The 57,671-nt window shown below is 37.6% G+C and carries 52 protein-coding genes (2 of these 52 cut by a window edge); 16 read left to right on the top strand and 36 right to left on the bottom strand.

Going from position 1 to position 57,671, the window contains the following annotated elements; genetic code table 11:
* On the top strand, positions 1 to 252 hold the end of the coding sequence (gene tmk / locus CH364_RS05155) for a dTMP kinase (RefSeq protein WP_100742495.1). It extends 354 nt beyond the left edge of the window; the window shows 252 of its 606 coding nt (coding positions 355-606); the start codon falls outside the window, past its left edge; it ends in the stop codon at positions 250 to 252.
* Here tmk and CH364_RS05150 read toward each other — a convergent pair.
* The 9 genes from CH364_RS05150 to CH364_RS05110 form a co-directional block, all read right to left on the bottom strand.
* Positions 249 to 1,136: a class I SAM-dependent methyltransferase gene (locus tag CH364_RS05150; protein WP_100742494.1), complete on the bottom strand. Its 888-nt coding sequence runs from the start codon at positions 1,134 to 1,136 to the stop codon at positions 249 to 251. The genes tmk and CH364_RS05150 overlap by 4 nt on opposite strands.
* Positions 1,137 to 1,143: 7 nt before the next feature.
* A complete protein-coding gene (locus CH364_RS05145; RefSeq protein ID WP_100742493.1) occupies positions 1,144 to 1,998 on the bottom strand; it encodes a metal ABC transporter permease in 855 nt (284 codons plus the stop codon).
* Positions 1,991 to 2,704, bottom strand: a complete 714-nt coding sequence (locus tag CH364_RS05140) for a metal ABC transporter ATP-binding protein (RefSeq protein ID WP_100742492.1) — start codon at positions 2,702 to 2,704, stop codon at positions 1,991 to 1,993. The genes CH364_RS05145 and CH364_RS05140 overlap by 8 nt, the downstream gene beginning before the upstream one ends.
* Entirely contained in the window at positions 2,682 to 3,635 is a 954-nt protein-coding gene (locus tag CH364_RS05135; protein WP_100742491.1) for a metal ABC transporter substrate-binding protein, read from the bottom strand. Before CH364_RS05135 ends, CH364_RS05140 begins: the two co-directional genes overlap by 23 nt.
* Positions 3,636 to 3,647: 12 nt before the next feature.
* The gene (locus CH364_RS05130) at positions 3,648 to 4,955 is read right to left on the bottom strand and encodes a TonB-dependent receptor (RefSeq protein WP_423790170.1); all 1,308 of its coding nucleotides are present in this window, start codon (positions 4,953 to 4,955) and stop codon (positions 3,648 to 3,650) included.
* A gap of 69 nt (positions 4,956 to 5,024) precedes the next feature.
* A complete protein-coding gene (locus CH364_RS05125; RefSeq protein ID WP_100787860.1) occupies positions 5,025 to 5,768 on the bottom strand; it encodes a hypothetical protein in 744 nt (247 codons plus the stop codon).
* Positions 5,769 to 5,821: 53 nt separating this feature from the next.
* Positions 5,822 to 6,778, bottom strand: a complete 957-nt coding sequence (locus CH364_RS05120; protein WP_100743424.1) for an amidohydrolase family protein — start codon at positions 6,776 to 6,778, stop codon at positions 5,822 to 5,824.
* Between the two features lie 43 nt (positions 6,779 to 6,821).
* Positions 6,822 to 8,579, bottom strand: coding sequence for an acyl-CoA dehydrogenase family protein (locus tag CH364_RS05115; protein WP_100742489.1), 1,758 nt, complete (start codon positions 8,577 to 8,579; stop codon positions 6,822 to 6,824).
* A 125-nt stretch (positions 8,580 to 8,704) separates the two neighbouring features.
* The gene (locus tag CH364_RS05110) at positions 8,705 to 10,243 is read right to left on the bottom strand and encodes a methyl-accepting chemotaxis protein (RefSeq protein WP_100742488.1); all 1,539 of its coding nucleotides are present in this window, start codon (positions 10,241 to 10,243) and stop codon (positions 8,705 to 8,707) included.
* A 167-nt stretch (positions 10,244 to 10,410) separates the two neighbouring features.
* Here CH364_RS05110 and zigA point away from each other — a divergent pair, with 167 nt between their 5' ends.
* On the top strand, positions 10,411 to 11,619 hold the full coding sequence (zigA, locus tag CH364_RS05105; protein WP_100742487.1) for a zinc metallochaperone GTPase ZigA: 1,209 nt from the start codon (positions 10,411 to 10,413) through the stop codon (positions 11,617 to 11,619).
* Here zigA and CH364_RS05100 read toward each other — a convergent pair.
* From CH364_RS05100 to CH364_RS05075, 6 genes are all read right to left on the bottom strand, one after another.
* The gene (locus CH364_RS05100; protein ID WP_100743423.1) at positions 11,616 to 12,431 is read right to left on the bottom strand and encodes a type II CAAX endopeptidase family protein; all 816 of its coding nucleotides are present in this window, start codon (positions 12,429 to 12,431) and stop codon (positions 11,616 to 11,618) included. The two genes, zigA and CH364_RS05100, sit on opposite strands and share 4 nt — an antisense overlap.
* 41 nt (positions 12,432 to 12,472) lie before the next feature.
* The gene (locus tag CH364_RS05095) at positions 12,473 to 14,035 is read right to left on the bottom strand and encodes a HEAT repeat domain-containing protein (RefSeq protein WP_100742486.1); all 1,563 of its coding nucleotides are present in this window, start codon (positions 14,033 to 14,035) and stop codon (positions 12,473 to 12,475) included.
* Positions 14,036 to 14,146: 111 nt separating this feature from the next.
* Positions 14,147 to 15,661 (bottom strand): di-heme oxidoreductase family protein, encoded by a 1,515-nt coding sequence (locus CH364_RS05090; protein ID WP_100742485.1) that lies wholly within the window; start codon positions 15,659 to 15,661, stop codon positions 14,147 to 14,149.
* Between the two features lie 26 nt (positions 15,662 to 15,687).
* The gene (locus CH364_RS05085) at positions 15,688 to 17,517 is read right to left on the bottom strand and encodes an RCC1 domain-containing protein (RefSeq protein WP_243401258.1); all 1,830 of its coding nucleotides are present in this window, start codon (positions 17,515 to 17,517) and stop codon (positions 15,688 to 15,690) included.
* Positions 17,518 to 17,701: 184 nt separating this feature from the next.
* Complete coding sequence (locus CH364_RS05080; protein ID WP_100742484.1) at positions 17,702 to 18,379, bottom strand: hypothetical protein; 678 nt, start codon at positions 18,377 to 18,379, stop codon at positions 17,702 to 17,704.
* 11 nt (positions 18,380 to 18,390) lie between these two features.
* Entirely contained in the window at positions 18,391 to 19,686 is a 1,296-nt protein-coding gene (locus tag CH364_RS05075; protein WP_100742483.1) for a hypothetical protein, read from the bottom strand.
* 227 nt (positions 19,687 to 19,913) lie between these two features.
* Here CH364_RS05075 and CH364_RS05070 point away from each other — a divergent pair, with 227 nt between their 5' ends.
* From CH364_RS05070 to CH364_RS05050, 5 genes are read left to right on the top strand one after another with little or no spacing between them, the layout of a single operon-like run.
* A complete protein-coding gene (locus CH364_RS05070; RefSeq protein WP_100742482.1) occupies positions 19,914 to 21,206 on the top strand; it encodes an imelysin family protein in 1,293 nt (430 codons plus the stop codon).
* A gap of 16 nt (positions 21,207 to 21,222) precedes the next feature.
* The gene (locus CH364_RS05065) at positions 21,223 to 22,749 is read left to right on the top strand and encodes a di-heme oxidoreductase family protein (RefSeq protein WP_100742481.1); all 1,527 of its coding nucleotides are present in this window, start codon (positions 21,223 to 21,225) and stop codon (positions 22,747 to 22,749) included.
* Entirely contained in the window at positions 22,746 to 23,882 is a 1,137-nt protein-coding gene (locus CH364_RS05060; RefSeq protein ID WP_100742480.1) for an imelysin family protein, read from the top strand. Before CH364_RS05065 ends, CH364_RS05060 begins: the two co-directional genes overlap by 4 nt.
* Positions 23,869 to 25,194, top strand: a complete 1,326-nt coding sequence (locus CH364_RS05055) for an HTTM domain-containing protein (RefSeq protein ID WP_243401257.1) — start codon at positions 23,869 to 23,871, stop codon at positions 25,192 to 25,194. Before CH364_RS05060 ends, CH364_RS05055 begins: the two co-directional genes overlap by 14 nt.
* On the top strand, positions 25,191 to 27,572 hold the full coding sequence (locus CH364_RS05050) for a TonB-dependent receptor family protein (protein ID WP_100742479.1): 2,382 nt from the start codon (positions 25,191 to 25,193) through the stop codon (positions 27,570 to 27,572). Before CH364_RS05055 ends, CH364_RS05050 begins: the two co-directional genes overlap by 4 nt.
* On the opposite strand, the gene CH364_RS05045 is transcribed toward CH364_RS05050, so the two are convergent.
* The 3 genes from CH364_RS05045 to CH364_RS05035 all read right to left on the bottom strand — a co-directional run bounded on the left by CH364_RS05045 (position 27,539) and on the right by CH364_RS05035 (position 30,889).
* Positions 27,539 to 28,522, bottom strand: a complete 984-nt coding sequence (locus CH364_RS05045) for an LBF_1199 family protein (RefSeq protein ID WP_100742478.1) — start codon at positions 28,520 to 28,522, stop codon at positions 27,539 to 27,541. The two genes, CH364_RS05050 and CH364_RS05045, sit on opposite strands and share 34 nt — an antisense overlap.
* A 154-nt stretch (positions 28,523 to 28,676) precedes the next feature.
* A complete protein-coding gene (locus tag CH364_RS05040; RefSeq protein ID WP_100742477.1) occupies positions 28,677 to 29,567 on the bottom strand; it encodes an LBF_1199 family protein in 891 nt (296 codons plus the stop codon).
* A 65-nt stretch (positions 29,568 to 29,632) separates the two neighbouring features.
* On the bottom strand, positions 29,633 to 30,889 hold the full coding sequence (locus CH364_RS05035) for an NHL repeat-containing protein (protein ID WP_100743421.1): 1,257 nt from the start codon (positions 30,887 to 30,889) through the stop codon (positions 29,633 to 29,635).
* A gap of 223 nt (positions 30,890 to 31,112) precedes the next feature.
* Here CH364_RS05035 and CH364_RS05030 point away from each other — a divergent pair, with 223 nt between their 5' ends.
* Together CH364_RS05030 and CH364_RS05025 are read left to right on the top strand one after the other, a co-directional pair.
* Positions 31,113 to 31,886 (top strand): helix-turn-helix domain-containing protein, encoded by a 774-nt coding sequence (locus tag CH364_RS05030; protein ID WP_100742476.1) that lies wholly within the window; start codon positions 31,113 to 31,115, stop codon positions 31,884 to 31,886.
* 88 nt (positions 31,887 to 31,974) lie between these two features.
* On the top strand, positions 31,975 to 32,283 hold the full coding sequence (locus CH364_RS05025; protein WP_100743420.1) for an antibiotic biosynthesis monooxygenase family protein: 309 nt from the start codon (positions 31,975 to 31,977) through the stop codon (positions 32,281 to 32,283).
* Positions 32,284 to 32,309: 26 nt separating this feature from the next.
* Here CH364_RS05025 and CH364_RS05020 read toward each other — a convergent pair whose 3' ends face one another.
* The 11 genes from CH364_RS05020 to CH364_RS04970 all read right to left on the bottom strand — a co-directional run bounded on the left by CH364_RS05020 (position 32,310) and on the right by CH364_RS04970 (position 42,015).
* A complete protein-coding gene (locus tag CH364_RS05020; RefSeq protein ID WP_100742475.1) occupies positions 32,310 to 33,110 on the bottom strand; it encodes a GNAT family N-acetyltransferase in 801 nt (266 codons plus the stop codon).
* A 61-nt stretch (positions 33,111 to 33,171) separates the two neighbouring features.
* Positions 33,172 to 33,813 (bottom strand): NrsF family protein, encoded by a 642-nt coding sequence (locus tag CH364_RS05015; RefSeq protein ID WP_100742474.1) that lies wholly within the window; start codon positions 33,811 to 33,813, stop codon positions 33,172 to 33,174.
* Positions 33,803 to 34,348 (bottom strand): sigma-70 family RNA polymerase sigma factor, encoded by a 546-nt coding sequence (locus CH364_RS05010; RefSeq protein ID WP_165779480.1) that lies wholly within the window; start codon positions 34,346 to 34,348, stop codon positions 33,803 to 33,805. The genes CH364_RS05015 and CH364_RS05010 overlap by 11 nt, the downstream gene beginning before the upstream one ends.
* A 123-nt stretch (positions 34,349 to 34,471) precedes the next feature.
* Entirely contained in the window at positions 34,472 to 34,876 is a 405-nt protein-coding gene (locus tag CH364_RS05005; protein WP_100743419.1) for a DoxX family protein, read from the bottom strand.
* Positions 34,866 to 35,249 carry a YHS domain-containing (seleno)protein gene (locus tag CH364_RS05000; RefSeq protein WP_243401256.1) on the bottom strand — a complete coding sequence of 128 codons (384 nt, stop codon included), beginning with the start codon at positions 35,247 to 35,249 and terminating at the stop codon, positions 34,866 to 34,868. The genes CH364_RS05005 and CH364_RS05000 overlap by 11 nt, the downstream gene beginning before the upstream one ends.
* A gap of 72 nt (positions 35,250 to 35,321) precedes the next feature.
* Positions 35,322 to 36,740 carry a pyridoxal phosphate-dependent decarboxylase family protein gene (locus CH364_RS04995; RefSeq protein WP_165779479.1) on the bottom strand — a complete coding sequence of 473 codons (1,419 nt, stop codon included), beginning with the start codon at positions 36,738 to 36,740 and terminating at the stop codon, positions 35,322 to 35,324.
* Positions 36,737 to 37,192, bottom strand: coding sequence for a cysteine dioxygenase (locus CH364_RS04990; protein ID WP_100742470.1), 456 nt, complete (start codon positions 37,190 to 37,192; stop codon positions 36,737 to 36,739). Before CH364_RS04990 ends, CH364_RS04995 begins: the two co-directional genes overlap by 4 nt.
* Before the next feature lie 222 nt (positions 37,193 to 37,414).
* Positions 37,415 to 38,137 carry a LytR/AlgR family response regulator transcription factor gene (locus CH364_RS04985; protein WP_100742469.1) on the bottom strand — a complete coding sequence of 241 codons (723 nt, stop codon included), beginning with the start codon at positions 38,135 to 38,137 and terminating at the stop codon, positions 37,415 to 37,417.
* A gap of 15 nt (positions 38,138 to 38,152) precedes the next feature.
* Positions 38,153 to 39,052: a hypothetical protein gene (locus CH364_RS04980; RefSeq protein WP_100742468.1), complete on the bottom strand. Its 900-nt coding sequence runs from the start codon at positions 39,050 to 39,052 to the stop codon at positions 38,153 to 38,155.
* A 90-nt stretch (positions 39,053 to 39,142) separates the two neighbouring features.
* Positions 39,143 to 40,825, bottom strand: a complete 1,683-nt coding sequence (locus CH364_RS04975) for a 7TM diverse intracellular signaling domain-containing protein (RefSeq protein WP_244280397.1) — start codon at positions 40,823 to 40,825, stop codon at positions 39,143 to 39,145.
* A gap of 254 nt (positions 40,826 to 41,079) precedes the next feature.
* Positions 41,080 to 42,015, bottom strand: a complete 936-nt coding sequence (locus CH364_RS04970; RefSeq protein ID WP_100742466.1) for an MBL fold metallo-hydrolase — start codon at positions 42,013 to 42,015, stop codon at positions 41,080 to 41,082.
* A gap of 153 nt (positions 42,016 to 42,168) precedes the next feature.
* On the opposite strand from CH364_RS04970, the gene CH364_RS04965 reads away from it, so the two are divergent.
* Positions 42,169 to 44,649, top strand: a complete 2,481-nt coding sequence (locus CH364_RS04965; RefSeq protein WP_100742465.1) for a SpoIIE family protein phosphatase — start codon at positions 42,169 to 42,171, stop codon at positions 44,647 to 44,649.
* A 48-nt stretch (positions 44,650 to 44,697) separates the two neighbouring features.
* Here the strand turns inward: CH364_RS04965 and CH364_RS04960 are convergent, their stop codons facing one another.
* Genes CH364_RS04960 through CH364_RS04950 form a run of 3 tightly spaced genes read right to left on the bottom strand, consistent with a single transcriptional unit; the run spans position 44,698 to position 47,320 of the window.
* Complete coding sequence (locus CH364_RS04960) at positions 44,698 to 45,927, bottom strand: RNA polymerase sigma factor (protein ID WP_100742464.1); 1,230 nt, start codon at positions 45,925 to 45,927, stop codon at positions 44,698 to 44,700.
* A 28-nt stretch (positions 45,928 to 45,955) separates the two neighbouring features.
* The gene (locus CH364_RS04955) at positions 45,956 to 46,312 is read right to left on the bottom strand and encodes a YciI family protein (RefSeq protein ID WP_100742463.1); all 357 of its coding nucleotides are present in this window, start codon (positions 46,310 to 46,312) and stop codon (positions 45,956 to 45,958) included.
* Between the two features lie 3 nt (positions 46,313 to 46,315).
* Complete coding sequence (locus CH364_RS04950) at positions 46,316 to 47,320, bottom strand: alpha/beta hydrolase (RefSeq protein WP_100742462.1); 1,005 nt, start codon at positions 47,318 to 47,320, stop codon at positions 46,316 to 46,318.
* Between the two features lie 276 nt (positions 47,321 to 47,596).
* On the opposite strand from CH364_RS04950, the gene CH364_RS18920 reads away from it, so the two are divergent.
* A complete protein-coding gene (locus CH364_RS18920; protein ID WP_100742461.1) occupies positions 47,597 to 47,815 on the top strand; it encodes a DUF7661 family protein in 219 nt (72 codons plus the stop codon).
* A gap of 99 nt (positions 47,816 to 47,914) precedes the next feature.
* Positions 47,915 to 48,328, top strand: a complete 414-nt coding sequence (locus CH364_RS04940) for an ester cyclase (RefSeq protein WP_100742460.1) — start codon at positions 47,915 to 47,917, stop codon at positions 48,326 to 48,328.
* Positions 48,329 to 48,808: 480 nt separating this feature from the next.
* Here the strand turns inward: CH364_RS04940 and leuD are convergent, their stop codons facing one another.
* Positions 48,809 to 49,435, bottom strand: coding sequence for a 3-isopropylmalate dehydratase small subunit (leuD, locus tag CH364_RS04935; protein WP_100742459.1), 627 nt, complete (start codon positions 49,433 to 49,435; stop codon positions 48,809 to 48,811).
* On the bottom strand, positions 49,432 to 50,835 hold the full coding sequence (gene leuC / locus CH364_RS04930; protein ID WP_100742458.1) for a 3-isopropylmalate dehydratase large subunit: 1,404 nt from the start codon (positions 50,833 to 50,835) through the stop codon (positions 49,432 to 49,434). The genes leuD and leuC overlap by 4 nt, the downstream gene beginning before the upstream one ends.
* A 92-nt stretch (positions 50,836 to 50,927) precedes the next feature.
* On the opposite strand from leuC, the gene CH364_RS04925 reads away from it, so the two are divergent.
* On the top strand, positions 50,928 to 51,827 hold the full coding sequence (locus CH364_RS04925; RefSeq protein ID WP_100742457.1) for a LysR family transcriptional regulator: 900 nt from the start codon (positions 50,928 to 50,930) through the stop codon (positions 51,825 to 51,827).
* A gap of 67 nt (positions 51,828 to 51,894) precedes the next feature.
* Here CH364_RS04925 and CH364_RS04920 read toward each other — a convergent pair whose 3' ends face one another.
* Positions 51,895 to 53,217, bottom strand: coding sequence for an LA_0442/LA_0875 N-terminal domain-containing protein (locus CH364_RS04920; RefSeq protein WP_100743418.1), 1,323 nt, complete (start codon positions 53,215 to 53,217; stop codon positions 51,895 to 51,897).
* A 142-nt stretch (positions 53,218 to 53,359) separates the two neighbouring features.
* Here CH364_RS04920 and CH364_RS04915 point away from each other — a divergent pair, with 142 nt between their 5' ends.
* The 3 genes from CH364_RS04915 (at position 53,360) to CH364_RS04905 (ending at position 56,654) form a co-directional block, all read left to right on the top strand.
* Positions 53,360 to 53,917, top strand: coding sequence for a hypothetical protein (locus CH364_RS04915; protein ID WP_100742456.1), 558 nt, complete (start codon positions 53,360 to 53,362; stop codon positions 53,915 to 53,917).
* Between the two features lie 626 nt (positions 53,918 to 54,543).
* Positions 54,544 to 55,746, top strand: coding sequence for an OmpA family protein (locus CH364_RS04910; RefSeq protein ID WP_100742455.1), 1,203 nt, complete (start codon positions 54,544 to 54,546; stop codon positions 55,744 to 55,746).
* 143 nt (positions 55,747 to 55,889) lie between these two features.
* Positions 55,890 to 56,654 (top strand): Lp29 family lipoprotein, encoded by a 765-nt coding sequence (locus CH364_RS04905; protein ID WP_100742454.1) that lies wholly within the window; start codon positions 55,890 to 55,892, stop codon positions 56,652 to 56,654.
* A gap of 676 nt (positions 56,655 to 57,330) precedes the next feature.
* Here CH364_RS04905 and CH364_RS04900 read toward each other — a convergent pair.
* Positions 57,331 to 57,671, bottom strand: the 3' portion of a protein-coding gene (locus CH364_RS04900; protein WP_243401254.1) for a TetR/AcrR family transcriptional regulator. The gene runs 190 nt beyond the window's last position; only the last 341 of its 531 coding nucleotides appear in the window; the start codon falls outside the window, past its right edge; the stop codon is at positions 57,331 to 57,333.

Here is a 57,671-nt window from a genome sequence, read left to right as displayed (position 1 = left end):
AATGAAGATAGAGGATTTCCGGAACCCAACAGAGTTTATTTTTTAGATTTATCTCCAGAAGAGGCATTAGAAAGAAGAACAAGCCGTGGCGGTAAGGAAGAAGTTTTTGATGATGATGCAGAACAAACCCGCATCTACCAAAACTATTTGGCGATTTTACCTGAGTCTACGATCTTTGTGGATGCCACCGCAGAATTGGATGAAGTGGTAGCCTTCTGCGTAGAGGATATACTAAAATCGCTAGAAGGTTAGTTCGCCTTCCTCACCATATAAACCATCATATCACCTAACTGAAACCACTTTACAAGTTGGTCCATCACACGTTTCCGGAGTTTGAAAGATAAACTTGCTCCGGCACGTGAGGTCATTCCGCTTCCATAGGTAAAGGAAACTGGATTTCGATAACCCAAACTCAATAGTAAATTCTTTAATCCCTGATACGAGTAATAATAAAGATGTTCAGGGACATTGAGATACCGCCAATTTTTCCCACCCAGTTTTGCCAGTAACCCATAACGACAGGTGGATAAAATCAGCACCCCGCCCGGTTTTAAATGTTTTTGAATTTTTTCTAAGGTTTCCTTTGGATTGTGAAGGTGTTCGATGGTTGCCCAAAGTGTAATAACATCGAATTGTTTTTGGAACTGATTGTCCCAATCCAAAAAGTTTTCTTGGAAAATATTTAGTTTTAAGGTTTCTCTCGCAAACCGAACGGGACCATCAGCAATCTCAATTCCAAAGGCATCGTAACCACGTTCTTTTTGGTATGTCACAAAATAACCGGCAGCACATCCAATGTCCAAAGAAGAAAGTTTTTCTCCTGGTGGCAATTGCGAGATACGAACTTTTTCCCAAGAAAAAAAATCCAAATCCTTTAGGTTGAGTTGGAAAACCCGAGATATTTCAGTCCGAAGTTTGTCTGAGTAATAATTGTCATACCCTCTCTCAGTCCTTTGGGTAAAATATGAATCATCATAATACTTTTTCACTGCTAAAAAATCAGGTTGGGGATTCACTTGGACAAGCCCACAACGAACACAGGAAACAATGGAAAAGGTTTCGCCCAGAGGGCTTTCTTTTGTAAAAATAGGACGGAAGCGATTTTCACCGCAGGTATTACAAGGGATTAGTTCCACATAGTATCTATCGGACAGATTTGGAAAAAACGGAAGTGGTAAGAAACCGAATCAGGTGGAGAAAAAATGCAAGTCCGCAAAGAACTAAGATGATACTGGAAGAAGTCGGAAAATAAATCAATTCTCCGTTTTTTTCAATTCCAATCAGAGAAATTAAGAAACCAGATATAGTGGCAAATACTGAAAACAAAACACAAACAACTGTTAAAAGTTTTAATGACCGAATGAGTGGTAATAAGGCAAAAACCGGTAAAATTAAATGGGCGATGCTATAGAAGGTTCCGAGTAGATTGACAGCCACAGTGAGAGAGGCAGCAAGAATGATATAAAACAAAAGATCAAAGGGAAGAGGATTTCCTACCTGTATTTTATATTCGTCCCGATCAAAACTGATAAAAAGAAACCTTCTAAAAAAACTGAGATATAGGATAAAAAAGAAAACTGCGATATAAATTCCAAAGGAATCTGCCCTTACTTGTGAAGTCAAAATATCACCAAAAAAAGCAGCCATCAAATGGTTTTGTACATTTCCACCAAGAGCCAACATAACTTGCGAAGCCGCAGAAAAGAATACAAATAGGATTCCAAGAATTACCTCTTCTTTCATTCCTCTTAGTTTTCTGACATACAAAAGAGGGAAAACAAGTACACAGGAAAAAAGAATAGGGAAAATTTCTCCAGGCCACTCCATAAACAAGGATAAGGCGACAGAAAAAGTAACTGCTTGGGATAATGTGACTCCAAAAAAAGTCATACCTCTGAGTACAATCAAAATTCCAAGAACAGAAAGAAGTGCCCCAACAAGGCTACCCACTAATATTTGTGGTAAAAATAAAGTCCAACTAGAAAGTATATTAGTCATGATGATGGCAGTTAGGTGGGCGTTCTCCACTAGTGATATTGTAGAGTTTTCCTTCGTCTATTTCAAAAATTTCATCAAACCCAAATCCCCAATCATGTTCTAAACTATGGGTGATAAAAAATAGGGACCGGTTTCCTTCCTTTAGATATTCAGATAAAACTGTTTGAAACAACTCTCTGGCATTATGATCCAAAGAATCCATGGGTTCATCTAAAAAAATCAAATTGGCTTTTGTTAATAGAGAACGTAGGATCAGGACCTTTTGTAACTGACCCCCACTACATAAAGAAATTTGTTTTTTTAAGTAAGAACTAACGCCCGTTCTCTCGATAAGCGCCATATCCTCATCGGAAAATTTCTTTTTTGGTAAAAAGCTGAGCCCAATGTTTTTGGGCATTAACAAAACGTCTTCCACTCGCAAAGGGAATTCCAATGACATACGTTTTGCTTGGGGAACATAAGAAGTGGTAAATGTTTTTGAAAAGGAAATCTCCCCCGAAAGTGGAGGCAAAAGGTCTGTCAATGTACGAAAGAGTGTGGTTTTTCCAGCCCCATTCCCACCGACTAGGGCATAGGTTTTGCCGGTATGGATTTGCAAATAGATGTCGGATACCACAGGAAACTCCTTCCTGTAACCCACACTAAGTGCATTTGTTTGAATCAATAAAACAGGAGTGTCTGGATTATTTAGTTTTGTCGCTTGCATCTCGTATTTTTTGTAACATCAATCTGAGTGTGTCTTCGTAAGTCAGAGATTCTGGACTTCCTCCGACAGAAACTGGCAAGGTGACAACGACACTCCCAGGAACCTTTGAAGATACATACTCAGCATACTTTGGATTATGATAAGGACCAATCAAGATAATTTTTATCTTTTCTGCTGTCATATAACTAATGACTTGGTCCATATAACGAACAGAAGGTGGAACTCCGGGTCGTTCTTCTATGGTTAAGTTGGCATTAAATTTAAACCTGGAAGCCAAATAAACAAACTGGTCATGAAAAACTGCTACCTTCAGTCCAAAATAAGGTTCCATTTTTTTCATTTCTTCTTTTGTAAGTTGGATGAGACGTTTTTTAAACGAATTAAAATTTCCTTCATAGTATTCGCCATTCAAAGGGTCCACACGAGTGAGGGCATTTTTTATATTTTGTGCCATTTGGATCGCATTGATAGGATCATTCCAATAATGTGGATTTCCATAAATATGCATATCACCCATTGATCTGTCCATCATTACGGTCGGCTCTCCAAGGATTTTAACTCCAAAAGAAGTATCACAATAACCAGGTTGGCCTTTTTGAATTTTCATGTTTCTCGATTGTTGTTGGAGATAAGGAATCCAGCCTACCTCTAAATCAAGACCGACCACACAAATTACATCTGCTTCACTGAGTTTAACAAGAAAATCAGGTCTAGTCATAACAAAATGCGGGTCATCCGTCCCTCTTATCATTCCATAAACATCTGCTCTATCGCCAGCAATCTGTTCGGCGATGTATTTGATATCGGAGATACTTGCAACGAGCGATACTTTTGCGGCCAATGGAGAAACAAATAGAAATACGAAAAAAACAAAAAAGGAAAAAAGTGTATTTTTATAATAATAGTATGTTTTGAATTTTAAATTTAACATTAAATTTTCCTCTTAATAACTATGTGCAGGGTGCGAACCTAAAATGGCAACTGCTTGCACATAAAATCTCCATTCCCGTTGTTCCTGGAATTCTGTTTTGGAAAAATCTTGGATGTAACGTCTTTCCACCGAACCGCGAATTCTTCCAAATTCAGAACTATGGAAGGTAATTTGTGTAGAATGGCCTTCGATTGCATTGTCTGCTTGTTTCCCATTTTTGTCGACCAGGGATTTATCGGTAAAATAATCATAGCGGTAACCCAATGACCAAAGTTGGTGAAACTTATAATCCACAAAAAAGTAATACCCCCACTGATCTCTCGAAGGTGCTTTTGATTTTTGGTAAGTATTGGGATCCATTTGTTCAGGGAATATCTCCTGTTGGTACCAACCTTCTGACATAATCATTAGTTCTCTTAAATTGGATCGGTTCCAACGTAAAACAGCATCCATTCCATATAAATGCCTTTGGTTTCTTCGATCGGTTGTCGGCTCAAATCTTACACCAGAAAATCCGAATTGAGTACCCCAGTTATTTCCAAAATAATAAAAATGTTTGAGATGTGCATATCCCATAGGATTATTTTTTTGTAATCCCTCAGAATGCGAATGACCCCATTTTTTACCATTCGTCGCACCTAACACGAGCTCCTGTGTGATCCATTTCCATGGGAGCAAAACACTAAACTCTGCTCCTGTGTCCATTACAGATTCAAAACCAATAAATTTCTCATGGACAATTGGATTCATGGTAAAAGGTCGATCGTGTAAATGAATACGGTTCAATCTTCCAATATCAACAAACATCTGCCCCACTTTCAAAGAGGTATTAAAAGGTAAAAAAGGAAAAAGTACATTGGCTTCATGGACTTCATAATAATACTTGCCATCCTCACCATGAGCTGCACCTAAAAAATTAGCTCTCATCCATTGATCAACAGCAGCAGTAAATCCAAATTCGGCAGTCCTTACGTCCAACTTGTTGTCAATTCTTTCACCAGTACCTCGTGGTTTGTTACGGTCCCATGCCCCAACAAGATCAATTGTGGCAGAAACATCCATCATCAAATTTTGCGCTGACCTGTTGATTTGGTTTGGTTGTTGAACGTTCGAAGTAACACCACGACTCCCTTCTGTAGATTTACTTCTTATTTCTTGGTCTTTTACATCTTTTTCTAATTCTGCTTCCCAGCTATCAGGTTCAGATTGATTCGATTTTTCCGGGGACGATCCGGTTTGTTTGGAACTGGTACGATCTTCTAATTCAGTTTCCCACTTTGATGTTTGCGACCATGTGGATGCAGATAAAACTATTATCACAAATAGTGATAATAGTTTTAGTCGAGTGAGTTGATTGATATTAAGTTGTTTCAATCAAAATCCTTTTCTTTAAAGAAATGAACCAGCAGTTCCAATGGACTGGTTATAAATTGTCAAAGTTTTGACAGTAGCTCCATTGATCCGTAAGGCAACTCTATCACCGGAAATAATTACGACGACATTTTCTTCTTCAAACTGGTAGGCACTACGGTCTACGGTAGCGCAAGTTCCTTGCCAACCGAAAATATGAGCACCCGAACCTTCTTCGTGAATTTCCAAACAAAGAGTTTTCTCTTGGCCAACGGAAGAAGCCCAAGGTGTCCCGGCTGTTCCAAAAGCAGAAGATGATCCATTTACAATTTTATCAGCTTTTGTATCCCTGATGAAAAACCCTGGCCCACCAAACGCAGTTGTGGAAGGCAGAATTGCAGAGATGGTAGACAAAGCAGAGTTTAATTGGTAAACAATTTCGATAGAGGCTTTTTTATTACCACCAGAATTAGAAAGACTAGAAGCATTCGTTATGATTGTAGAGTTGTTACTTGTTCCCACAAGTCCACCGCTAAGAGTTACATTGTTTGCTTGGAAACCTGAACCAGCGAGGGCAAGGTTTGCATCCCCTGAACAATTGGTAAAATCGAATTTGGTTCCAAAAGTAGGAGTGGAAACATTTGTTTTTGGACAATTGGCTCCTACCAGCAGCGCTAGGATGAGTTGATCATCATTTTTATCTTCTTTGGAAGAAAAGAGTTCTGCACAATTGAAAACAGAGAGAGTGAACACTGAAAATAGAAAAATTTTGGCGAATTTCATAAATACCTCTGTGGGCCTATCATTTGCAACGCTGTTGCAAATGCAACCACGTTTCATTTAAAAAATAAGTTTTCTGCGTTCTGATAGAGAATTTTTTGTTTGGCTGTGTTGCTGATAGGTAGGTCCAAAAACCGACGAATGGGGTGGTTTAGGTTATAAGGAATATTTGGAAAATCGGATCCAAAGTAAATTTGGTTTTGGTATTTCTCCAAATACGGAATCGCAGAATCCACATCTAGAGTTTTGCCCGTGGCAAGGAAATCTACAAATACCATCGTCGTATCAAGTCCCAGGTTAGGATATCCTTCCAGTAACGAAGCATAGGCGGAGATTTCATGAGCTCCCATATGGGCGACTATCACACGTAACTTCGGATAGGTTTCAAGAAATGGTTTAAAAAATTGGATGCCTGTAAACTCACCAGGAAGTGGTGCTGTCCCAGTATGAATGAGAATCGGAATTTGTTTCTTTTGTAAATAGTGAAAGGTATCTGCCAGTTCCGGGCGGTTTAAATTGAGTTTGGAGACTTCACAGTGAAGTTTGAACCCGCGAAACCCGTATTCTTCCACAGCCTTTTTTACGTAAGCGATGACTCCCTCTTCTGGATAAAAAGTTCCAAAGGGAACAGCTCCCTTCCAATTCCTGTAATTGGCATAAGTCCAATCATTTAAGGAAGAAGCCATATTTGCTTTATGAGCATAGTTTAATGTAGTAAAACGTTTGATCCCATTGTGATGGAGTCGTTCTACTCGTTCCGCTTCAGGTAACCTGTATCCAATGGCCCAGTTCACATTGTCAAACCAACGCCAAATGAGTTTCATAACCGTCTCTGGGAAAAAATGGGTATGGATATCGAAAATATAAGGAATTCCTAAATCACGAATGTTACTTAAATGATCTGGCATTTCTGAATCTAAAATGGGAGGGAAAGTATCTCCCCTCCAAGAAAATGGAGAAGAGAGGCGAATGTCAGGTTTGTTAGATGAGATTACACCCTCCCCTTCTTCCATAAAACAAGCGTAACAAGGAAGAAGAGGATTGGAATCAGCTTTATTAAGCAGTGACTGGTGTTTTTTTCTTTCCACGAATCTTTGTTAGGTTCGATGCAAGGATTGCCGAACTATCAAGGATGTAAGCATCCGTAATCGATTTACGATAGGACCTTCTTTCTACCTTAGAACGACCAATACTTCTCTCGAGTAACAAACTATTGTGGAAACGGGCTGCTGATTCTACGACTTCAAATGCCAACTCTTCACGAAGTGGAGTGGATTCGATTTCAGCAAATTCAGCTACAACTGTTTCAAATTGTTTGAATAAATCGTTTAGGCCATTACTTGCGGCAAACGTAGCCATTTCCGATTTCAAGTATTCACGGTAAATTCCTGTCTCCGTCATACCAGAAACAATCCCACCAATACAAGCCACTGTTTGGAGTTGTGTGGTTCCTTCGTAGATATTCGTAATTCTTACATCACGATAAAGTCGAGCTACATCATAATCTTCAGTATAACCAGACCCACCATGGATTTGCATCGCATCATAAGCCACAAGGTTTGCCATTTCAGTGATGTAGTATTTAGAAAGCGGAGTAAATAATGAGGCAAGTTTTTCCCACTTCTTGAAAGTTTCATCTTTTTTGATGTCTTTCTCTGAAAGACCTTTCATCTTTCCTCGTTCTTCTTTCCAACGATATTGGTCTACAGCGTAACTTGCTTCATAGAGGATACAACGCATCGCAGCTACTTCTCGCTCCATTCGTTCCAACATTTTTTTCACAGCGGTGATGTTGTTGATAGTTTTTCCAAACTGGACTCTTTCTTCTGCATATTTTTTTCCTTCGAAATATGCAGCAGTGGCAATTCCCATCGCTTGGGCCGCAATGTTGAGACGAGCTTGGTTCATCATGGCCATGGAATATTTCACAAGGCCTTTTCCTTCTTCCCCAATGAGAATTCCTGGAGAGTTTTCAAAAACCACTTCGCAAGTAGGAGAACAATGAAGTCCCATTTTCTTTTCGATGGAGGCAACAAATACATCTTTAGAGTGAACTAAAAAGAATGAAAGTCCTCGTGCCCCACTTGTTGTGGTTCCTGTTCTTGCGAGTGTGAGGATGATGGAAGGTGCAGATCCAAAACCACAAGCATGAGTGATAAAACGTTTGGTTCCTGTGATTTTCCAAGATCCATCTTCGCCTTTGACTGCTTTTGTCTGTAAGTTAGGAAGGTCCGATCCGTAGTTTGGTTCCGTAAGGGCCATAGCCCCACAAAGTTCACCCGCTGCCATTTTCGGAACAAAATCATGAATCATTTCTTCTGTTCCAAATCGTTCTACAGTTTCTGCCAAGTTCATACAACCAAGAGTGATCGCCAGTGACCCGTCTCCGCGAGAAACACATTCAGATAACATCGATTGTACGACAGAAGGCAAACCCAATCCACCATAATGTCTGTGGATTCCGTATGGAAGTAGTCCAGCAGATTTAATTTTTTCCACTACGTCTAACATAGGTTTTGGGAAACTAACTTGGCCGTCTTTGTATTTGAGGCCTTCTTCATCCATTTGTTTAGAAACTTGGGAAATATCGTTTCCAGCAATGTCTCCACCAGCTTCTAAGGTAGAACGGTAAAACTCGATGGCATCTTCATAGTTTCCAGGAGCGAATGCCAGTTCTTCCTTTCCGGATTTTTGGTATTCTGCAAAATCTTCAAAACCTTGTTCGTATTGGTCGACTACCTCGTTCCAAGGTGTCAGGGAATCAAAATGATCAATTAGGTCATCGTTATCATTAAAATAGTTATTCGAAATCATACAGTCGGCTCCTAAATAGGACTTTCACTCAAAGATCCAAGTGGTGAGAAGAATTACAAATAGTTTTCCCATCTCTCACCCTGAACGAAACCGACAGACGTTAAGTTAATGGTGTTAGACAAGGATCACTTGATGCGATTGGCCAAATCCTGGATGTCCTCAATATGTTCGGCGAGGACTCTTGTGTTTTCAGCCACAACCTGGACATCACTTTCTATACTTTGAGCTGCTCGCATCACTTCCTTGTTGCCGAAGGTTTGGTCTTTGGCTATGGATTCCAATTGTGAGGATAATTCTTTTAGCTCTTTTTGAGACTCCAAAACACGAGTATTTAACTTTTGTAAGTCGATAAACTTTTCATTAAAACTAATCACTTTATTTTGGATTTTATTCATTTCATTTTTTTGGTTCAAAGCCAATCCACTTGCCTCTTTCGCTGACAAATTCCCTTTGAGTAAATCAGATTTAGATTTGAGAATGGTTTTGGAAATGACACTTGCGTTTAACGCTGAGTTTTCTGCAAGTTTTGCAACTTCTTGTGCGACAACTGCAAACCCCCTACCATGTTCCCCAGCTCTTGCTGCCTCAATCGAAGCATTGAGAGCAAGTAAATTGGTTTGGTCAGCAATTTCTTTCATGATTTGATTGACATCTTCCACTTTTTGAAAACTGGAACTCACTTCGTTTAAAACTGAATTTAAGTTTTCCATAGAGTTCGTTACCAAATTACTAAACTGTGATGATTCATTAATATGACCTGAAATTGTATCGATTTCAACTCGCACTGTCTTTACAATTCCTTCTAAGGTATGGCTTTCTTCGTTTAATGTTTCAATTCGTTTGTATTGGTCTTTGACAAAAGAAAAAGAATTTTCTGTGGATTGTGAAATTTTTGTTAGCGATGCTGAAATTTCCTCAATGGAAGCAGCTTGGTTTTGCACGAGACTACTCAAATCATCAGCAAACACTTTCAAGGCGGCAACGGATTGATTTAAATTTTCACCAGTCTCTACCAATGCCTCCTTTTGTCTTTCCATTACTTTTGAATGTTCTTCTGAAGTTTTTTTACCATTGACAGCTTCATCTCGAATCGAAGTAAGAAGCCCCACCATTTTCGCAATTGTAACTGTAGCCATTCCTAAAAAGAAAACTTTTACAATTTCTACAGGTAACGAAATGGAATATGCAAGTTTATGTGTATCATTTCGATCTACAAATTCCATTCCAGAAATGCCTGCAAAAACCAAGGAGCCTATCTGAACAACTGTTAACATCACTCCAATGATATATGTTTGTTTGGAAGAAAACAGAAAACCTGAATACAATAAGATAAAAAAAGAAATGATATAATTCACTCCGTCCTTTAGGGCAGACGAGGCAATGTCCAAGTCCATAATACTCTGGCCTAAAGTATTTGAACCAATCAGAATGATATCAATGACAACAAACCAAAATGCATGAGGGTCTTTCCCTCTCTTTAAGATTATGAACTGTGTCAATGCGACCATACCATAAAAGAAAGTGGTAAGAAGCATCATGATGAGTTGGTCTCTGTGGAGAGAACCAAGACTCCCGAGGATTCCTAAAATAAAAATAACAAGTAGAGTCGAGCGAATGGAATTAATGGTTTTTGTAGCTTTTAAGTAATATGGATCCAACTGCATTTCTAAAGAATTTGAACTTCATTCATAAAATGCAAGGATTTCCCTAGAATGCGTAGAAATACTCGGGCTCAAACAAACCATGATTTAAATGCAACGAAATTGCATTACTAATTGACAGAATTTCCCATGGAAAACAAATGCAACTATATTGCATTAAGGAAGGCCATATGAAACCAAAAATTCCTGTCACCGTTCTCTCTGGATTTTTAGGAGCAGGCAAAACCACACTGCTCAATCACATTCTTGCCAACCGGGAAGGACTCCGTGTGGCAGTCATCGTCAACGATATGAGCGAAGTGAATATTGATGCGAGACTTGTGGCGTCCGGAGGGAGTCTCAGTCGCACCAATGAAAAGTTAGTGGAGATGTCGAATGGTTGTATTTGTTGCACCCTCAGAGAAGATTTACTTCTTGAGATCACTAAACTTGCCAAAGATGGAAAATTTGATTCCATCCTAATTGAATCCACTGGAATTTCAGAACCCCTTCCTATTGCAGAAACCTTTACCTTTGAAGATGAAACAGGAGTTAGTTTGTCCGATATCGTTTCCTTGGATTCAATGATTACAGTCGTCGATGCGGTAAATTTTTTAAAAGACTTCCAAAGTTTAGATTCCTTAAGAGAACGAGAAATAGGTGCTGGTGAGGAAGATGACCGGGACATTGTCGATTTGCTAGTAGACCAAGTGGAGTTTAGCGACACCATCATTGTCAATAAAATCAGTCTTTTATCGGATGAAAAAAAGAATAGATTACTCACCATCTTACGTTCGCTAAATGCAGATGCCGAAATCATACCCACGGATTACAGTAAAGTCCCCCTATCTAAAGTTTTAAATACGGGTCGATTTGATTTTGATAAGGCCAGTCAGTCCCCCTTATGGCTCAAAGAACTCCGAGGGGACCATGTTCCCGAAACCGAAGAATATGGAATCAAAAGTTTTGTGTACGTGCACAGACGTCCCTTCCATCCAGAACGATTTTACAAATGGTTGCATTCCGAAAAACCGGGAGTGGTTCGTGCCAAAGGATTCGTATGGCTAGCGAGTCAAATGGATTGGGTGGTTTTGTATTCCCAAGCCGGGAACCTATCATCTTACAAACCTGAAGGGTATTGGTGGGCCAGTATCCCTGACGAAGAGATTCCGGATGATCCAGAAGTCTTCAAAAATCTACAAACACATTGGTTAGAGCCTTGGGGAGACAGGCGCCAAGAGATTGTTCTCATTGGTCGGGATATGGATGAAAAGAAACTACGTGCCTCTCTCGACAAATGCCTGCTAAGTGACAAAGAATACAAAGAAGGACCGGAACTTTGGGCAAAGTTTGAAGATCCTTTTCCCGATTGGGATGCAATGATCGAAGAGTCGGATTAACTGATCTGCCGATTCACCTTGGATAGATGTTTCCATCCCGTCAATCCAAGGACGATTACGGCAAATACAACGAGTAAAAACCCGGTGATGTTCATTATATTTGTATCGATGGAGTCTGAGGTAAATACGATGTCGATGGTTCCATGAAAGAGAGCCACCATAAGGATACTTCCTCTTGAGGAATTATAGAGCCAGGTCAAAAGGATGGCACCAGTAAACAAAGACATAAACCATCCGAAGATTCCGAACAGGTCCATTGCCATAAAGCTAGGTCGATACAAAAAAAGCGGAGCATGCCATAGTGCCCATAAAATGGTTAGAACCAAGGTAGATTGTAAGGCATTCCATTTTTTTTGTAACTTTGGTAAGGCATACCCTCTCCATCCTGTTTCTTCCCCAAATCCGTAAACTATGACATTGTACAAGAAGAAAGTTACAATTCCAAACTGGGGAAACTCAAGGCTTCTACCCAATCCATCAAAACTAAATTTCGAATTGATAAAATAATTCATACTAGTTGCGAATCCAAGAAGCACAAAGGGACTAAAAACTGCTATGAAATACCAGAACCAATGGACCTTCCATTGGAACATTCTTGAAAGTAAACTTTTGACACCGCTGTTGCCATATTCTATTTTGTTTAAAATAAACGCAGCAGACAAAGGCCCAAGTGCTCCCCAAGCATGATGGTAAGGTAGAACTGGTAAAAAATGAATTCCAAACTTAGGCAAATACAAAGGAAGCCAAATGATCCAAGAAATTAAATACGCAGAAAAAAAATATAACACTAACGGTTTAAAATTTTCTTTCATAAAATCTGAATCACTAATCCCAAAACCATTTTTAAAGATGATCAATTCCTTTTTGCCCACTCATTCCATTCTTTAGCAGTTCGAAATTTTTCTCCAGTCACAGCAGTGAGGGCATAATAACTGAGTTTTCGTTTTTCCGAATTATCACCATTTACATAGGTTAATAAAAGTGGAACGGATTTTTTATCTTTCCGTTTGGCGATCTCTTCCATTGCCGGCCTGTATACTTCTGCATCTTTGGATTTTGTTGCCTCTTCAATCACAATCCGAGCTTCTTCTGTTGGGATGAGAGCCACTGTAGAAAGTATTTGTGGAGCCATTTTGGGTCTATCCGCTAACAGGCTTTTGAGTTTGGGTAAACTTGTTGGGTCAGCAATGGAACCAAGTGCCTCCAATGCATAAACCATTAGTTTCGCATCTCCTAAATCAAGTGCTTTGATGAGATCAGGAACTGCTTCCCTAGCACCAAGAATTCCGAGAGCCCAAGCCGATCCATAAGGTCCTTCTGGTTCTCCCGATAATAAAACTTTTCTAAGAACAGGAATCGAAGCCTTGTCGCCAATCCAACCGAGTGCTTCGGCAAAACTATCACGTTCGGGAGTGGATTTTTTTTCCAATAACTCTTCGATACGTGCCCTTCCCTCTTTATACCTTTGTCTACCGACAATTTTTGCAGCACTTCCCCAGTTTTTAGAATCTTTTCCATTTAACAGATCATAGGCTAACTTTGCAGCTTCCTTGGATGGTATGGAACAAAGTACATCTGTAGCATAAAGTTTAGTTTCCGTATCTTCGGAACTTAAGGATTGGAAAACTTTGGAAACAACAGATGGGTTTCCAATTTCAATGAGAGCCAAGGACGCATTTTCTTTTCCTTTGCTATAAGGAAGGTTCAATGCTTTCACAAGTACATCATTTGCATTTTTAGCTTTGATTCTTCCTAAAGCAAGATAGGCCGCAGCAAGTGTGGGAGATTCATCTTGAGTTTTGGTTAACCCAAGCAAATAAGACTCGGAAGCATTTATCTTTAATTTTCCTAATGCCATCGCATAGGTTTTGTCTTTTTCCCTATCTTTGTTTTTTAAAGCCATACTTAAAATCTGAGGGCCTATTGCTTTGGCTCCAATCTGCACAAGTGCATCCACTACCTGCAAACGAAGTGTTGCATTAGTGTCATCTAATAAAGGATACATTCGATTCCCCACAGAAGGGTCTTTCATACGAGTGAGCGCATCCAAATAAACATCTTTCGGATTTTCAGAATCAGACCACATCAAATTGGCAATGGTGGTTGAAGAAGATTTGTCTTTTAAGTCTCCCAGAGCTATGGACGCCCCAGCGCGAACACCTGGTTCTTTATCTGATAAAAGTTTTTTTAACTTTGGGATGGCCGAACGTACATCCCGACTCCCCAATTGGATTGTTGCTTGGGACCTTGTAAAAGGATCAGTAGAATCGAGAGCGGCCAGAAGAGATTCTGTAGGTTGTTCTTCTGCCACAGTTTCCATAACAGGATTTGTATCTTCTTTGGTGGGAACGGGATCACAATTCAAAAAGAAGGTAACGGTAAAAAAAAGAGAAAGAAAAATCCAAATCTTTTGCATGCCAGACAAATTTAGAATTTTAAAACCCTGCCTTCAAGTTTTAAATCAAAAGAAATGTGTGAATTTTTAAGGTTCACACTTATCTTTTTCTCATTTGAACTCGAGTTCGTTTTATAATGATAACAAAAAACGAATGAGGTTTGCTCTGTCTGATACATTTAGAGCTAAAAAATATTTTTTACTTTTTTCTGCTTCCCCACCATGCCATAGGATAGCCTCATCCAACGTTTTTGCTCTCCCATCATGCAAATAACGAGCTTTCCCATTTACAGTTCCAAAAAGGCCGATCCCCCAAAGTGGTGCAGTTCTCCATTCGTTTTCTGTTGCTTCACCGTCCGCTTTTCCATCACTCAAACCCTCTCCCATATCATGTAACAGGAGATCGGTATAAGGACGAATGGTTTGGTTTGCAAGTTGTGCAAAGGGAGTTTGATTTGTTGTCACCAACTTCTCCGTATGACATTTGTTACAACCAGCAAAGAAAAAATGTTTTTTTCCATTCAAAATTGCTGGTAAATTTGGATTCCGGCGAACTGGTACTGCAACTAGTTGCATATACTTTGTAATTGCGGTGATTTTATCTTCTGATATTTCTGGGTTACCGCCACCTGTAGCATTGGAACATGAAGTTTGTGTGGAAGAACAATTTTCGGATGATAACATGGGACTTGTGATTCCAATATCACCCGAAAAAGCGGCAGAGTTTTGACGTTTGAGACTAGGAGCATTCGCTTTCCAACCAAAACGCCCGAGCGATTTTCCACTTCCAGAGAGATCCCAAATCCAATTAGGTCTTCCTGAAATTCCATCCCCATCTAAATCGAGCGGATCTGACCGGCTCAAAATGTTTTCTTCAGAAACCGATTCCAAAAGCCCAAGTCCTATGACCTGCTGTGTCAACCGAACGGAAGTTTTGTGGCCTTGTTTAAATGGACCGTAACCAAGTCCGCTAAAGACTAAATTTGGTTTTCGTAAAGTATAAGTTGTGCCATCTGAATAAGTTCCGTCAATGAAATCGTATTCAAAATGGACGGTTCCTTCTGGTGAGACACCGGCAACAGCATTTGGTTGGAACTGGGTTCCATATATTGGTTCGGGTTCATTTCCTTTCGCACCAACACCTAACCTTACCAAGGTGAAAACTAATGGATCACCATCATCTTCCACTGCCCTACCATTTCCAACATGGCATCCAAGACAAGAGTTGGTATGAAAAAAAGGACCAAGTCCATCCCGGTCAGGAAGGCTCGCTGAAAAACCTGCCGTCCACGGTACTTCAAAAACAGATTGGCCGACAGTAAAATCCGAAATCGTTTGCAAAGGTGAGTTTTTTCCAAACTGAAGGAAAGCACGAGCATCCGTAACAAAACTTGTCATTGCCTTACCACCGGAAAGTTCCTCACCCTCTTCATATTCCCAAGGGTTTGGACCTGACTGATTCAATCCGAGTAAAGCCAAACAGGACCCATCTTCGCAAAGTTTTTTCTCTTTTTTGCATCCCATTACAGATGTAGAATTGACTATTTCGGATAACCCTATGTCCGTAGAACAAACATTTGATTCTACAAACGCACATCCAAAATAGAAAGAGTTTGATAAAAAGATTAAAATTATAAATTTTCCCATTTGCACCAATGAAAATAAAACTTAAATTAGTCGGGAATGGTAAGAAAGATCGGAGTTGTTGCCGCCCAAGTTTCTTGGAGATCCGCACGTCCAATTGACCCTTTAAAGTTCCATCCCCAACCATACAAAGATCCAGACTTTAAGATCGCAAAATTATGAAGTGCTCCACATCCAAAGTACTGGATGTCCTTCACACCAACGACAATGTCTCCGGGAGTATATAATTTTGCAGGAGTGGTAAGACCTGTTCCTAAATTTCCGCTAGAATTGGCTCCCCAACCTTTTACCGTCCCATCACTGAGGATCGCAAAACTTTGGGTTCCATTGGCCCAAACAGAAACCACATTGTAGAGTCCTGACACAAGTGTCGGCGTGGGAACAGGAGTGGGAGAACCACTCCCACCTATCCCGAGTTGACCGCTCGCTGCAAGTCCCCAAGCATAAACAGTCCCATCATTTTTGAGTGCAAGGATATGATCTCGACCATTGGCTATATGAACAATTCCAGATAAAGAAGAAACTTTTTTAGGAGTAAAATTGACTTCGGTTGCCGTTCCGAGCACTCCATCTCCCAAATTCCCATATTGGTCTCTTCCCCAAACATATACATCACCTGACTTTGTTAAGGCTGCAGAATGTTCAGCTCCCGCTATGACTTGGATTATATCATTGGGAAGCCCTGTTACTGTGACTGGATTTGCGGAATAAGTTCCTGTTCCTCCAGTTCCATTCCCAAGTTGGCCAACAGAATTTAATCCAAAACTAACAACAGTTCCATCAGACTTTAAAATCACAGCATGATCAAATCCATAAACACCCATTACTGCGTTTGTGATACCTGGAACTTTTCGAGGTGGATTTCTTGGTCCAACATCTGTCGCTGAAGTTTGTAAGTCTCCAGTATTTCCCATACCCAATTGGCCACTGCTATTGGCTCCCCAAGTCCAAACAGATCCGTCATCCGTGATAGCAAGAGAGTTGTTTTGGTTGAATCCAATGGAGGCGACATTTGTTATTGTTGAAAGTTTAGTGATGGTTGGATTGGTAAGGTCACCCGTTGAAGTTCCTGTTCCCAATTGTCCAAAATTATTTCTTCCCCAGGTATAAAGACTACCATTCACCACATAACCAGAGTGAGATCCACCAGCAGAGATTCGATTTCCAAAATAAGTAAGAATGGTTTTTTTAGCTGTGATTCCCAATTCATTTGTACATTGAATTTGAACCTTATTTACACCTAACGTTGGCTTGACTGATAGAGTAGAAATAATTTCACCCTTTGTGGCTTTGAAATTATTTTTTTCTAATCTATTTTGAAATACAGAACAAGTTAAAGAATCAGAGGTTTTTATATTTAGAGTTAGATCATAGGTTTTGATGATACTGCCATCCTTTGGAAAAAGGATCTCAAATTTAGATCCAACCTCCCTCTCGTTTGCCAAACTCACTAAAAAAATTCGATCCGAGGTATGAGTGACATCTTCAATGGACGGTTCCAAATTTTCACCAGAAGATATTTTAAAAGTTCCAAGGGATTTCCCAGTGGAATCTTTCACAAGAATTTCAAAGGTTCCCGTCCCCAAAGAAAGTTGCCAAGCCCCCGTTTCCGATGTACTGGCTAGTGAGCGAGAGGAAGATGAGCGAAGGTTTGCGGAAGTAGCTATCTCCAAACTCGCATTGGTGATAGGGTTTTGGGCTCCGTCAGTAATCGTTCCTGAAATCGTGGAAAGGTTTAGGCTAAAACCAAGTAAGGCAAGGGCACTGGGATCAGTCTCTTTGGATTTACACTGAGTTACCAAACTAAAGAGGATTATGGAAAGGAAGATTGTTCCGAGGAAATTTCTGTTTTTGTTCATAGAATTGGTTCTCCAAAGAGAGAAAAAGGTACTGATACCGAGTCTCAAATTCATCTATTTCTTGAACGACGTTCCTGTCAAGCACTGAGTGAAAATTTAGTTCAGAATGTGGAAATAGAGAAGGGCAAAAAAAAAGAGGACGATCGTCCTCTTTTTCAAGTTTAATTTAAGTTAGGAGAGACTTTTATGAGTTTGGAACTTGGCTTCTCACTTCTTTTAAACTAGTGAGTTCTTTTTTCCAAAGACTAAGGTCTTTTTCGGCAGATTGTTTTACTTCCCCGGAAGGATGTTTGTTTTCGATCCAATACTCAACCATTTGGATTCTGGATTCCAATTCATTGATTTTAAAATCGAAATAGGCTTTCTGCGTTTTTGGAGACGGTCTTTCTGTAGCCCCCGGCTCTTCTGCGGACGGTTTGTCCGACCATTTTTCTTTGGAAATGGAAGCAGAGATACTCGCATCCATTGCAGTAAAAGAATCCAACATCTCCAGATGTTCCTTTTCTTCCGACTCTGTCATTCGTGATTTGATCTCACGAGGAATGTAGAAATTTTTTGGATACTTTGCAGCAAAATCTCTCCATTCTTCTTTGATCTCTTCTTTACGATTTGGTTTTTTCTCCAAAGCAAACGGCCAAAGTACCTCAGCCTGTGCCAATTCCAATTCTTCTGGATTGGGAGCGTCGGCAAACTCTGGATCGTCAAACAACGATTTTGCGTGACTTTCTGAATTTCCGAAATCGGAATCGGTGACGTCTGTTTGTTTGTTTGTTTTGTGTGACGAAAATTTCCATACTACAAAAGAAAACAAAACCAAAAGAAATCCACAAACCGAAATGATACCTATAAACCGCTTACTCATCGTTTAACCTCTTATGTAAAGATTGAAATGACCCAAGAAATTGCCTGACCAAAGATATTTTCTGTTAGGAATTTTTTTAAGTCTACTGGGTTTCTATTGAGTGAGTCATAATACCAAGCAGTGTATTCACTTACTTGTGGGATTGAGTATCCATAACGAGTGTTAATCGCTTTGATCAATTCATTTGCAAATAAAGAATGTCCATACATATTCGGGTGAACACCATCTAAGCCAAATACTCCTGGTTGGTTAGGAAGTGGCCAATTTGCTCTGGCATTTCCAGGAGACCATCCTGATTCACTTCGAATTGGTCTTCCATTCTCTTTTAAATCATCAAAAATCACACGCAAATCAGCAACCGCAAATCGCATTGTCGCAGCTTGTGCTTTGATCTCGTTATTTAACATATTCAAAAAAGTAGAAATTGTTGAGATTTCATTTGCATCAAGGACTTGGTTTGGATCAGATACAGAATTTCTGAAGAATGCTTTGAGTCCTGTATAATTTGCACGTCCATTTGGATCTTTGTAGTTTTCCAAAAATGCAATAGCAGTTACGTTTGGAACAGTGAAAAGAACTCCACCTTGTAAACTTCCCATAACAGACATTCTGCGGAAAAATTCACGAATATCTCTTTTGAATCTAGCTTCATCCAAACAGTCTGTGGATGTATGAAGTGCTGTACAGAGAACATGATTAGCACCAGCAGATCCAAATAAGAAAGTAGGTTTTACTTTTTCCATTACTTGGGTTTGTGTTCCTGCATCACGAAGACCAAACCTGTGAAACTTGTCTGGTTCTTGGCAGTCTGCTACGGTCACCCAACGATATGTATACCAATACCACTTCGCCCAGTACCATTCTTTTTCTTGTTTGGTGGCATTGATGTCTTCGCATTTGCCAGAAGTTTTTAAAAGACTAGTGTATTCAGCTCCAGTGATCCCTGCGTGTGTCGGAAGAGAAACAGTAGAACCATTCCCCCCGATGATGCTTTCCGCAATACAGAAAATACCACAGTCCCATTTCAGTACATCTTCTAAATTTACGAATGGCCCTTTCAAAACATTGTAAGAAACGGAAGCTCCGGCTTGTTTGCTTACAAGGACGGGATATGCCCAATCTTGTGTTTTTTTCTCTACGGTGACCCCGAAGAAACCTTGGCTCAGGGAATCCCCTACGACTCCCACACGTTGGAACATTTGGCTTTGCGTCTGCGCAGAAAGAGATCCTACGAAAACTAAGGACAGTGCCAATCCTAGAATTCTATTTGTGTTCATAATTCCTCCCAATCGGAACATTTTTAACATATTTTAAACAATTGCCACATAATTAAGACTTTTTGAACAAGTGTCAAATAATTTATTTCCGAACCACTGAGATTTTTTGAACAAAGTTCATCAACTGATCAAAACTTCTAATTCTGATAAATATCAATCGGAGACCCAATAAAACCATTTGCTCTCAGAACTGGCTTCGCGAACGTTGTTTAATTGACAATGAGAACTAATCTCATTCGCAAGGAGAGACACCCACAATGACGTCGATGCGAAATCTAACCTTCGTACTATCACTTGGCCTTGTGCTAAATTATTGTACTCCCGAATCTGGAAATTCGGAAACGGGCCTATTGGCAGCACTAGCTCTTGCTGGTAATACGCCAAACCAGTCGGCCTTTCTAGAAACCTATTCCCAAATTGCCTTCCAAAACTATAGCGATGCTTATACAGATGTGGTAACACTCAGACAAAAAGTTAGCACTTTTACTGCGAAAGCCTCCCCTTCCGTTACAGAACTCAATGAACTAAAAACACTTTGGAGAAAGGCGAGACGGAGTTACTTACAAACAGAGATTTTCCGTTTTAGTCAAGGTCCAATCGACAACCCAGTGCTGACTGGAGGCGTAGAACTAGAGCCACTCATGAATGCTTGGCCTTTGGATGAAGGTTATATTGATACTGTTGTTTTAGCAGGTACGGTCACTAAACAAGGATTAATCGATGCCAATGAAGGCGATTGTTCAGGTGGAACATGTCCAGATGGAGATACTGCAAAAAACATTTCTGTCGGTTGGCACGCCATTGAATACTTGTTATGGGGTGCGGATGCAGCTGGTAACTTTACACCAGGAACTTCTATCACTCAATCTAATTTCACTACAGCAAACGGCGCAGGATCTGCAGCAGCAAAACGTTCTGCTTATCTTTTGTTTGCAACAGAAATTCTAGAAGCGCACCTTCTTCAGTTAAAAAATGCCTGGGACCCTGGAATTTCCAATTCCTTTGTTTCCAAATTCAAATCAAGTTCCACTTCCTTTGAAAATATCTTACGTGGAATTGCAAAATTCGCCGGTGGAGAATGGGGTGGAGAAAGGATGACTGGAGTTTTTGGTGGAGAACAAGAAGAAGAACATTCCTGTTTCTCAGACAATACGAAAGCTGACTTTTATTATGATGCAAAGGGACTCGATAATCTTTTTAACGGTTCCTATACTGGATCTAAGACCATTACTGGGTATGGTCTAAAAAATCTACTTGGTAGAGAAACAAGTTACATTAACGAACGGATTGGTACAGCCGAACTATTTTGTTTGAATGAATTCACCGAAGATGTTTCATTAAATCAAGCCTGCAATAGTTCGATTGTTTCCAGTCGTTTCGATCGGATGATTGCTACAGTCAATGTTTCTGGCTCTGCTACGGAGAATGCTGATTACCAACTTTTCCGATACCAAATCCAACCAGCAGTGCAAGAGATAGCAAAGGCGATGCAAAGATCCGCTGCAAGTTACGGAGTCTCCATCGGTGATGATGGATTAGTTCTCGAATAAAAAAATATATATAAAAATGAATTCAAAACACCTTATCCTACTGACATGTATCATCCTGATTTTTTCTTGTAAAAAGAAACCAAACGATAATGAAACCAATGCTCTAATTCTTGCTGCACTTATATCCTCTCCGCAATGTTCTGCTGGAGATTTTTTAAATGATCCTTGTGAACAATTCAGTGGTGGTGATACTACTACTTTTGATTCTACTGAATCGGCCTTTGACTTAGAAGCAGCAAACGTAGTGGATTCTTATAGATCCATCGACTTCCAAGATGGGAACGCCAACTTCAATCGCACCTGGCTTCCTTCCGGAAACTCTTCTGTCGCCGGACTTGGCCCTGTCTTCAACAACCGGTCTTGCCAAGGTTGTCACGTAAAGGATGGTCGAGGTAGACCACCAGCTGACGGAACCAGTTTATCTTCTATGCTCATTCGATTGAGTGTCTCGGGAACCAATGCAACTACAGGTGGCCCAGTCGCTATGGCCAATTTTGGTACCCAATTGAATACAGAAGGGATATTAGAATTTGGAACTGGGACACAAATACCAAAAGAAGGAACTGTTACCATTACTTATACAGAAGAACCAGGAAATTTTCCAGATGGCGAAACATACTCGTTACGTAAGCCAAGTTATGCGATCACCTGGAATGTGGGAGGTGGTGCAACACAAATCAATGTGGCAAATCCAGGCCAACCTTATCATCCAACAAATAACCCATCTGGGACTTATTTCATTTCTCCAAGAACAGCTCCTATGGTACCAGGCCTCGGACTTTTGGAAGCCATTCCTGAAGCCACCATACGTTCGTTTGCTGACGTATCTGATTCGAATGGAGATGGAATCTCCGGAAAACCAAATCTTGTCTGGGATACAACACAAGCGAAATCATTTTTAGGACGATTTGGATGGAAAGCCAACCAACCCAATTTAACCCACCAAAATGCCAGTGCTTTTCTGGGAGATATTGGTCTCACCACTCCGGTTTTTCCATCCGAAAATTGTGCCACAGGACAAACCCTCTGTTCTGCAAGTCCGACAGGAAATGGATCCAATCCTGAAATTTCAAGTGATCGTCTATCGCGAGTTACATTTTACACAAGCCTAGTAAGTGTTCCAGGACGTAGAGGTTGGAAATCGGAAGATAACAAAAAAGGTAAGGAATTGTTCATTCAAATTGGATGTTCCTCTTGCCATATCCCAAGAATCAAAACAGGAGACCATTCCATTAGGGAAATTGCAAACCAAGAAATTAGACCGTATACTGATTTACTTCTACATGACATGGGAGATGGACTCAGTGATTCTAGGTCCGACTTTTTAGCAACTGGAAATGAATGGAGGACCACTCCACTTTGGGGACTTGGTCTTATCGAAAGAGTCAATGGCCACGAACTTCTATTACACGATGGAAGAGCGAGAGGAATACAGGAAGCAATCCTTTGGCACGGCGGCGAAGCAGAACAAAGTAAAAATAATTACAAAGTTTTACCTAAAGAATCTAGAACCAAAATCATTAGTTTTCTTAAATCATTATGAAGCGAATTAGAATTATATCGAAATTTTTTATATATGGATTTTACATTTTTTTATTCAATTGCGGAATCCAGTCAGATAGTGCATCAGAAAAAGCACAAATATTAGGTTTAGTAGATAGTTATTTAAAAACCTATACAACATCCAGTTTACTTTTGGATATTTCTAATAATTTAATTATTCCGAAATATACAAATTTAGACAACAAAGTAACTGCCTTACAAACAGCCGCTACCAATTACGTAACCACAACCGACGCGACCAACTTAAATCTTGTAAAAAATGCATGGATCGAAGCAGATTTAGCGTATCGACAAATTGAATGGGCTTACTTCGGTCCGGCTTACATTCCCAATAATGTATATTTGTATTTGGACAGTTTTTCGAAATCCTTCCCGATTGATCCTACTGCAATCGAATCAAAAATCACATCCAACTTAGCACCAAATGGCCTTCGAGTGGATGGATTAGACACAGTGGAATATCTGCTTTTTAAAGATAATGCCACGACAACGAACGCTGCATTTGCAGATACCAATCGAAAAACGTATTTAACTAAACTAATCCAAGATATCAAAACACAAACGGGTTTACTCATTTTCCATTGGGATAAATCCAGAAGTACTTCTTTTTACAACTCATTTACAACTGCAGGAAAAGGAAGTCGGGAATATCCTAACACAAAAGATGGATTGACAGAACTCACAAACCAAATGGTATTTTTTTGTAATACGATAGTAGATATCAAAATAGCGGAACCATCTGGGTTAAGAGCAACTAATTTAGGTGTGAAAGACATTACAAAAGTAGAAACACCTTATGCAAACTTGTCTTTAGATTCTTTATTATACAATCTACAAGGTTTTTCAGACATAGGAGATGCAGGTTTATATAAATTTTTAGCATTACGAAGTGAAACGGTGGTTCCAAGGTTGCAAGGACAAATCAGAACTACAACTGCTTCCGTTAACTCTGTTAAAACAAAATATGGAACCTTCCAAAATGCGATTACAACAGGGAATCAAGATGTTGAATTGATGCTTGGTGAATTCAAAAAACTTAGAATTATCATTAGTACGGAACTTATTAGTGCACTTGGCGGAACCATTGGAGCTAGTTCAAATGATGGAGACTAAGAATTTATCTAATCCAGTTTCTTCCTTATCACTGCATTTTTTTCGTATTGGATATGGATTTGCAACAAGCATTCTAATCATTCGGTATTTCTATTTCGGATGGATCCATTCGTATTTTATTAAACCAACATTTTTCTTTAAACATTTTGGTTGGGAATGGATTCACCCTCTTCCTCCTATATTCACCTACCTTTTATTTATTATCTTATTAGTTTCTGCTTTAGGAATTTTTTTTGGATATTTATTAAGAGTTAATTTATTTGTGTTTACGATTGGATTTACTTGGTTTCATTTTTCAGATGCTACCATCTATCTAAATCATTATTATCTAATATCCTTACTAGGATTTTTATTATGGTTATCACCTGTTTCCAAATCTAATTTGCCTACGCTCCAATGGAAACAATGGATTCAAAATACGGATCCCATTCCCAAGTTTTGGTTATATGCTTTCCGTATTCAAATGGGACTTGTTTATTTTTTTGGAGGGGTTGCAAAACTCCAACCAGATTGGCTGTTTGAAGCGCTCCCTTTGAAATTATGGTTGTACCAATCCGAAGGGAAATTGCCTTTTCTTGATCCCATCCTTGGATTACCAATCACTGCCTTTGCTTTTTCTTGGATTGGTGTACTATTTGATTTATCGATACCCTTTCTATTATGCACAAAACGATTTCGATTTTATGCATGGGTTGTTGTTTTATTTTTCCATTCCTTCACATCCTTTTTGTTTCCCATTGGAATCTTCCCCATTGTGATGAGTCTTTCTTCATTGGTATTTTTTGAACCAAATTGGCCGAGAACAATCCTAAAAAAAATTTTCAAAATCAATATGGGAAATGAACTATCAAAAGAAACTACCGAACCAAAGGAAAACAAGCTTCAGTTTGGTTTGAAAGAATATTTGTTAGTCGCATATATTATGTTACAAATCACGATTCCGTTTCGGCATGTTTTCTATCCTGGCCAAGTGATTTGGACTGAGGAATCAATTAAATATTCATGGCAAGTAATGGTAGCCGACAAAGTAGGAAGAGCCATCTTTTTTGTTCAAAATAAACAGGTAAATCCGAAAGAAGAACTTACTGATTACCAATACCGAATGATGACGATCCAACCCGAACATATCTTACAATATGCCAAACATTTACAAACCAAAGAGTTTGAACGGTCGGGTATTAAGGACGTTCCTGTTTATGTTCAATCGGACGTATCAATCAACGGAAAACCGTCACGACCACTTTTCCCGCCTAACATAGATCTAACAAAGATCCAAATCAACTTTTTCCCTTTAAAAGGACTCATTCGATGAATTTAAATAACTTATACTCTATCTTTTTTTTCCTTCTAATTCCGATCGGAAGTATCTCAATTTATGCCCAGACCAATACTGATGAACAAGAAACAAAAACTCAAAAAAATGAAGGGATTCATGTCATTGGAAACAAAAAAGAAGACTTAAAAAAAATTCCAGGTTCGGCATACATCATTGATAAAAAATATTTAGAAGAAGCGTCTCCTACAGATCCGATGGAAGCATTGCGAAGAACCCCAGGTGCCAGTGTTCGATTCCAAGATGCTGCAGGTCTAACACCAAATATTGGTTTTAGGGGTGTAAGTAATGAAGAATCCAGAAAAACTTTAATTTTGGAAGATGGAATTCTAACTTCACTTTCACCTTATGGTCAACCAGAAAGTTATTATTCCCCATCAATTGAAAGAATGGAACGAATTGAAATCATCAAAGGTTCTGGTTCCATATTATTCGGACCAAATACAATTGGTGGGATTGTTAACTTTGTCACAAAACGTCCGCCAGTGGAGTCAACGTTTTACACAAAAAATGTGGGCGGAGAAAACGGATACCTTTCCACTTACAATTCTTACGGAAAAAGTTTTGGATCCAGTGCTTTTGAAGTATCCTTACTTAGAAAACAAGGCAATGGATTTCGTAATTACCAAAATTTTGATGTGACTGAAGGGAATGTCAAATGGATTCAAGATTGGAACGAAAACCATAGTACAACGATTAAACTAGGATATCATGTACAAAATGCCCAATCAACTTATTTAGGTTTATCACAAGGCCTCTTCCGAATGGATCCAAAAATCAATCCAGCCGAGTTTGATGAAAAACAACTAAACCGAAGCCAATCCATCATTTCTCATAACTGGAAATTAACGGATGACCATACACTTATTATACGAGGATATTTTTCTCAAGCGGAAAGAAACTGGGCAAGGCAGGATTTTTTATCTGGAAAATCTTCTAATGGAGGTTATTTGAATGCACCTCTGGATACACTTCGTAACTACTCACCTGGAATTATTGGAAATCGGCCTGGTGATACAATTTATATGCGTGAGTCGTATATTAGTCGCGACCAATCTTTTATGGTGGGAGGTGTGGAAACTAAATTGGAATCTAAATTTTCTACCTTCGGCATCAAACATGAAACCGACCTTGGCGTTAGAGTGCATGGTGAAAACAATCTAACGCAAACCAATGTAAAAAAAACAGACGATCCACTAGGTTACCTTTCGAAAACAATCATCCAAGAAGAATCTTTGGTTACAAATTTGGCGCAACCCTCGCTACCCAACTTCAATTTAAATAGACAAGAAAGAAAAATAGAGGCATTGGCAACTTACTTCCAGGATAGGATACAACTCTCAGAAAACTGGAAACTCATCCCAGGTGTGCGGTATGAAGAAGTCAGACAAAAGGCAATTACAACAAGAAGACAAGCCACGCAAGAAGATTACCGACTGGGTGCTGTTTTGCCAAATGATGTTTCGGTCAATCGCAGAAGTTCAAGTGAATCAAGAACTCATGTCATCTTACCTGGACTTGGGATTACCTACGATATTACCAAAAAATTCATATGGTTTTCAGGTGCCCACAAAGGATTTTCACCTCCGACATTTGGTACCTCATTTAGTCCGCAGGGAAATGATTACCGCCTAAAACCAGAAACATCTACAAACTATGAAACAGGAATTAGAGGAGATATAACCTCGTATTTGTATACGGAACTTGTTGGATATAAAATGTATTTCAGAGACCAAATCATTAATGTGAATGAAGTTGGTGGAGAAAACGGAATTAGACCAGCAAATACTGGTTATTCGACACATACTGGAGGAGAATCTGTAATTGTTTGGGATCCTGCAAAAATGCAAAAATCAGAATGGAGAGTTCCTATAGAATTTATTTATTCTCGGATCGAAGCAAAATCGAGAAGTTTCAATCCATTCCCTGTTTCACAAACAAGTGATGGTAAAGAAACGATTGAAATTTTACCGGCGTACACAGTAAACAACTACCAATACATTTCGACTGATACAACCGGTAATTATTTACCCTATGTTCCCAAAGAAACATTTACCACTGCAATCAGTGTGTCTTCTCCACAAGGATACTACGGTCGTTTAGAATACCAATACATTGGAAAACAATATTCAGATTTACTAAACACTAAAGACGAATCTGAAGATGGAAACAAAGGAATCATTCCTAAGGTTGAATTATGGAATACAAGTTTAGGATACCGGTCCCCAGATAAATGGTCTGTTTTTATTAACGCAAAAAACATCCAAGACAAACAATATGTGTCAGGGAGATTACCAACGGGAATCCAACCAGGACCTTTCCGTCAGATCAATGTTGGATTTACTTTAGAGTTGTGATTTTCTTCCGCATCCAATAGATTTGTTTGAGGATAAATGACGGGACAAGATAGGATTGAAGAAAATTTGGATTCAATTTTTCCATTTGAATCTGGTATGCCAACAAATTGGCAGATGATTTCCATTTCTTGTTCGTCGACAATCACTTCTCGAATCATTAGGTATTCAATAAAGTCGAGACGGTCAGAAACATCGGCGATAAAAAGACCATCTCTAAGTATATCAGTCAAACGATTGACATTTCTACGACTCGGAGTTTTTTCCCGTTCATCTTTTGGAGAAAACTCTCTTAGTTTCGCATTCGCATATTCTTCCCATCGATGAATTGTTTTTAAATTATTTTCTAATTGAAACAAAAACCCAGGCACAGTTTCTTTTTTATCAAATACAACTAACATTCGCAAGTATTGATATAGATTAGGATTACGATACAAAAGTCGTTTACAATGAATCGTATCAATTTTTTCAAAGATACGAAGGAATGAATCTGTATTTTGTTCACCGGACTCAGAGATGGAAGATTCAAAGTATTCTTCCCATTGTTTTGCATTTAAATTGCTGAGTAAGTTTAACTGAAAAGTGACATCCTTTTCAACCATAGGTTCATTCAGTAATAACTCCAAACTTTTTTCAGAGCTAATGATTTTTGCCCATATAGAAAAATAATAATCCGGTGTGATATTTCCTTTTTTTATGTATTTTCCAAATCCATAATACACCGCTTTACAAATCAAATTGACTGGCATTGCAGGATGGTTGATTAGTCCTTTTAAAACATCCTCATCCCGCAGGATCCAACAATAACTACAAAAGTATTCAACGAGTTCATCGACTTCAAAAAGAATTTCTAAATATTCATGAAGATTGGGAGTCGTTAAAAGAAAATCAAATGACTCCTTTGCATGTTGGGGGGAACTCTTCTTCCAAAAATCGTAAACTAATACTTGCATCGATTTATTCTCAAACCCTCGTATCAGAGGACGAAAGGAAAAGCCGACTTACCCAAAAAAGGAAATTCGATTTTTAATAAAAACCTGGTATTTATTGAAAAAAAAGAAAAAAAAAGGGTAAAACCAAATACTAGGATGATTTCCTTTTTTTGGGTTAAAAGTATTTTCCCACGCGATCGTAATTGGAAAGAGCAGAAAGGATGGTCGTTTCTTCCCAAACGTCAAGAACTGCCCCATTTCCACAAAGATAGGCCAAAACATCTGCCCGATCTGGCGCAGGAAGTTTCTTTAATTCCCGTAAGACAAGGGATAAACGATCAGGGTTCCTTTTGTTTGGAGCCAACTTCCCTTCTGATCTAAAATCAAATTTTTCACTTAGTTGATGGCAAAATGTCTCCCAAACATGTATGGAATCCAAAATTGACTCCAACCGGGCACGGTTTTCCTTTTCTTTAGGTAATTGTTCTGCCACTTTTTTTTGGCCAGAAACCATCATCATTCGTAGGTAATAATAAAGTGTATGGCTATTCAAAAGTATCTTTCTAATTTCATTTTCTCTAAGGTTTGAAAAAATACCTAGTAATGCCTGCATCGTCATATTATTTTGTTCTAATATATCAAAGTAAGCTTCCCAAGTTTGTGGGTCTAAGTTGGACAATAGATGGATTTTTAGAGTGGGATCTCTGTCCATCTCTTCAGCAAGAGATAATATTCGCAAACTCTGTGCAGAATCAAACAAAGATCTGATTTGTAGAAAATAAGCATTGGAATCAAAATTTCCAGTGAGGAACTGTTTTCCATATCCAAAATATATAAACTTCATCAGAAGTTCTGGAGTTAAATTGTCGTCATTTAAAAAACGTCTCGAACCTTCTTCCGACCGAAGAAGCCATAAGTATTCAAAAACTAAATCACAAAAATCTTCTTCTGCCATCATATGATCGGCTAAAGATTTTAAATCAGTTCCCTGCTCAACGGATTGGAAGAAATCCAATAATTCATTTGGTGATGCATTTTTCCAAAATTCAGATGCCTTCCATCGCATACCAATTTATAGATGTTAAAAATGAAGTGTCAATTTAAATTTAGGAAGATTCAATTTTCGTCATATTAATACACATTCCAGTAACTACTTCGTAACAAATTGCCACAGATCTTACCGTTAGTGCCAGGATCAATGACGAATACCTGATTATCTGTGTGTGGAATCGTATATATTTTTCCGTTAGGTGATAAGACAGCATCACCCCACTTATTTCCACCCGAAATTCCGGAATTGTATGTTGTGGATACAAATGTATCTGGATCAAAAGCAATAAAATCTGTGATATCCGCAGGTATTGTGTAGATCCTTCCGTCTGCAGCTAAAACTCCACCTCTCCATTTAGCTGATGCAACTACAGGTGACACCCATAAATTAAGCGAATCAGAGTTAGGATCAATGATGAGAAACTCCGTATCATTGGAGGGAATACCAATTATTTTTCCGTTAGGTGCAAGGACTCCATGCCTCCACTTCCCAAGACCAGTTTTGGGACTCGGGATCACGTAACTTCGTTCCGAAAAAGGATCTAAAACAAAAATATAATCTATATCAACTGGGAATGCATATATTTTTCCGTTAGGAGCGAGTACCCCTCCTTCCCACATATTTGACAATGAAAGAGGCGAAGGTATAGTCCGTATGGTATCTGTTTGTGGATTGATCACTAAAATTTTATTGGAACTCATGGGTATTCCATAAATCAAACCATTGGGAGCCAATACTCCACCTCGCCATTTTCCAAGCCCTAGTTCTGGAGAAGGTAACAAATAAGTTTGATTGTTAGTTGGATTGATAACAAGAATATTGTCAGCATCTCTTGGAATTGCATATATTTTTCCATTTGGTGCCAATACGCCGCCTTCCCATTGTGCTGAACCACTCACACCAATGGCAAAACTAGAAGTTTCATTGGTAACTGGATTGATGACAAGTACTTCGGATTGGTTATAAGGAACGGAGTAGATTTTTTGGTCATTGCCAAGAATTCCACCTAACCACTTTGCTGTGCCCGAATAAGGTGGAGTAAAACTAGTAAAGGAAACCCCAGTAGAACCAAAAGACTTTTGTTTTTGTATTTCCTGAGACACATATTTCCAACGTCTTGGCTGGATGATTGCTAAAGGATCCATTTCACAAATAGATCGATTCGGTGCTTGGGAACCACAAAACTCACGATCATCATCAACAAGGATCCTAGCTAAATAAAAATCTTGAAAGGAATCAGATTTAGGATCACAGCCATTCTCTAAATTAGAAAATTTACAGGAAAAAATCACCAAGGAACAATAGGAAAGTAAAACTGTTGTTAGATATGGTTTCAATTCTTTTGAACTCTTTTGGAAATATATAGACAAAAAAAGATCTATTGTCAAACGAAAGAAATTTACCATGATTGACAAAGAAAATTGAAAAAAAACCACTCAGGTAAAACGACTTTTAGTTACGAATTGAATTCCTTGAGTAAAACTACCTAAAAATCTAGTTGTCAGGGAATAAAACTAAGAGAGTCTTTGAAGAGAATATTTACGATTCGAATAGTCACCTATGAAAATTCAAAGTTATTTTCCAGCAATTGTATTACAGCCATTTGTAAAAAAATACCTTATCATTGAAGCTGATATTGAACTTGAAAATCGCATTTTACCAAATCCAAATTTAGTTTTGTCTTTTCAGCTACGAGGAAAACTTCGTTCCTTCGAATCCAATACAATGTACGATTTGCCACGTGCAGGCGTTGCAGGGATGAGAAAATCGGCAAGGAAAATCATCTATTCAAAAAATTCATCCGCCTTACTTGTCATTCTAACGGAAATTGGTGCATCAGCATTTTTTAATGAACCAATCTCTGAATTCTATGGGAAAACCATTGGTTTAGAAAATCTGATTCCAAATTGTCTTCTTGAAAATCTGGAAGAACAATTATTCTTTGCAAATTCCAACTTAGACTGTATTGCGTTAGTCGAAAAGTTTTTAATACAAAATAAAAAGAATCGGAAACTAGACCCCATCTTAAATGGAACTCTTTACAAAATCAATCAGTCAAATGGACAAATTAGAATCAATGAAATCACAAAAGGATTACCCATTAGCCTCGATTCATTCGAAAAAAAATTCAAAGAAATTGTGGGCATAACTCCCAAACAATATGCAAACCTTTTGCGAATTCACTCAGTAATCAGTGCTCACTCCAAAAGCACCAACTTGACAGATTTGGCACAGGAAGCAGGTTTTTTTGACCAATCTCACTTCAACAAAGAATTCAAACGTTTCACTGGAGAATCGCCAAAACAATTTTTTCAACAATCGCAAAACTGGTAAGACCATTCAAATTCTGATTTTTTACAATTTTTGAAAACGATTCCCCTCTATTATGAAAGTTAGGATACAATCCGCTTCAGAGGAAACCATGACCCAAATTCTCATAGACCGATTTCAATTGCCCGCCGAATCCAAAGAATTTTTTTTGGAAAGAGTGAAAATCAACCGTAACTTCATTCAAACGATTGAAGGATTTATAAGCGACCAAGCTTTCATCCGCGAAGAAAATGGGAAAATTCAATTTGTGACAATCGCCACTTGGAAAAATAAACAAAGTTTAGATCATGCAAAAACCTTAGTAATTGCTGAATACAATAAACAAGGTTTTGATATGAATGATTTTTTAAAAAAACATTTGATTCAAATCAATCGAGAGATTTTTGAAATGTTACCGTAAGTATAAATGTAAATCGTCAAAACCAACTATTTGGCGATTTTTGCTTCATCTGCACGGAGGTAATGTTTTCCGTATCTGTGATCTATTATATTTTTATCAAAAAGAACAAAAAAATCAGTGGTTCCAAATCCCTTGTCTAAGGCCGGAAAACCACAAATTTTAGCACCTAACCGAACATAACCTTTAATCAATGGTGGTAAATTTTTTCTAATTGAATCCATATTGGAAATTTGATAATTCGCATCAAATCCAGGCATTTCAAAATCAGGATAAGGATATACCATCAGATCACTTTGAGCCAATGCACCTTTCTCACGCAAATAAGCATATGCTTGTGAGGCAATCATAGGATCTGTCGAATGTACGGAACCACAACCCATCAAATAACGGATATTATGGTTTTGCATATATTCACCAAAACCAGACCAAAGAAGCGAAATAACGGAACCATCTCTATAATCTTTATGAACGCAGCTTCTACCAACTTCTGCAATTTCTTCCTTTAACTGGTACAAATTACTGAGATTAAATTCATTTTCAGAATAAAAGCCAATATGATTCTTTGCTACTGACCTTTTCAGAATACGATATGTTCCTACAATGGAACCACAGATTTGATCTTTGACGATCAAATGATCACAATAAGCATCATATTTGTCTCTGTCTTTCTGAGTTTGTCTAGATTCAGGTATGCCTTCGCCCATTTCGAGATTAAAAACATCATAACGAAGTGCCAATGTATTTTCAATTTCATTATCATTTTCTGCCAATCTAACTTCAAGTTTACGAAGAACACCTTGTTTTGCATTTGGGCTTTGGATAACCATAAAACAATCTCCTATTTAGATAGATACAATTCAAAAAACGAATACTAAATACTGGTAACTTTTATTTCAAAGATCTAAACTCACGAAAAAAAATAATATTCCCTATCCCTTTTCCAAACAAACAAAGACCAAAAACTGGCAACATATGAACTAAGAGTAAATGAGATGCATCTTCATTTGGACATAGTAAAGTTTCTCCCAATGCACTTATCGTAGCACTAGCTGCAAAAACCCAAAACCCCAGATTACTATTTAAAGTCGGATATCTTTTTCGAATGATGAAAACCAAAAAGAAAGAAGTTGGAATACTCATGATAAGGAAATCTCTTACACAAGAATGATATTCGTACGGTAACAGTCCAGAAGAGACTCCAAACATGAATCTAAAAAGCAAAAAACTCATCCACATAAGCAGAAAAAATACGGGCGCAATAGACAAAATGTACGAATTTCGATTTCCAGGTATACTTACATAGATTGCATTAAATGTAGAAATAAAAAACACAAACATAACAGGAATTACCTCATGAATGTATTCTGGTAGATGGATCATCTGAAAATTATCAGACCTCCACCAGATAATAACAAATAACGCTAAAAATGAAAAGAAAACCCATCCAATATATGTAACCGAAATTGGAAATATACGTTTCACGGGAACCAAGTTTTCGCTCAGTTTGTCGATTAAAGTTTCAGTTTTCATTGGTTATCCTTAGCCGTATTGTTTGGTAGCCTCTGTGTGCAATGACTCTAACATTTGATTCTGAAATTCTAAGTTTTAAAGAGACTTCTTTCACGCTCAATCCTTGAATTTTCAACATTGAGACTATTTCTTTTTGTTTTCTCGGAAGCCCCTGGATCAAAAGTAAAATTTTTTCCACCTTTTCTCTACCATCTGAACTGGATTCATTAGGGCTAACCAGTTGATTCATTTCAATATCTACTAACTGAGAATATTGTTTATTTATTTTCTTATAATACTTAAAAAGTAAGTTCTTAGCAATCGCATACATCCAAGGATGAAACGGTTTTGAAGGAAGATAGGTATGTCTAGAATTGTGAATTGCAATTAAAATTTCCTGCAATAAATCCTCTCTATCATCAACCGAAAAGATTCTTCTAGAAAGAAACTTTGATAAAGTAACACTAACTCTACTTAATAAAATGTGATAAGATTCAGAACTTCCAGATTGTGCCTCAATCATCAGCTGTGTGTAAATATCTTTGTCTTGAATCATAAGATACTTACTATAAAATGAGTTGGGAATTTTCTGATAAAGTAAAAAACTCATAATTCATCTCGCCTCACATCTTCGATTTTCATCACATAAACCAAACTTCTTATAATTACCAAAAAAAATTCATTTTTTAAACAGTTGATTCCAGAACTTGTTTTTAATATTCCACAAATCATCTTTCCTTAAATACAATAACAAAACTGAAGAGAAAAATACGACGAGCGCCAAAAAAAATAATAAACCATGATCACCTAACACAGAAATTCCAATTACTGTGATGTGAAAGTAAATTGCCCCAGAGATAACGAATAAAGAAAGTAAAGTCCCCCAAATAGTGGTTGGAGGCCATAATAACAGCAATACAGCAATTAATTCAACAATGCCAGATCCAATTCTCCCAAAAGGTTCTAAACCAATACGAGAAAATATATACACGGATTCTGGTGCTGCTCCAAATTTAAAAAAAAGAGTCTGAAGAAAAATCAAAGCAATTGTGATTTGCAAAATGATAAGAATCTTATTTTTCATTTTTTCTCCAAAATCCATCTGCCTTATTTATTAACTCATTTTTCTTTTTTATCCATTTGTCATGCACCTCTCTATCATAATTTAAGTAGAGTTTTCCTTCTGTAATATTCCAAACCTCCGGCGATATATCGTATTTTTCTCCTTCGCTCATTGCATAGGCACAGTAACCTCCATATTTAGGTGCAAATTTTTCTGGTGTTTGCTTGAACTGGTTTAAATTCTCTGCAGTCGAAAACCTCCAAACCGCATTTTGCCAAGTGTATTGAAAATTTGAATTTCCTTTAACGGGTTTACCTTCTTTAAAGTAGGCTACAACATCATAACCGTCGACAGCTAAGTTTCCAATAAAAGAAGTATTAATATCTTTTGCCATGATAGGAAAAGAAATCCAAAGTAACGCCAATAATTTCACGAATAAATTCATTTAACCAGTTCTCCTTTGTTCTTAATTCTTTAATAGATAAGAAGATTGTTCATCTTCTATTTTTATTCCCAACCGAACAATAGCTGAAAATAAACTTTCAAGATGAATTTCGTTTAACTCGGGATGAACAATAATAAGGCGGAAAAAAGTTTCATTTTTCCTAGTTGCAATATTTACAAAAAAAGTCCCTTCCTTTAAGAGTCGAAATCTAATTTCTTTATTCAACGCATTCACTTCATGAGTAGAGCGAAATCTAAAACAAATATTCAAAGAAGAAGGTTCATACATTAACTCTAACTCCTTATATTTATTTATCATGTCTCTCGCTTTCACTGCCATATCAAATAAACCATCGATTTGTCTCTCAATGCCGAAATCTCCTAAGGAGCGCCAAACCAACCATACTTTCAAAGCATCGTTCCTACGGCCACATTGCAATGAAGATGGACCACTATCCCATTCAGAAGTTTCCGATTCATGAAAAATATAATCTTCACCACCAATGTTGTTTGATAAACGCAAACTACCAAAATGTTTTGTTAAAAAGAATGAACTCATAAGCCCTGTACCGATCATCTTATGAGTATCCCAAGTCATACTATCCACATTTTTTATTCCATCAAGAAGGTGCCGATGTTTCGAAGAGACAAGCACACTTCCACCCCATGCCCCATCCACATGGAACCATAAATTATATTTTTTAGTGATTTCGTAGATAAGATTGATCGGATCAAAAGACCCTAACACAGTGGAACCCGAAGTTGCTGCCACAAAAAATGGACACTCGCCTTCAGCAATACTCGCAATGATACTTTCTTCCAAATGACTAACGTCCATTTCTCCATTTACGTTTGTATATATCTTTTTAACTTGATTTAAACCAATACCTAGTATGTTTGCAGCTTTCTCAAAAGAATAATGTGCATCTTCGGAAACAAAGATGGTTAATTTATGATTCAATTGACCCTTCATTTTTATTTCGGGAAACATTTTGTTTCTTGCAACTAACAAAGCAATCATGTTCGCATTGGAACCACCTGTTGCCATAGTTCCATCGCCAGCATCCCATCCGATCATTTGATTCAAATGTTCGATTATTTTTTTCTCAATCAGAGTTCCAATCGGAGAAACTTCAAACGTAGCCATTGTAGTATTTGTCACTGAAGTAAGCCAATCACCCGCCAATGCATACTGGTTTAAACCTGAAAAAAGTTGGTTTGAAAAGTTTGGAGTAAGTGTATTAGGCGTTAACTGCAAATATGATTGTATATCACTAAGTAACGTAGCTTCAGTCTCCGGTTGTTTCTTTAATTCAAAATCAAAATCCCTCAAGATTTCCTTTGGATTCTTTACTTTGCCTGTTGATGAATTAATAGAACGATTATAGTATTCAAAACAAATGAGGAATACTTTTTCTAAGATTGAAGATTTGTTTTTCATTTTATAAAAACTTCCTCGAACGAATGGTTCTCTAATTTTTGAGGTTTCCATTCATTAGAAATTTCGTCATATATGGAACAATTTGTTATCGGAGGTGAATAAAGGTGAAGACTTATCGCTTTAGACTGGAATTCGTTGATAATTTGGTGTGTTCCTCTACTATCATCTATATAAGTTTCAGTATCAACTCCAAGAACATTTTTTCTTTGAAGGATTCGACTTTTATCAAAACATAATTCAATTAAATTTCCTTCGACCATCCGAATCCAACCTTGGCTTCCGTTGTGATCATGAATTGGAGTTTTTGCATTTTTACCCCATACTAATAATAATATTTCCCAGTCATTCCCCTCAGCATATTTGTAACGTTTTCGCTCACCATCTCCAATTTTGAAATCTCCTTCAATTTCGATACCTCTCAATGTTTCAAGAGCAAACAGAATATCATCCATTAAAATCCATCCTTTATCTTCGATTCGAAGTTCATCTCTGATTGAAGCTTTTGACTCAATTTCAGGGATTTTTTAAATCACAATCTCTAGATGGAGTTACTCAGGACCTGCTGAAATGTTACAAAAAATATGATTTTTTTCTTAATGCGGGTGTTTTTTTCGGGAAATCTAACTAGGATAGTTCAAATTGGTGGAAGGAATTTCTTACATAATAGATTTTTCTCATTTTTCTTTCGATTGATGAGAAGAGTGTGTTTCAAGTTTTGTTTTTAAATTTTTATAATAATTTCTTCCCATTTTGAGTTTGATTCCACTACTAAGTTCTAATTGGTAAGACCCACCTGCAAAGGTATAAATCTTTTTTATTTGTTTTTCATTCACAATATACGATCTGTGAATTCGAAAAAAATGAATCGGCAAAACTTTTGAAATGGAATCCAAACTTTTGTTATGTATGATCATCTCTCCATTTTTTTTATATACTTTGACACGTTTATCAAATGACTGCACATACAAAATATCCTTTGTAGCTATTAATTCTAAACCTTCTTCTTTCTTTACTCCAATATATTTGGTTTTTGTTTGCACATTGTTTGATTGGAACTTTTGAAGTGCTTTAGAAATTCTTTCTTTACTGATTGGTTTAGGAACAAAATCAAGAACTCCGTATTCAAAGGCCTTGATTGCTTCTGAAGTATTTCCCGATGTAATGATTGTCAAAAAAGAAGCAGCAGCTGTTTCTTTCAGTAATTCAAATCCGATATCACCATCTAAATTCAAATCCAAAAATAATAAATCAATTTCATTTTCCTGAATGAAACATTGTGAACCTAATAAACTTTTTTCAATGCGTAGGGAGGAAATTTTGGAACCAAGGACTTCACGTAACAAACGTTCCAATCCCCTTGCAGCAACTATTTCATCCTCTACGACTAAAATTCTCAAATTTGGATCCTTTACTTAATATTGTTCCAATCGATATTGAACATTTGATAAATTGACAAATACTCCTACCATTGCTTGGTAAGAATTCAAAGTCCTCATCGAAAATTGATCCGCTTTCAAAAACTCTCGGTAATAATCTACCTCTGCTTTGATACCGAAATAACGTCCTAAGTAAATATTTAATCCTGCGCCCAATCCGACAATACTACCAATGCCACTTGTGATTTGGTTACTATAAACAAACCGATCATGCGAAGTGCCTGAGTGTGCTTCACCAGTAAAAGATACAACACCTGCCCTTGCTGCTAAATAAGGATCAAAAAAGTTTTTCGGGATCGGATGGTAAGTGGCCAGGAAACTCATTGAATTTCCTCGGTAAATTGTACGTTCACGCGGGAAAGGATCCACATATTCTTTGTAATACGATAAACCAGGTAATACATCTTGCCTTTTGGCTTTCATAGAATTTTGCATTACAGTAAACCCAAGTCCAATTTTTTCCTTCCAACCATATTCAAAATCAAACTGAGAGGAAACACCAGGTGTGTATGTTGGTTTAAAATACAAACCAGGTTGATCATTTCGAATCAATCCCTGAGGGTAATAATCTTGGTTCACCTCTTTGGTAACAATCTTATATTGTAAAGTGCTATCGTAGTTTTTTTCGTGACTGATAAAGGATCCACTTGGAGCCAAAGTCCCTCCTCCCATAAAACTAACTAAGAAAGCACCTTCATAAAAGCCTGGCGGATATTTCAGTTTCGCATAGTATTTTTCTAAATCGATATTGGTATTTGTTGTTTCCTCCGGGACTTGTGTGACTAAAGGTTTTTCCTCTTTTTTATTAACAGAGTCTGCAAAACTTACATTTGCAACAAACAGAAGAGAGGTGATTGTTATTATTTTTGTATTCATCTTTTTATCCTTTGTGGTAGGATAATGAAAGCACAAAAAAAATCAAAAGAACTGGAGCCAACGGCACTTATCAAGTGCCAATGGCATATTTCATTCCATTAAAGTAATGGTATTCTCCCAACCTCCAGAAACCACTTTGGAACTAAAATCCCATTTATTCGGAAAAGCTTCCTGCAGTCTGGATTTTATATATTTAATTCCTGTTCCTAAGGAATCGGATTTCGTTGTAGGTAGTCCATCATTGAATAAAATGTATTTGGTTTTATTTTTATCTTTCTTTTTCTTTAAAGTAAAAGTTCCGGAGTTTTTTCCTTGGTATCCATGAGTTACTCCGTTTTCAACCAAAGTTAATAAAACAATTGGCGGGATTACATCTTTAGAACTCACACCTTCCGTTTTAAATTCAAATTTTGATTCTTTTCGAAGGCTCATTATTTCCAAATATCGTTTGCAGATACCAACTTCTTCGTTTATCGATATTGTTTTTTTATTTGTTAACTTTAAAATAGCCCTTAATTCATCAGAAAGTGCGGTTAACAATTGCTTTGCTGTTTCTGGATCTTCATCTAACCAAATGATGGTAGCATTGATTGAATTAAGCAAAAAATGTGGGTGAATATTGTTTTTTAATAGTTCGACTTCCAACCGCGAAGATACAAGTTTTGCATCTTGTAGTTTTGCCTTATAAGTAACCATTCGCCTTTCAGCCTTATTTTTTTCAGAATTTGCGAGTTTAATTTTATAGGCGAGCCCCAAAGACAACAAACACATCTCGATTGCTGAACCTGCCTGCAATCCATATTCTGTTACAATATTAGCAGGTAAAACCCCGAACCCTTTGAGAGAATAAATTCCGACACCAAACAAAAGTGCCACCCAAGCAATGAGAAAATACCTAGCAGGTTTATAACCTTTGTCCCAACAAACAACAGCGACAAGAAAAACCGATACGGCAAACAACATGACCAAAGATGCTAATAAATAGATATTCACATAATACGAAAATACAAAAGATGATAACATCAAAAACAACATTAATCCCATTAAAACAAAAATGATTTTATCCCAAGTAGGTGTATTTCTTTTTGTATTTAAAAAACTTCGGGTAAACTGAAGTCCCCAAAATAAAGAACAACCTCCAACAAAGGGCAAACTAACATTTGCCCAATAAGGGAAGTTTGGCCAAAAAATTTGGAAGGCCAAACCATTTAAAACAGATTGCGATAAACCATACAAACTAATATATAAAAGATAATATAGATAACCAAAGTCCCTCAGCATAAACAAAAGAATTAAATTATAAATTACGAGAACAAATAATATTCCATAATAAATCCCTAACGATAAATTCTCTTTTTCTTTAATTTTTAAAAAACGTTCATGTGAATATACTGTAATGGGAAATTGGACAGTTCCTTCACTTTCAAAGCGAAAATAATAAGTATTGTGTTTTTTAGAATAAAGTTTGATTGGGAATATAAAACTTTTTTCTTCCAAGGGTCTTTGAGAAAATACATAAGAATCCCCCGTTACAATTTGTTTCCAAACTTTATCTTTTTGTTCATAAAAGTTAATTTTATCTAATAAAGGATAAGAGACATGAATGTACCAATCTCGTTCGTTAGATTCATTTTGAAGTTCAAAACGGACCCAATAGATATTTTTAGTGAAACCAAAATTAGGAGACAGGGATTTACTTTCATTAAACTGTTCCGACTTTTTTACATCGTCGAATGTTAAATTTTCATTTGGATTCAAGGTAAGAATTTCCATATGAAAACCTAATGGATACTCACCCGCCCCACTTTTCAAGATAGTGGTAAATCTCGATTGCGAAGGCGCCGAAAAAAGAGGAGCAACAATCAAAAAATAAGTCAAACTTATCCAGAGGCGAAACATTTCTGACAAAGTTTGATAGAATTCAAATCAAATGTAAAGTAAAAGTTTAATATTCTTTATTTTCGATAAAGAAATTACAGTATAATTCGAATTAGTGGATCACTTTTGATTCGGAGCGACTTGAATTTTTAATTCGAATTTACAATTCTTTCCTGATGGCCTGGATACACAAACTTTGGTTTATTTGTCTCCGCTATTCTTTTCAAATATTCTAAACTTTTGCGATTGAGTTTTGCATCTGTAGTAAATGAACCTGGTACAACAGATTCCTTCCAACCCCACTGTGTATGGCAGGAATCACCAAGGATTAAATGAGAACCATCTTTTGTCGGAATGTAAAAAGCCAAACTTCCGGGAGTGTGGCCAGGAACTGTAATTATATAAAAACTTTGGTCTCCGAAAAAATCCACTGTCGTGTTTTCGTTTTTATTTAATTCTAATTGAAAAAGATTTGGATTGTCACCTAACAACCGATCCGTGGACCCTTGGACAAATAAATTAATAAATTGGTGAGTTGTGACTTCCCCAGACCCTACATAAAAAGGAACCGATCGATCCATTTCATAGGCACCCAACACATGGTCTAAATGCAAATGAGTATAAAATACACCCTTTACATCGATTTTATTTTTGGTTATATAAGCATTGGTTGTTTCATAGACTTTCATTCGGTTCATATGCATTTGAGATTCTACAATGGAACTTACGTAAGCACCTCTCGGCCCTTTTGCAAAATTTTCTCCAATACCCGAATCAATTAAAAATGTTCCGTACACAGGATGTTTCACGACATAAAAATAAATAGAAATCGGCTCCAAACGGTCCTTTAAACCAGCCGCTTTTGTTTTTGGATCCTCTAGGTCCAAAAGGCCAGCAAGAGAGGCCTCCCAATCTGCGACTTTAACAACTTTTAATTCCACCCAATTTTTTGGTTGGGAAGAAAGAGGAAGAATTGGGCTCGTTTGATTAGGTAGGAAGGATTTTACTTTATGCGAAGTTACCTGACAAAAAAGATTCGCAATACAAAAAATAATAGATCCAATTTGCAAAAGAAACCGCAACATAGAGCCTCCGTAAGGTAAGAAACCCAAAATATAAGGCTCTCATTTCAAAGTCACTCGAATTATGATTCTTTGTTTTTGCGCGATCATTACTGAAATTGAAACTACCAAGCTTTTCTTGACTTATCTCCTGGTCTCTGATTTATTTGCCAACGAATGGCCCAATTTTTAACCTTTGTTCGTTCCCTGTTTCAATCGCCAGCTAACGTAGAACTGCGTTACCAAAGGTACTATGTGGCAACCAATTCGATTTATGTATTAGCAGGTCTCATCCACTTTGCATTTATTTTTTTCTTTTCGTTGGTTGGTGCAGTAGAAATGGCAGTCTTCAATGTGGGCAGTGTAATTTGGTTTGCATTTACAATCTGGATCAATCGTAAAAAATTCCTATTCACTTCACTGTATTTATGTTTTTCAGAAGTGTTTCTACACGCTTTGGCTGCGACGTACTTTTTTGGATGGGGGGCAGGATATCAATATTACATGATGCTTTTTGCAACGGGAATTTTTCTCCTCCCTCCTGGAAAAAACTTTCTAAAGTTTGGTAGCATTGTTCTTGGATGTTTACTTTTTGCTTCCACATATTATTATTCAATGTCCTATCCACCGGTCTATTATTGGACTTCCAATTTCCTTGCCCTAATCAATGTATCTAACATCATTTTTTCAACTTTGTTTCACGCTGGATTTGCTTATTACTTCACTTTATCGGCAAACATCGCAGAAGATTCTTTGGAAAGAGAAAACAAAGCACAAACTGCATTTTTCCAAAACATATCCCATGAGTTGCGAACTCCCCTCACTTTAATTTCAGGGCCTTCTGAATCTGCCCTCCAACGTTCGGAAGGGCTTTCACCAACAGAGGTCAAGGTTGTAGTAAACCAGGCAAGGCGACTCACTCGTTTAGTGAACCAACTTCTTGATTTACAAAAAATTACGTCTGGTAGGATGGAACTTCGAAAGTCCACAGTTCTGTTAGGTGAATTTTTAACGCAAGTATCCGAAAATTTCACTGCTTATGTAAAAAGAAAAAACATAAACTTTGAACTATTGTTATGTGATGAAATCATCTATGTTGATGCTGATCCAGAACAAATCGATAAATGTATTTTCAATTATCTTTCAAACTCAATTAAATTTACTGATGAAGGTGGTAAAATTCAGTTAGAATTACAAAAAAAAGATAACGAAGCAGTCGTTTCTGTTCGAGACACAGGAACCGGAATTGCAGAAAGTCAAATCCGAAGATTGTTTTCTCGATTTGGTATCAGTGAAGCGTCTCTCACAAGGGAACAAGAAGGTACAGGTTTGGGTCTTGCTTTGGTAAAGGAATTAGTAGAACTCCATGGAGGAAAGGTAGGTGTAGAAAGTGAACAAGGAAAAGGTTCACATTTTTACTTCACATTGCCTCTTTCTCAAAATGTTCCCAAAGAAAACATAACTGAAGTTTATCGCTATTACCCAAAACAACATGAATACATTCCAGAAGAAGTTACTCGACCTTCCATATTTTTAGAGAAAATTGAAGTCAGAAAATCCACCAAACTGTTGGTAGTTGAAGATAATCCCGATTTAAGATCTTATTTAGGATCGATTTTAACACGAATGGGATTTCATGTTTTAATTGCTGAGGATGGTTTGGCAGGGCTCAATGCAGTGTTTTCTGAATCTCCCGATTTAGTTATTACCGATCTCATGATGCCTAAATTGAGTGGCTTAGACCTCATTCGTGAAGTTAGAAAAAAAGAACACCTCCACTCCCTTCCAATCATTTTACTGACTGCCAAAGCGGATGAAACAACCAGAAAAGAAGTCCATGGGGAAGGTGCAGATATTTACCTTTCAAAGCCATTTTTAGAATCAGAACTTTTCAGCGTGATCCGAAATGCCTTACGTTTAAAGGAAAAAGAATATTATTTACGAGAAGAATTATCACGCGGAGTGCGAATCCAAAAAAAACTTTTGCCTGAGTTAAATTACGATAAAACATTACTTTCTGCCGAATTAAAATTTTTACCAAGTGATGGAATTGCAGGTGATTACTATATTGTACAATCATTAGGTGAAGGAAAAACATTCTTATGTTTGGCTGATGTTTCTGGACATGGTTTTGCTGCTGGAATGGTTTCGGCGATGGTACATTTCGTACTACATCTTCCAGAAACTCCAAAAGAAAACCCCGCTGCTTGTTTGGCATTTTTAAATTCTTATTTATATGGAAATACGGCCGGACTATTTGTGACAGCAGTGGCAGTCGTTTTGGATTCCAAACAAAATCAGTTTACTTGGTCAAAGGCAGGTCATGAAGATATTTATTTTGGTACGAAAGAGGGTCTTTCGCCAATGTTTGGGAAAGGAAAACCACTAGCAATCCTACCAAACTGGGAAGGCGAAAATACCGCAGTCAATTATTTACCAGGTGATAGACTATTTTTATTCTCCGATGGAATTTTTGATGTTCGTTCATTTGACCAAACTCTATTTCGAGATTCTGGATTCATCAAATGGACAAAACAAAAAGAACTCTGGAAAGAAAAATCCTCTCTCGAAGTTTTAATAAATATGGCAAGAGAACACCAAAGCTCTGATACATTTGAGGATGATGTCACTCTTCTTTCCATTGAATTTTTGAAGTAAAATTCTGAATCGAAAAGTAACACTAAATTTTATCAAACGATAACAATTTTAAATTTGAATTTGGGCCAATCGTTTTCTGATAGCCAATTTATCTCTTTCGTTTTTGGCTAATTCGATTGCTTTATGAAAGTATGTACGTGCAACATCAGGTTCTTGTTCGCAGTACAATTCACCCAAAAGGGAAAAATAAAATTGATTGGGTTTTAGTTCTAAACCATTTAGTTCCCCTAGTGCCGCCATCCTTCCCTTCAGCTTAAATAACGCATAAACCTTATTTAATAAGAGTGAGGGTGAGGGTTCGAGTTCCAATAAGCCCGTATAAAGTTGAAAAATAGAATCCCATTTTTTTTCTGTTTCTTCAGGGCGAGTATGCCAATAAGCAATGGCTGCCTCTAAATGGTATTTGGAAATTTTGGATTTCTGATTTGACTGGAAAAAAAAATACTCGCCCTTTTTAATAAATTCTTTGTTCCAAAGTGTCCGATTCTGCTCTCCATAAAGAATAATTTCACCTTCTTCGCCTAACCTAGCTTCAAATCTAGATATATGGAAACAAAGAAGGGAAAGAAGTGCATTCACTTCCGCAGTATTTGTATTTTTATCTTCCAATAAAATAGAACAGAGCCGGATAGCATCTAGGCACAATTCCTTACGAATGATACTGTCTTGGACCAACGAACAATAACCCTCATTAAACAATAAATAAATGGTCCTAAGCACCGAAGAAAGCCTCGGCGCCAATTCATCAGGATTAGGGAACTCTAATGTAAGATTGTTTGTTCGGAGTTTATTTTTTGCGCGAATTAACCTCTTGTTAATTGTCTCTCGATTCGATAGAAATGCCCTCGCTATCTCGTCGATTCCAAATCCACAGAGAATGCGCAGAGATAAAGCAATTTGTGACTCTACAGGAATAGATGGATGGGCAATTGCAAAAATCATCCGCAATTGGCTGTCTCGAATATTTTCCTCCGAAAGATCTAACTCTGGATCGGATACCAAACTCTCTCGCTTGTAAAGAGGAAGAATCTTTTTTTGTAAAATAACATCTCTATGGATCAGATTTTTAGCTTTATTCTTGGCGACTGCATACAACCAAGCAGCGGGGTTCTCTGGGATTCCATTGAGTCCCCATACTTGAGATGCAGTCAAAAAAGTTTCGCTTGCGATGTCCTCCGCTACTTCTATCTGATAAAATCCAAATTGTTTACAAAGAACAGATATGATTTTAGAATATTCCGTTCTAAATAAATGTGGTAAAAGATCTGTTTGATTCATAAATTATATAGAATATACTTTTTTCGAATCAATCTTCCTTATGGAGGCCCATTACCTTACGAACCTCTACACTATTCCCTGCTCCCATTAAGATTGGACAATCTTGGGCAATTTTAGCTGCATCATCAAAATCATTTGCAAAAATGGTAATAAAACCAGCGAGAGACTCTTTTATTTCAACATAAGGACCATCCGTTATGATATGATCTGATTGAATAACTCGTCCCTCTGTAGACAAAGCAGTTCCTGACTTGAACTTCTTTTGGGAAACGATACTATTTACCCATTCTTGGTACTGTTGCATGTAGATTTGCAATTGTTCGGGAGATGGTTGAGCTTCTTTTGTGAGTATGTCTAAACGCATTAAAATTAAGTATTCTTCCATTTTTTACCTCACCTTTTTCCCATTCATATTTCTTCGAAGAAATTCCCTAACTATTGTTTCATATTCTAATTGGTTTGCTTCCCATACAGATCCATGAGATCCCAAATCGGGAAACCAAACTTGGACAGGTCCTGAATAAAGTTTTGCCAGTGAGATCGAATGTTGGTAGGGCACAACCGAATCTTTTCTGCTATGAATGATCAATAGAGGCACGTTCCTAGCTAAAGGTAAAGAATTTTCAGGACTGAGTAATGTATCGAATTTTCCTCGACTCGTGACAAGTTCAATTAATGTTCGAACCATCCAACTCGGTAAAGCAGCGGACTCGGGTGCATCTAAAATCAAGCGATTGAAACTTAACATAGGATTTTCCAAAATAACTCCCTTTACTCTTTCTAAAAATGGAAGCGAAATTAATATGGAAGATGCCCCTACCGAAGAACCCATCATTAGAATATGATTGTATTTTTGTGAAAGATATAAGTATGCAGATAAAACATCTCGAGATTCACGATTTCCAAAACTTAATCCAGGGATTCGACAAGGTGCCTCACCGTGGCAAGATAAATCAAAACTAAGAACGTCAAATCCTTGGCTTAAATAAAAGGGTAAAAATCGAGTGAGTTCTCGCCGATCTGCCCCTCCGCCATGAACCAGAAGGATCACACCTTTTTGAACTAAGATACCGTTATCATGGGCAGGCACCAACCATCCAGGCAAATCATACCCATTTAAAGATGGAATTGAAACTTCTTGAAATCGGTAACTCTTTGTTAGTCGAATATTTCCACAAAACTTCCCCCAAATCTTTTCACCTTCCGAATTACAGTCCGAAAAATCCTTTGTGATCCCTTTCCATTCTGGAAACAAAATCTGATGGCTCGCCGACCAAATTCCGAATGCAAAAGTTAAGAGGAGCAATAGGATGACCGTCACAAGTAAGTATCCTAATCTCCTAAACCTCAAGCTCGGCCTGGTTTTTTGTCGCATTTCTTTTTCTTTGGTCATACAAATCTCCTGTCTCTATATCAATCGAAGATTGCAAAAATGGACAGTGCTGTTCGAGAATTCGAACAAATTCTAAGTAAAATGGTAAATTAAAAAAACGCACGGTTTTGCAATTAAGGTCCAATTCTTAAGGATATGCTAAATTACAAAAATTTCCGCTTTTTCAATCGATGAATGAGAATTTTGAAAGAAACACCGCTCACTCCTTAATTGTGTAGACTAAGACACTTGAACCCGTAAATTCTTCCCATTGACCCTTCATAGAGTGAGAGCACAGTGCAGGAATACCATTTCAAAATTTACAATATCATAATATGCATATCAGGAAAACCCCATTCCTGGGAGGCTTTTTATGTTGGAAATGAAGGAAAAAAAAGAAAAGCCGATTTTATCATTCCGGAAAACCTTGAAGAGTCAGATTTGTGCGAATACCTGGCAGACCTTTTTCACGAGTATGCAACTCCGACAAACCATAAGACGTTCCGAATCAGTTAGCTTGATTCTTATCGCTTCCAAGCAGACCCTTCCACTCTAATTTAACCCACAAATAGTAATTTTGATTGCGTCCATTCCAGCAAATTACAGAAAACCATTATGAATGTTTTAGAAAAAAATAAAGACACCGTTAAACGATTCAACAAAGAAGTGATTCAGAACTGCAATGAGGCGATCTTTAGAGAGCTAATGCATGTAAATTTTATCAACAGATCTGCCCCAGCAACTGCGAATGATTCGAATGCAATGTGGAATACATTCCATGCCGTTTTAAAACCAGCCTTTCCTGATTTAGCAGTCGAGATTTTTGATCAAGTAGCAGAAGGAGATAAGGTGACTACTCGCAAGGCAATTACAGGTACTCACGAAGGTGTACTTATGGGCATTGCCCCAACGCACAAAAGGATTAGAATTGATGTTATTGATATTGTACGTTTGCAAGATGGTAAATATATTGAGCATTGGGGTCTAAATACATTACAAACTGTCCTCGCAGACCTGAAATCTGAATGAATCCTATTTTGTGAAAAGGTGAAAAGTTTAAGAATAAAAACTTAGTTTTTGGAATCAAAATTGCATAAACTGAGAACTTGTGTTAGAGAGGGAATTGCAAAAGCCCACGAACCACTCCCCGCCACCCTAACTCGGGTGGGGGGTTGTCAACTTGCGCACGGATTATGTCGCATCTCCTTTTAGAATTTGCAGCGCAGAAAACATTCTGTGACTTCAAACTCTGCACGAGTTAGTTCTGAAGATGTCGTCACTTTGCAATTCATAGCAACTTCTTCGGGGCGAGTCCCCAAACTCTGAATCATAAATTAAAATTCATTTTTTGTCATGAAACAAAGTAGTTTCAATGGGGCCGGGCTATCCAGGGCTTCGGTCTCTAAGCGACCGCTATGCGCCCTTTCTATCCCTCTCGCAAGATCATAACTACCAAACTAACTCGATTTTATATCACGGTTTTCCGACAGAAAAATTTTTATAAGATGTTTACCAATACACTTCTAAAAATGGTTTTTCAACGTTTCGTTTCCGTTCGAATTCCAAGATCTCTTTTGAATTTTTTAGAGTAATATCAATATCATCCCAACCGTTTCTAATCCGATTGATAGAAGCAGAATCCAAATCGAAATTGAATGTTTGATCCCCCACTTGCACTTCCAACGTTTCCAAATTGATCCGAATGAGTGTTCCCGAATTTTTAGAAACCCATTCATTCAAATATTGAATCTCTTCTTCTTTCAAACGAATGAGTGCAATTCCATTTTTCGCAGAATTAATGGAGAATATATCAGCAAAAGAAGGAGCCAATATTGCTCTGAATCCAAAATCAGCAAGTGCCCACGGTGCATGCTCCCGACTCGAACCACAGCCAAAATTTTTTCCAGCAATAAGGACACTGGCATTCTTAAATCCATCCTGATTCAAAATAAATTTTGGATTGGGAATTTTTCCTTCTAAATCCAAATACCTCCAATCGTAAAACAAATGTTTACCGAATCCTTTTTTATCGATTAATTTCATGAATTGTTTAGGTAGTATTTGGTCCGTATCAATATCTTCTCGTGGGATGGATACAACCACTCCCGTATGGATTGTCCAATTTCTTGTGCTCATACTAATTTCCTCACATCTGTAAATTTTCCAGTCACTGCCGCAGCCACCGCCATAGAAGGACTTACCAAATGAGTCCTTCCTCCTCTACCTTGTCTTCCTTCGAAGTTACGGTTAGAAGTAGACGCACATCTTTCCCCCGGTTTTAAAATGTCGTCGTTCATCGCAAGGCAAAGCGAACAACCAGGCTCCCTCCATTCAAATCCTGCCTCTAAAAATATTTGGTCCAATCCTTCTCTTTCTGCCTGGCGTTTGACTCTGCCAGAGCCAGGCACTACCAATGCTTGCACTTTTGGATGTACTTTTTTTCCTCTAGCCACTTCTGCAGCAGACCGTAAATCTTCAATCCTTGAGTTGGTACAAGAGCCAATGAACACCTTATCGATGTTAATCTCGGCAATAGGAGTTCCGGGTTTTAAATCCATATACTCCAAGGCACTCTTTGTTGTTTCTCTTTCTTTTTTCTCTTGGATATCATCCGGATTTGGGATCACTCCTTCGATGGATAAAGACTGAGAGGGATTTGTTCCCCAAGTGACCTGAGGTTCAATTTTAGAAATATCCAATTCAATCATCGCATCAAAATGAGCATCTGTATCAGTGTAGAATGTTTTCCAAAATTCGACTGCCTCTTCAAAACTTTTTCCTTTTGGAATCAGTTTTCTATCTTTCAAATAATCAAATGTGATTTGGTCTGGTGCGACAAGACTTGCCCTTGCGCCTGCTTCGATACTCATATTACAAAGAGTCATTCGGCCTTCCATAGAAAGAGAACGAATCCATTCTCCTGAATATTCCATTGTGTAACCTCTTCCGCCTGAAGTTCCAATCTTTGCGATAAGCCCAAGAACGATATCTTTAGCAGTGATTCCATATCCAGGTATACCAACAAAATGAACTAACATAGATTTTGTTTTGGCTTGTTTGAGAGTTTGTGTTGCAAGAACATGTTCCACTTCACTTGTTCCAATCCCAAAAGCTAACGCACCAAAGGCTCCGTGAGTGGCAGTATGCGAATCGCCACATACGATCACAGACCCAGGAATCGTAAATCCTAACTCAGGACCAACTACATGTACAATTCCTTGTTCAGGATCTTCAGGTCCAAACAAATGAATTCCGAAATCATTGCAGTTTTTCTCCATAGTATCAATTTGCAATCGGGAGATTGGACCTGCTGCATCTCTGTTTTTACGATCTCTTGTAGAAACATTATGATCCACCACTCCAAAAGTGAGATCCTTTCTTCTGACATTTCTGTTTTTAGTTCTTAATCCTTCGAATGCTTGGGCAGAAGTCACTTCATGTAGGATATGTCGGTCCACATATAAAATCGATTCCGAATCTGAATTTTCTAAGATCTGGTGGTTTTCCCAAATTTTGTCGTATAGAGTTTGTCCCATATTTCCCTCTTGGTAAATACGATATCAAAATTTCTGCTATAATGCAAATAAATTGGTTTTATAAAATATATAACTAAAACTTATAAGTATGTATGGAATTCAGACAGATCATTTATTTTCTGGAAATCTCCGATTCAGGCACATTCCAAAAGGCAGCATCACGACTCGGACTCACTCAACCCGCACTCTCTAGACAGATATTTCTTTTGGAAAAGGAATTGGGTGTCACCGTTTTAGAACGAGGAGGAAGGTCGGTTCGACTCACTCATGAAGGCGAAAGATTCTATCAGTATTCGCTTCGAATGAAAGAGTTATGGGAAGAAATACAAAACGGCTTCTCTAAAGAAAATGAACTAAAGGGGAACTTTTCTATTTCAGCAGGAGGTACAGTTTCTGCTTGGATCTTACCCCAAATCTTAAAGGAAATCCTGAAAAAAAAACCAGGACTTTCTCTCTCCGTCAGAGAAGGAGATGCAAAAGAGACGAAGGATGCAGTATTAAAGGGAGAGGTAGACATTGGGATTTTGACGGGACCCATATCTGAGCCTAGTTTGAATGTTCTAGAATTTTTATCAGATAAAATCTTTCCAGTCGCAGTAAAAGACCATCCCATTTTTCTGAAAAAGAAAATTAGAATCGAGGATTTAAAAAAACAGGCCTTTGTATTCTACCATCCAGGTTCCGCTCTTAGAAAAGCAGTAGAAAAGAAGATCAAATCTTTTTCAAAAGAATTTGGACCTAAGATTGCGATGGAACTAAGAAGTGTAGAATCTGTAATCAAATCATTGGAAGCGGGACTAGGAATTGGATTTTTATCAGAATATTCCATTAGTTCCAAACTTAAAAAAATTAACTTTGAAGACTGGAACGTAGAAAGAAAATTCTATCTCTGTTATCGTAAAAAATCAGGACCTGGACTTGCAATGCTCGCAGAAGAAATTTTGAGATCAGGGGAAAAATGGGAATCGGAGAAGGAAACCTCTTTCAATTAACAGGAAGAAGGCGGTTATATTCTCTATTAAAATTGAAAAGAGGGTATTTTAAAGATTCCTTATCGGTTTAAAAATTAAAACGATAGTTTGCACCTACTTGAACGTAAGTGAGTACAGTCTTCGAATCTAATAAGATAGGAATTAAAATCTGAGGTGCAAATACTTTTGCTAAGATTTGAGACGGATCCGAATTTCCCCCACTTTCATTTTCCGTGATATAACCCGACTGCAATTTGTTATTCAAGGTCATGTTACTTGCTTCCACGAATAAACTTAGGTCACCTTTGATTTTAGTAGATAACTTCACATTCACTTCGGTCCCCGTGGATTTCCATTGGTAGTCCAAACCGAATTGATTGAGTTTAAAAAAAGTAGTTTCTAAACGAAACTCATTGCTTCGAAAGGAAGAAGGTCCCTGCATATCCAAATGTAAAATCTGTCCTTGTAAAGTAAACCGATCCCAAAATTTCCATTCGTATCCGATTCCAATACTATAACCTTTTAAAGGATGACTCGTTTCCCGGTAACTCACTCGGTTGGGATTCATTCCGGTGGCGGTCAAGCCTCCGACACTATCCACTTCTTGTGTGGTCTTTGTCCAAATTCTTTCCACCCCTCCCAAAATTTGAAGATCGAAAACCGGATGTGGATAAGGAGTAAATCCAACTCTAGTTGAAACTTTTTGAAACTTATTTTCGCCGTTTCCAAGTAAGATATTTGCAGTTTTATCAGGAGTGGAGGATGAGCTGCTCCCAGTTCCGTAAGAAAGCGTCTGGATGCCACTTACATCGAAATTTCCCTTTGCTTCCGTCCCTCGAATCTCGACAGTAAACCGGTTCCAGGCATAAAACAAACGAGTAGTTCCGCTGTGATTTTTATTTTTATAAGGAGTGGTTTGTAACTCGGCTTGACCACTGCTACTAAATAGGAGTCCTGCATACTGAATGCTCTGATAGAAAGGTCGGAGCTCTGATTGACTTTCACCGCTTCCGATTCCAAAGGAACCTTCCAGATAATGTCGTTTCGTATTGGAAAGTTGCTCCTCTCTATTTTTTTGTTTTTCTTCCTTGGCTTTGAGCTTTTCCTCTTCCAGTTTTTGTTTTTCTGCTAGTTCTTTATCCTCTTGGATTTTCTTTTCTTTATCAGAAATCTGAGGTTCTTTTTTAAGAGTAGTGGATTCTGTATTCCTACCAAAGGAAACTTTTCGAATCACCGACTTCGGAAATACTTTCGTGTTTCCATCAGAGAGTTTGACAGTTACGGAATCCTTATCTTGGGCTAAAATTTTACCTTCCCATTTTTCTCCGGACATAAGTTGAATCGTTTCACTACGAAGCGATAAACTTGCAAAAAGTAACGCTGCGAATAATGAGTTAATAATTTTTTTCATATTTTCTGCCAGTTCATAAATGGTATCGGAGAATCTTAACACAATATTTAAATTCTGCAAATCGATTAAACGATTTAGGGATCGATCTTATTAGTATTTACAAAGTGCTTGCGAGAAAATTTCCATACTATGAAATCAGCGAATGCGCAGGAAACTCTGGATATTAGTACTGATTCTTAGTGTTCTCTTTTCGTTGGGAGCAGAAGTCATAGCCGGGCTTGGCGGATTTGCCAGTGCCTTTTCTTCGATAGAACTTGGATCAGGTTCGTTGCCTGCAGCGAGAGTGGGAGGGCCATTCCTTCTGACAATCATACTCGTTTTCCTCTTTCTGATTTTGTTATCATTTATTTCCTTGTTCACTACTTCTGGAATATTGGGATTGATCCAAGGGTTATTTCTTGGCATAACTTTAGGCCTGTTAGTCGACTATATCATCTCTCGAGGAAAAATCGAACCAGGCGATCCTGCAATCATTCGTCGTTGGGCAGGGCGTGGCGCTGCATTTATGTTCGTGTTTGTACTTTGGGCTGGAATCGTAAATCCATTACTTTCGCAACTAGGCAAAGACCCAATCGATGTTTTTAGTGCAAAGGATATCGTTGGGATCTTTTCTACCACGGGAATTTTTGTCTGCGGTTTCTTTGCATTTATCGGTGTTCTGCAGTATTACTGGACGCGGGGAAAAACGGACAAGGCCTGAAAATTCTGCTTTCAATCTAGGAGTGGTAAATTTGTCATAGGAGCATTCGTAGCAGTAAGCTTTTGAGAATCCATGAAAACAGATCAAGAACGGCTCTCTTCAATTCGAAAAAGAACAGAGGTATTCTTGGAATTCAAAACTTTGGTCACTCAACTTTCTTAAGAAGTTCGATCATCCTTTTGGGACTTCCTCGTTTGGTAGATTTTCATTTTTAGATCCAACACTGATCCAAAAGCGCAATTCGTATATCCGCCATACAAAAGTTCAGAGCCAGCCCCTGCCCCAAATCGAATATAAGGATCAAATGGCTGGCTTAACTATAAAAATCAGGCGAGATCAACTTCGCCAATTGATTGTCGACAATCAAGAGGATTCTCCTCTGCGACAACCTAACATCCCATTCGAAATTAAGACCTCCATTTTGAAACATTGCCCAATTCGGTGCATCTAATACGCATTACAAGGCTTTTAGCAAAATACTCTTTTAAGAGTCACAATCTTTACTACAAAATAATCGATCTATATGAATCATATTTCAGGATCAAACTTGCGAATCTATTGTTCAATTTTTTCCTCATATAAAAAAATAAGTTGAGTAAACCCTACGATTTTCAAAGGATTACCCCATGTGGAAATGTAAGTGGATTTTTTTATTTTTGATTCCTCAATTTCTATCTGCGGAAGGATTTCAAAAAGGCAATCTCATGTTATTTGGTTCTGGATCGTATGGCCTGGGAATGTCTAGTGGAAGTTTGGAACGTTATACGGAAACATATAATTTCCCATCATATTTATTTCTCCGCGATAGTCTTAGCCCTGAAGCAAGGAACTTTTATTTTTATGCTCTTAATGAATTCAATTCGGACCAAGTCCAATTGAACAGCCATTTAGGAGAAGTGGGAATACAATATGCACTCTTTAAATTTCTATCCGTAGGACTAACCGGGGTTTATCAGTCGATTGAAGCGTCAAACCTACGACAGTTAGAACCTACTTTTGTACTTTTAGCGGCAAACCAATTGCAACGCCAATATCCCTCAAATTCCTATAACGATAGTCTCTCTTCAGCTGAATTACTTTCATTTTTAATTCGAAAAGACCAAAGAATATCTTCGATCACAACCGGAAATTTGGATTTTGGAATTCATTTTTTACCAAATTCTGTTTTCGATCCCTATATCCGTTTTGGTGGAGGAATTGGAAACGAACGTCAGTCAGGTGGGAATGTACAACGTTTCTTTGCTGGCCTAGGTCTACGTTTCCATTTTGCATCGTATTTCCTTTTTTTAGAAGCGTTAACTACTAATACTTACATTGTAGATTATAAAGCCCAAGTAAATACATTTCGTAACCGTGGTAATTTTGAAGAGAATTTTGTCAGCTTAGGCTTTGGAAAACAATTTTCTATCGGTTCTTCCCATGAAGAACCGAGCGGATCTACAGTTGTCCAAACTTTGGATAAAACGCAACTAGCAGAACCACCTCCTCGCATCAAAACCTTTTCCTTACTGGCTAGTGAAATTTTTGAGCCAAAATCAACTCGGATTCATGTGGAAGGCCGTGCAAAATTGGATGCCCTTGCTCGTAGTTTTGCCATTGAATACCCTGAATATGAAATTGTGATCATCAACTATGTGGCACCATTTCCCGGCGCAGAAGAGGATGATCCCTTACAAGAACAGTTCGGGATCAATCGTTCCTTCGCAATATTCCAAATCTTAAGAGAAAAAAATATTCCTGCGTCACGGATTGTAAATGCTACGGCTGGTTCTACTCGTTATGAACTTGATTCTTCCGAACGGGTGTTATTCGAACTTCGTGCAAAATAAGAAAAGATTGTTCAGTTTTGTTTTCAAATTTGATTTTTTTAAATTACTATTTTTGTAATATTCTACAATTCAAGTTTGTAAACTTTGCCAAAAAAACATTGACTTTCTTGTGAAAATTACAATGAATATAGCGGGAGATTTTTATGTTACGTATTAGTTTCGTTAGTTTAATTGTTTTTTTTACTTTTTTATCTTGTAAAAATATCGTTCTCGTTCGCGATTATTCTCAAAAAAACATTGAGTTTAATCCTAAAGTTAAAATTGCATTAGTTGGTTTTTTCCCCTATCAATACTCCACGTTCACTTCTGGTAGGACTCGGACAACAACTGCTACATTAGATTATAATCATCCAACTGTTTCTGTCATGACAATTGGGAAACCCATTGATATGATACCAAGTTCAGGCATCGATTCCAGTGTATCTCCAGAAGCTTCTAAAGACGTTGCGATGACTTATTTAGAAAGAGTGAAATTATCGGGACTTCAAGAAATCTCAAAAATGATCGAAATTAAAAAGGTAGATGAAAAAACTACCTTTGCCCTAAAAAAGAGAGACGTAGATTATTATTTAATTGCGATCCACGGTCCCGCATTTGACGAAAGTATGGGAAATGTGGGTCGTACTCTGATCACTGCCCATCTTTGTATCCTATCAATTGGCACATTCCCATGTTGGAATAGTATTCCAACAGAAACTAAATTCTTATTATACGATAACAAACTGAAGTTAGTAGATAATCAAACATACTCAGACCGATACGAACATTTTGGTGCTTGGTGGGGAAATGAAGACCAAGGTAAATTTGATTTACAAAAGGCAGGGATCCCTGATCCGTTAAAGGTAAAAGTATATAAACCACATATTCTAGAATATGAAGACCACTTAAAAGAACTTCTCAACAAATAACTCTGCCAAGGTTACAACTACAGATAAGTCGAACCTTTTAATACTAGATTTTTAAGGTTCGGTATTTGTAGGTATTTTTCCTTATTCTATAATTTTAAAATAAATCTTTTCTCCCATACAAAGCCATTTAGCGTTTCAATGCGAAACCTCGAATTGTTTGAAAAATAGTAAGGAATTCAAAGAATTTAAAATTATGAATTACCAAATTTTTAAAGAAAAGTCTTACTCTCACATGATCCACTCCATTTTTCAGTGAGGTGAATTTCAATGAAAAGGAAATGGAGAAGTTCTTAATTCCTACTCAAAGTTTTTTGAAATCTTTGCTCAGTTATCAAGAACCACTACATGTATTATTACAACCGTCTCCATTTATTTTGAAAAACGAAAATCGAATCATTGATCGAATTTTCTAGCCTCATCCCGTAACCTCCCGAAACATTCGATGGCTTATTCAAAACACCACTCCTCTCAGGGCATAAAAAAACCCCGCTAACTTAGCGAGGTTTCAAATTAACAATGGTTAAAGGTTTAAGTCTTATGACTTATCTTTTACAATATACAACGTAGCGTGACAACAATCCTAACGAAAGGTAATTGGTTTCCTTTATAAAAGGAGATGATCTATGCCCATTTTTTAGTGATTGTTAACGATTCTCTGCGGACTCAAAGATTGCAATTATCCGTTCCATCCATTTTTTAATAAAGAAAATAGAGAATCTATGTTGACCTTTGGGTTCGCAAATTTTAAGGATCGATGAAGTGAGTCCAAACAAAAATGGGCAATCGCCTCTGCTTCGATCTTACTAATTTTTTTCTTAGCTTCTTTTTGAATAATCGAAGCCAATGATTGCTCATGCCTCATCCACATTGATTTTGCATAATTACTTAATTCCGGTGTTGAATCAATTAGGTGGTTAAAGGTTTTGAAATTCTTTAATTCTTCCGGTTCGAGAGTCGCGTGTTGGATCGTAAAGTCTCGAAGAGCATCCAGGATGGATGTCCCTTGTTTTCTGGAAA

This window comes from Leptospira harrisiae, from assembly GCF_002811945.1.
GTDB lineage: Bacteria > Spirochaetota > Leptospiria > Leptospirales > Leptospiraceae > Leptospira_A > Leptospira_A harrisiae.
This window is presented reverse-complemented; position numbering and strand designations above follow the sequence as displayed.

Bases quoted from the DNA above. Each gene is read 5' to 3' on its own strand.
- CH364_RS05055 (WP_243401257.1), top strand. From the start codon at position 23,869: ATGATGGAGACTAAGAATTTATCTAATCCAGTTTCTTCCTTATCACTG.
- CH364_RS05075 (WP_100742483.1), bottom strand. From the start codon at position 19,686: ATGTTAAAAATGTTCCGATTGGGAGGAATTATGAACACAAATAGAATT.
- CH364_RS04920 (WP_100743418.1), bottom strand. From the start codon at position 53,217: ATGAAAAAAATTATTAACTCATTATTCGCAGCGTTACTTTTTGCAAGT.
- CH364_RS04950 (WP_100742462.1), bottom strand. From the start codon at position 47,320: ATGACCAAAGAAAAAGAAATGCGACAAAAAACCAGGCCGAGCTTGAGG.
- CH364_RS05000 (WP_243401256.1), bottom strand. From the start codon at position 35,249: ATGGCAAAAGATATTAATACTTCTTTTATTGGAAACTTAGCTGTCGAC.
- CH364_RS05020 (WP_100742475.1), bottom strand. From the start codon at position 33,110: ATGGTTATCCAAAGCCCAAATGCAAAACAAGGTGTTCTTCGTAAACTT.
- CH364_RS05140 (WP_100742492.1), bottom strand. From the start codon at position 2,704: ATGCAAGCGACAAAACTAAATAATCCAGACACTCCTGTTTTATTGATT.
- CH364_RS04995 (WP_165779479.1), bottom strand. From the start codon at position 36,740: ATGAAAAACAAATCTTCAATCTTAGAAAAAGTATTCCTCATTTGTTTT.
- CH364_RS04975 (WP_244280397.1), bottom strand. From the start codon at position 40,825: ATGGAAATTCTTACCTTGAATCCAAATGAAAATTTAACATTCGACGAT.
- CH364_RS05005 (WP_100743419.1), bottom strand. From the start codon at position 34,876: ATGAAAAATAAGATTCTTATCATTTTGCAAATCACAATTGCTTTGATT.
- CH364_RS05095 (WP_100742486.1), bottom strand. From the start codon at position 14,035: ATGCAAAAGATTTGGATTTTTCTTTCTCTTTTTTTTACCGTTACCTTC.
- CH364_RS04965 (WP_100742465.1), top strand. From the start codon at position 42,169: ATGGCCCAATTTTTAACCTTTGTTCGTTCCCTGTTTCAATCGCCAGCT.
- CH364_RS05100 (WP_100743423.1), bottom strand. From the start codon at position 12,431: ATGAAAGAAAATTTTAAACCGTTAGTGTTATATTTTTTTTCTGCGTAT.
- CH364_RS04940 (WP_100742460.1), top strand. From the start codon at position 47,915: ATGAATGTTTTAGAAAAAAATAAAGACACCGTTAAACGATTCAACAAA.
- CH364_RS04955 (WP_100742463.1), bottom strand. From the start codon at position 46,312: ATGGAAGAATACTTAATTTTAATGCGTTTAGACATACTCACAAAAGAA.
- CH364_RS04990 (WP_100742470.1), bottom strand. From the start codon at position 37,192: ATGGATGATATTCTGTTTGCTCTTGAAACATTGAGAGGTATCGAAATT.
- CH364_RS04970 (WP_100742466.1), bottom strand. From the start codon at position 42,015: ATGTTGCGGTTTCTTTTGCAAATTGGATCTATTATTTTTTGTATTGCG.
- CH364_RS04925 (WP_100742457.1), top strand. From the start codon at position 50,928: ATGGAATTCAGACAGATCATTTATTTTCTGGAAATCTCCGATTCAGGC.
- CH364_RS05085 (WP_243401258.1), bottom strand. From the start codon at position 17,517: ATGAACAAAAACAGAAATTTCCTCGGAACAATCTTCCTTTCCATAATC.
- CH364_RS04905 (WP_100742454.1), top strand. From the start codon at position 55,890: ATGTTACGTATTAGTTTCGTTAGTTTAATTGTTTTTTTTACTTTTTTA.
- CH364_RS04910 (WP_100742455.1), top strand. From the start codon at position 54,544: ATGTGGAAATGTAAGTGGATTTTTTTATTTTTGATTCCTCAATTTCTA.
- zigA (WP_100742487.1), top strand. From the start codon at position 10,411: ATGAAACCAAAAATTCCTGTCACCGTTCTCTCTGGATTTTTAGGAGCA.
- CH364_RS05110 (WP_100742488.1), bottom strand. From the start codon at position 10,243: ATGCAGTTGGATCCATATTACTTAAAAGCTACAAAAACCATTAATTCC.
- CH364_RS05025 (WP_100743420.1), top strand. From the start codon at position 31,975: ATGACCCAAATTCTCATAGACCGATTTCAATTGCCCGCCGAATCCAAA.
- CH364_RS04960 (WP_100742464.1), bottom strand. From the start codon at position 45,927: ATGAATCAAACAGATCTTTTACCACATTTATTTAGAACGGAATATTCT.
- CH364_RS05030 (WP_100742476.1), top strand. From the start codon at position 31,113: ATGAAAATTCAAAGTTATTTTCCAGCAATTGTATTACAGCCATTTGTA.
- CH364_RS05090 (WP_100742485.1), bottom strand. From the start codon at position 15,661: ATGGGAAAATTTATAATTTTAATCTTTTTATCAAACTCTTTCTATTTT.
- CH364_RS05065 (WP_100742481.1), top strand. From the start codon at position 21,223: ATGAATTCAAAACACCTTATCCTACTGACATGTATCATCCTGATTTTT.
- CH364_RS05115 (WP_100742489.1), bottom strand. From the start codon at position 8,579: ATGATTTCGAATAACTATTTTAATGATAACGATGACCTAATTGATCAT.
- leuD (WP_100742459.1), bottom strand. From the start codon at position 49,435: ATGAGCACAAGAAATTGGACAATCCATACGGGAGTGGTTGTATCCATC.
- CH364_RS04980 (WP_100742468.1), bottom strand. From the start codon at position 39,052: ATGAATACAAAAATAATAACAATCACCTCTCTTCTGTTTGTTGCAAAT.
- CH364_RS05010 (WP_165779480.1), bottom strand. From the start codon at position 34,348: ATGATTCAAGACAAAGATATTTACACACAGCTGATGATTGAGGCACAA.
- CH364_RS05125 (WP_100787860.1), bottom strand. From the start codon at position 5,768: ATGAAATTCGCCAAAATTTTTCTATTTTCAGTGTTCACTCTCTCTGTT.
- CH364_RS05060 (WP_100742480.1), top strand. From the start codon at position 22,746: ATGAAGCGAATTAGAATTATATCGAAATTTTTTATATATGGATTTTAC.
- CH364_RS05050 (WP_100742479.1), top strand. From the start codon at position 25,191: ATGAATTTAAATAACTTATACTCTATCTTTTTTTTCCTTCTAATTCCG.
- CH364_RS05015 (WP_100742474.1), bottom strand. From the start codon at position 33,813: ATGAAAACTGAAACTTTAATCGACAAACTGAGCGAAAACTTGGTTCCC.
- CH364_RS05080 (WP_100742484.1), bottom strand. From the start codon at position 18,379: ATGAGTAAGCGGTTTATAGGTATCATTTCGGTTTGTGGATTTCTTTTG.
- CH364_RS05045 (WP_100742478.1), bottom strand. From the start codon at position 28,522: ATGCAAGTATTAGTTTACGATTTTTGGAAGAAGAGTTCCCCCCAACAT.
- leuC (WP_100742458.1), bottom strand. From the start codon at position 50,835: ATGGGACAAACTCTATACGACAAAATTTGGGAAAACCACCAGATCTTA.
- CH364_RS05135 (WP_100742491.1), bottom strand. From the start codon at position 3,635: ATGTTAAATTTAAAATTCAAAACATACTATTATTATAAAAATACACTT.
- CH364_RS05040 (WP_100742477.1), bottom strand. From the start codon at position 29,567: ATGCGATGGAAGGCATCTGAATTTTGGAAAAATGCATCACCAAATGAA.
- CH364_RS05145 (WP_100742493.1), bottom strand. From the start codon at position 1,998: ATGACTAATATACTTTCTAGTTGGACTTTATTTTTACCACAAATATTA.
- CH364_RS05120 (WP_100743424.1), bottom strand. From the start codon at position 6,778: ATGGAAGAAGGGGAGGGTGTAATCTCATCTAACAAACCTGACATTCGC.
- CH364_RS04915 (WP_100742456.1), top strand. From the start codon at position 53,360: ATGCGCAGGAAACTCTGGATATTAGTACTGATTCTTAGTGTTCTCTTT.
- CH364_RS05070 (WP_100742482.1), top strand. From the start codon at position 19,914: ATGACGTCGATGCGAAATCTAACCTTCGTACTATCACTTGGCCTTGTG.